The organism is Veillonella sp. LMAG:90 (genome assembly GCF_008679445.1).
GTDB lineage: Bacteria > Bacillota > Negativicutes > Veillonellales > Veillonellaceae > Veillonella_A.
The window spans coordinates 1794214-1840000 of record NZ_NAND01000001.1; the positions used below are offsets into that span (position 1 = coordinate 1794214).

32 protein-coding genes, 3 tRNA genes and 2 rRNA genes (1 of these 37 cut by a window edge) are annotated in these 45787 nt (G+C 43.1%); 2 read left to right on the top strand and 35 right to left on the bottom strand.

All coding sequences use genetic code 11. The features are described 5' to 3' along the window. Positions 1–167 precede the first annotated feature (167 nt). Positions 168–2597, bottom strand: a complete 2430-nt coding sequence (feoB, locus tag CCC71_RS07955) for a ferrous iron transport protein B (RefSeq protein WP_021842398.1) — start codon at positions 2595–2597, stop codon at positions 168–170. Position 2598: 1 nt separating this feature from the next. Next, on the bottom strand, positions 2599–2841 hold the full coding sequence (locus CCC71_RS07960) for a FeoA family protein (RefSeq protein WP_127059015.1): 243 nt from the start codon (positions 2839–2841) through the stop codon (positions 2599–2601). 561 nt (positions 2842–3402) lie between these two features. Here CCC71_RS07960 and CCC71_RS07965 point away from each other — a divergent pair. After that, on the top strand, positions 3403–4665 hold the full coding sequence (locus tag CCC71_RS07965) for a DEAD/DEAH box helicase (protein ID WP_021842396.1): 1263 nt from the start codon (positions 3403–3405) through the stop codon (positions 4663–4665). Between the two features lie 169 nt (positions 4666–4834). On the opposite strand, the gene CCC71_RS07970 is transcribed toward CCC71_RS07965, so the two are convergent. Further along, positions 4835–7303, bottom strand: a complete 2469-nt coding sequence (locus CCC71_RS07970; RefSeq protein ID WP_296333413.1) for a DNA topoisomerase III — start codon at positions 7301–7303, stop codon at positions 4835–4837. Positions 7304–7559: 256 nt separating this feature from the next. On the opposite strand from CCC71_RS07970, the gene CCC71_RS07975 reads away from it, so the two are divergent. Further along, positions 7560–9155 (top strand): peptide chain release factor 3, encoded by a 1596-nt coding sequence (locus tag CCC71_RS07975; protein WP_296333415.1) that lies wholly within the window; start codon positions 7560–7562, stop codon positions 9153–9155. A 611-nt stretch (positions 9156–9766) separates the two neighbouring features. Here CCC71_RS07975 and CCC71_RS07980 read toward each other — a convergent pair. The 32 genes from CCC71_RS07980 to CCC71_RS08135 all read right to left on the bottom strand — a co-directional run. Next, positions 9767–10609, bottom strand: a complete 843-nt coding sequence (locus CCC71_RS07980; RefSeq protein ID WP_021842393.1) for a polysaccharide deacetylase family protein — start codon at positions 10607–10609, stop codon at positions 9767–9769. Between the two features lie 381 nt (positions 10610–10990). Then, positions 10991–11851: a 16S rRNA (adenine(1518)-N(6)/adenine(1519)-N(6))-dimethyltransferase RsmA gene (gene rsmA / locus CCC71_RS07985; RefSeq protein WP_021842392.1), complete on the bottom strand. Its 861-nt coding sequence runs from the start codon at positions 11849–11851 to the stop codon at positions 10991–10993. 156 nt (positions 11852–12007) lie between these two features. Continuing rightward, on the bottom strand, positions 12008–12547 hold the full coding sequence (rnmV, locus tag CCC71_RS07990) for a ribonuclease M5 (RefSeq protein ID WP_021842391.1): 540 nt from the start codon (positions 12545–12547) through the stop codon (positions 12008–12010). A gap of 249 nt (positions 12548–12796) precedes the next feature. Next, the gene (locus CCC71_RS07995; RefSeq protein ID WP_226974572.1) at positions 12797–13801 is read right to left on the bottom strand and encodes a 3D domain-containing protein; all 1005 of its coding nucleotides are present in this window, start codon (positions 13799–13801) and stop codon (positions 12797–12799) included. A 555-nt stretch (positions 13802–14356) separates the two neighbouring features. Continuing rightward, positions 14357–16471 (bottom strand): RNA degradosome polyphosphate kinase, encoded by a 2115-nt coding sequence (locus CCC71_RS08000; protein ID WP_296333417.1) that lies wholly within the window; start codon positions 16469–16471, stop codon positions 14357–14359. A gap of 3 nt (positions 16472–16474) precedes the next feature. Beyond that, positions 16475–18025 carry a Ppx/GppA phosphatase family protein gene (locus CCC71_RS08005; protein ID WP_021842387.1) on the bottom strand — a complete coding sequence of 517 codons (1551 nt, stop codon included), beginning with the start codon at positions 18023–18025 and terminating at the stop codon, positions 16475–16477. Between the two features lie 10 nt (positions 18026–18035). Then, complete coding sequence (ppx, locus tag CCC71_RS08010; RefSeq protein WP_021842386.1) at positions 18036–19574, bottom strand: exopolyphosphatase; 1539 nt, start codon at positions 19572–19574, stop codon at positions 18036–18038. A gap of 292 nt (positions 19575–19866) precedes the next feature. Continuing rightward, the gene (tnpA, locus tag CCC71_RS08015; protein WP_156703932.1) at positions 19867–20331 is read right to left on the bottom strand and encodes an IS200/IS605 family transposase; all 465 of its coding nucleotides are present in this window, start codon (positions 20329–20331) and stop codon (positions 19867–19869) included. Between the two features lie 203 nt (positions 20332–20534). Next, positions 20535–21305, bottom strand: coding sequence for a TatD family hydrolase (locus tag CCC71_RS08020; RefSeq protein WP_295223403.1), 771 nt, complete (start codon positions 21303–21305; stop codon positions 20535–20537). A gap of 1 nt (position 21306) precedes the next feature. Beyond that, positions 21307–23325: a methionine--tRNA ligase gene (gene metG, locus CCC71_RS08025; RefSeq protein ID WP_021840335.1), complete on the bottom strand. Its 2019-nt coding sequence runs from the start codon at positions 23323–23325 to the stop codon at positions 21307–21309. 100 nt (positions 23326–23425) lie between these two features. Beyond that, entirely contained in the window at positions 23426–24286 is an 861-nt protein-coding gene (gene rsmI / locus CCC71_RS08030) for a 16S rRNA (cytidine(1402)-2'-O)-methyltransferase (protein WP_021840336.1), read from the bottom strand. Continuing rightward, entirely contained in the window at positions 24273–25001 is a 729-nt protein-coding gene (locus CCC71_RS08035) for a tRNA1(Val) (adenine(37)-N6)-methyltransferase (protein WP_295223400.1), read from the bottom strand. The genes rsmI and CCC71_RS08035 overlap by 14 nt, the downstream gene beginning before the upstream one ends. After that, positions 24991–25836: a PSP1 domain-containing protein gene (locus tag CCC71_RS08040; protein ID WP_296333419.1), complete on the bottom strand. Its 846-nt coding sequence runs from the start codon at positions 25834–25836 to the stop codon at positions 24991–24993. Before CCC71_RS08040 ends, CCC71_RS08035 begins: the two co-directional genes overlap by 11 nt. Beyond that, on the bottom strand, positions 25833–26876 hold the full coding sequence (locus tag CCC71_RS08045; RefSeq protein ID WP_021840339.1) for a DNA polymerase III subunit: 1044 nt from the start codon (positions 26874–26876) through the stop codon (positions 25833–25835). Before CCC71_RS08045 ends, CCC71_RS08040 begins: the two co-directional genes overlap by 4 nt. A 61-nt stretch (positions 26877–26937) precedes the next feature. Then, on the bottom strand, positions 26938–27630 hold the full coding sequence (locus CCC71_RS08050; RefSeq protein WP_021840340.1) for a dTMP kinase: 693 nt from the start codon (positions 27628–27630) through the stop codon (positions 26938–26940). Between the two features lie 10 nt (positions 27631–27640). Continuing rightward, on the bottom strand, positions 27641–29083 hold the full coding sequence (locus tag CCC71_RS08055) for an aminotransferase class I/II-fold pyridoxal phosphate-dependent enzyme (protein ID WP_226974550.1): 1443 nt from the start codon (positions 29081–29083) through the stop codon (positions 27641–27643). 166 nt (positions 29084–29249) lie between these two features. Continuing rightward, positions 29250–29753, bottom strand: a complete 504-nt coding sequence (locus CCC71_RS08060; RefSeq protein WP_021840342.1) for an NUDIX hydrolase — start codon at positions 29751–29753, stop codon at positions 29250–29252. A 76-nt stretch (positions 29754–29829) separates the two neighbouring features. Continuing rightward, positions 29830–30027: a hypothetical protein gene (locus tag CCC71_RS08065; protein ID WP_127058996.1), complete on the bottom strand. Its 198-nt coding sequence runs from the start codon at positions 30025–30027 to the stop codon at positions 29830–29832. Between the two features lie 285 nt (positions 30028–30312). Next, positions 30313–30891 (bottom strand): aminoacyl-tRNA hydrolase, encoded by a 579-nt coding sequence (gene pth, locus CCC71_RS08070; protein WP_127058995.1) that lies wholly within the window; start codon positions 30889–30891, stop codon positions 30313–30315. Between the two features lie 100 nt (positions 30892–30991). Continuing rightward, entirely contained in the window at positions 30992–31945 is a 954-nt protein-coding gene (locus CCC71_RS08075) for a ribose-phosphate diphosphokinase (RefSeq protein ID WP_021840345.1), read from the bottom strand. Between the two features lie 109 nt (positions 31946–32054). Beyond that, positions 32055–33434, bottom strand: a complete 1380-nt coding sequence (glmU, locus tag CCC71_RS08080) for a bifunctional UDP-N-acetylglucosamine diphosphorylase/glucosamine-1-phosphate N-acetyltransferase GlmU (RefSeq protein ID WP_021840346.1) — start codon at positions 33432–33434, stop codon at positions 32055–32057. A gap of 4 nt (positions 33435–33438) precedes the next feature. After that, complete coding sequence (purR, locus tag CCC71_RS08085; RefSeq protein ID WP_021840347.1) at positions 33439–34263, bottom strand: pur operon repressor; 825 nt, start codon at positions 34261–34263, stop codon at positions 33439–33441. 378 nt (positions 34264–34641) lie between these two features. After that, a complete protein-coding gene (locus CCC71_RS08090) occupies positions 34642–35418 on the bottom strand; it encodes a peptidoglycan-binding protein (protein ID WP_295223392.1) in 777 nt (258 codons plus the stop codon). A gap of 306 nt (positions 35419–35724) precedes the next feature. After that, the gene (gene nhaA / locus CCC71_RS08095) at positions 35725–36912 is read right to left on the bottom strand and encodes a Na+/H+ antiporter NhaA (RefSeq protein ID WP_021840349.1); all 1188 of its coding nucleotides are present in this window, start codon (positions 36910–36912) and stop codon (positions 35725–35727) included. Between the two features lie 254 nt (positions 36913–37166). After that, entirely contained in the window at positions 37167–38336 is a 1170-nt protein-coding gene (gene nhaA / locus CCC71_RS08100; protein WP_296333629.1) for a Na+/H+ antiporter NhaA, read from the bottom strand. A gap of 453 nt (positions 38337–38789) precedes the next feature. Further along, positions 38790–38866, bottom strand: a tRNA-Arg gene (locus tag CCC71_RS08105). Between the two features lie 34 nt (positions 38867–38900). Further along, positions 38901–38977 (bottom strand) — tRNA-Arg (locus tag CCC71_RS08110). 123 nt (positions 38978–39100) lie between these two features. Continuing rightward, positions 39101–39176, bottom strand: a tRNA-Trp gene (locus CCC71_RS08115). 114 nt (positions 39177–39290) lie between these two features. After that, the gene (locus tag CCC71_RS08120; RefSeq protein ID WP_156704225.1) at positions 39291–40412 is read right to left on the bottom strand and encodes a DUF2827 family protein; all 1122 of its coding nucleotides are present in this window, start codon (positions 40410–40412) and stop codon (positions 39291–39293) included. An 892-nt stretch (positions 40413–41304) separates the two neighbouring features. After that, positions 41305–42378, bottom strand: a complete 1074-nt coding sequence (locus CCC71_RS08125; protein ID WP_296333631.1) for an IS1249 family transposase — start codon at positions 42376–42378, stop codon at positions 41305–41307. A 442-nt stretch (positions 42379–42820) separates the two neighbouring features. Beyond that, positions 42821–42937, bottom strand: a 5S ribosomal RNA gene (gene rrf, locus CCC71_RS08130). A gap of 215 nt (positions 42938–43152) precedes the next feature. After that, positions 43153–45787, bottom strand: a 23S ribosomal RNA gene (locus CCC71_RS08135) (it continues 298 nt past the right edge of the window).

The window sequence follows — 45787 nt, forward strand, 5'->3', positions numbered from 1 at the left end:
TCAATAGTGATTTGTAAAAAATTTTGAGAAAAACATTGATTGGCGTTATATTCTCAACGATTATCAGTAGTCAATTCTCATTTAGATTTTCATGGGAACAAGCTAATAACTTAACAGAAAAACGCATTTCAGTTTTGAATCATTTAATAAATAACTGTTTTTTTCAATCAATGGAAACCAAGTAAACGACCGCCATTGTAGACGATAAAGGCTGCTACCCAAGCAAGGGCCGTTGAATAAACAACGAAGAAAGTTAACCAGCCCCAACCGCCGGCTTCACGTTTGAATACGGCCATAGCCGCAAAACATGGCGGATAAATAAGAACGAACATCATCAAACCAACTGCAACGAGTGGTGTGAATGAAGGGTCCTGACGTAAGTAAACTTGCAATGGCTGTTCATTATCTTCATCAGCCGCAATAGAGTAGAGTGTACCCAAGGTACTTACCATAACTTCTTTAGCAGCGAGAGCTGTAACCAAGGATACGCTCATCTTCCAGTCGAAACCAAGCGGTCTCATAACCGGTTCAATGAATTTACCGATGGAGGCTACATAAGATCCTTCCAATTTTTCAGTAGATTCTTTTTGGTCGAGTTCGCCGATAGCTTCGTCTTTTTCTTGGTTATTAAGGTAAATAGCCCAAGCAACCGGGAATGCATCAGCATTGGCTACTTGAAGGTCATGGAAGTAATCAGGAACTTCAGGTGCAGCATTTGCATCTTCAGCTGTAGCGGCTTCGTCAGTCGCAGCGGCTTCACCGTTAAGACCTTCATCGCCGATTTCTTCTTCCCCTTCTTCAGCGGCAGCTTCGTCTTGTTCTGTCTGAATAGCTGTCATTTCGTCAACCATAGCCATAACCGGTGCTTTTTGTTCATCCGTAGCAATACCGTACTGAAGCAAGATTGCATTATCACGCGCTTCGTATTCTTGGGTTACCTGATCGCGAGCGGCGTCAAAGTCTTGAGACATTGGCACATCTTGCGGATAGGATGCCAAGAACCAAATCAATACGGACGCTGCTAAAATGAAAGTACCTGCTTTTTTAAGATATAAGAAAGCACGTTCCCACATATGCATTAACACGCTCTTAAGAGTTGGCATATGGTATGGCGGTAATTCCATTACGAATGGTTCGGATTCGCCCGGGAATAAGAATTTGCGGAAAATTTTAGCCATTACAATAGCCAATACGATGCCGGCAAAATAAATGGCAGCCAATACGTTACCACGTTGTGCTACCGGGAAGAATGCCCCGATGAACAAAGTGTATACCGGCAAACGAGCACTACAGGTCATGAACTGGGAAACAAGAATCGTAATCATTCGATCGCGGTTATTATCCAAGATACGAGCACCCATAATAGTAGGAATACTACAACCATAACCCATAAGGAGGGGAATAAAGGATTTCCCGTGTAAACCGCAGGCACGCATGATACGGTCCATTACGAATGCCGCACGCGCCATGTAACCGGTATCTTCAAGGAACGCAATGCCCAAGAACAAGAGTACGATAAGTGGAACGAAACTCATTACCGCACCAACACCGGCGATGATACCGTCAACCACCAAGGAATTCAATTGGCCTTCCGGAATTACCGCACCGGCCCAATCGCCAAGGGCTGTGAAAGCGTCTTCAATCCAGCCTTGCGGATAAGCACCGATTGTATTTACGAGATTAAATAAGAGCCACATTACAAATACGAAAATCGGTAAGCCCCAAATACGGTGGGTAAGCACTTTATCGATACGGTCGGAACGGGTTTCGATTTCCTTAGGCGTACCTTTTATAGCATTATTATAAGTAGCAACGGCAAAGCTGTGACGGAATTCTTGGAAAATAATTTCTAAATCAACTTTGTCTTTAAGCTCTTCGCGCCACTGTTCTGCTTTTGCCAAAACCGCTTCGGTACGTTCAAAGGCTTTTACTTTTTTAATTACATCAGGATCGGCTTCCAATAATTTAATAGCCACCCAACGCAATGGATAAGTAATAGTATCTGCTTTCTCAAGTTCATTAACAATATCTCTAATAGCCGGTTCAAGTTCAGGACCATAATCAATAGTCGCACTTGGTTTTTTCGCTTCTTTGGCTACATCGATAACAGCTTGTAATAATTCGGTCGTACCTACATTATTGCGACCAACTGTTTCTACGATAGTCGCACCGGTCAATTCACTCAATTTTTTAATGTCAATGTGAACACCCATTTCTTTGGCCACATCGGACATATTAAGCGCCATAACCAACGGACGTTCCAATTCCAACAATTGAGCCGCTAAATATAAGTTACGTTCCAAATTAGATGCATCAATAACGTTAACGAGAACATCCGGTTCATCATTGATAATTACGTTACGCGCTACTAATTCATCAAGGGAGCGAGCTGTTAAGCTGTATGTACCCGGCAAGTCAATAAAGAGTAAATCTTTACCGCTGAAAGTACATTCCCCTTCTTTCTTTTCTACCGTTACACCGGGATAGTTACCAACATGCTGTTTGGCACCGGTAATATTATTAAAAATTGTAGTTTTACCACAGTTCGGATTACCGGCCAGAGCAATTCGGATAGACGTGGTATTTTGGTCACTCATTCTAGGCCTCCTGACTCACTTCAATATCAATAGTTTCTGCTTCGCTGACACGCAACGCTAAATCAAAGTTCTTTACTTTAATTTCAATGGGATCACCCAAAGGTGCGAATTTCATAACACGCACGAAAGTCCCCGGAACGAGGCCCATGTCAACGAGACGGTGTTTGATGTTACCGGAACCGCGCAACTGTTTAATTGTGCCCGCTTCGCCGGTTTTCATCGACGCCAATGATTTTATCACTATCTACACCTCCTTGTGGCCGAACCAAACAAACTCATCTTCCAAAATTTGCTTAAGAACTGCACTGAAACTGAAAAAAAATTACAATTAAATTATAACATAGTCACTGAGAAAATCAATAACCATTTTCAATATCGAATCTTATGAATGTAGATAGACAATCTTCAATTTTCATTATCACTGCTCATCTTTTCAGTATTTTCTCATGAATAATAGCCTCGCCATTCTCATTCTAATTTGAAACGTCTTCTCTTTTATTCTCAATTATAATTAAACTTCAAATATTATCAAAAGATTATCAATTAAATAACTATTCTCAATGAATTATTAAAATATTTATTTCGCAAAAAAAGTATGCCCTTAAGTTCAAATTGTCCTATATATATCGATTCTTTTATATAAATCATCTATGTATGATATAATAAAAATAGATTTAGCTAATTTAATACCAATGAATCCCATTTATTTTACAAAATCAACGTTAACAGCTAATTGACGAAGTTCCCTATTCCCCTCCGGGAATCATCACTCAAAGTATTACAAATTAAAGATAAGGAGATATATATGAAATCATTTCAAACTCTCGGCGTTGTGCCCGAACTCATAGACTCCCTGGCCAAACAAGGTATTAAGGAGCCTACTCCGATTCAGGAACAAGCCATTCCCCCTGCTTTCAAAGGCAACGACTTAATCGCTATGGCGCAAACCGGTACAGGCAAAACGCTGGCATTTTTAATTCCTGTTTTGCAGCGCATCAATATCGAAGTGTTCCAAGAACAAGCACTTATTATTGCCCCAACCCGCGAATTGGTAAAACAAATTGCCGACGAAGCCAAGGCTATCGGCGATATTTTGGGCGTTGATATTCTTCCCCTCATCGGCGGCCGCACTATTGAAGGGCAGCTACAACAATTAGGCCGTCGTCCTCATGTAATCCTCGGCACGCCGGGGCGTTTATTAGACCACGCCACGCGCGGTTCCCTTCACCTCGATACGGTGCGCCGCGTAGTTCTCGACGAGGCGGACCAGATGCTTCACATGGGCTTTTTACCGGATGTAGAATCCCTTATTGAAAAAACTAACGCCAACCGTCAATTGTTACTCTTCTCCGCTACCGTGCCGGATCGCATCCGCAGCCTTGCCAAAACTTACATGAAAAAACCAATGTCCGTAACGGTTAAAGGCAATAACGTAACCTTAGATACCATTGAACAAAAGGTTATCATGGTAAAACCGGAAGAAAAGTTGGACCGTTTAATGGCTCAACTAAGAGAAGACAATCCGTATTTAGCCATTGTTTTCTGTAATAAAAAAGAAGGCGCCATTAAGCTCTCCTACGAATTAACGGCAGCCGGTTTTAACATCGGCGAATTACACGGTGATTTAACACAAGGTCGCCGCACGCAAATTCTGCGTGATTTTGCCCGTGCCCGTACGCAAATCTTGGTAGCTACCGACATTGCGGCCCGCGGTATCGACATTGAAGGCATCAGTCATGTATATAACTACGATGTGCCGCACGATGTAGATTACTACATTCACCGTATCGGCCGTACCGGTCGTGCCGGTACCAACGGCATTGCCATTACCTATGCGACACAAGCGGACGAAACATGGCTTCGCCGTATCGAACGAGCCATTGAAGCAACATTGACAAAATACACGACCGACGGTCAAGTAAAAACCAAAGGCCGTGCCCAAGCACCTAAAAAAACAACGTCATCCAAAAAACCGACTATTAAATCATCCTATCAGGCAACTAAAGCGAAACGACATAAGGCAACAGGCCATAAAGGGGTTAACACAAGACGCCGTCGTTCTCGCTAATAGGATTTAATGTCCTATAACCCGATTTAATAATACAGTGCCTTTCACTATAAGCACTTACAAGCACGTATAAATTAAGGACTACTCTCATAGACACGCTGTTCGTACTTTGAATAGCATGTTCCTATAAGAATAGTCCTTTTTTATTATATATTTGATTTACTTTAAATTATGTGCAAACTGCCTTATTAAAAACAACCGGTTTCCCGTCTACATCAGCCACGGTAGTGCGACACTTAGGTTGATTAGCACAGGTCCAACTTGTATTACCATTACGCACAATGGCTACTAAATAGCCTTCACCGCAACGCGGGCATTTATATTGCAAGGTCCCCTTTTCCTTAGCCGCCGCCAAAGCTTCCGCCACCTGTGGGTCAATAGAATCCACACTTCCTCGGCCGAAGCCGGTCGAATTTCCGGTCCCATTTCCGTTTAAAGGTCCGCCTTGAACTTTACCGGCATTTGAAGGGTTTGTCGAGACAGGCTTAGTAAAATTACATTTTGGATAATCGGTACAACCGTAAAATTCCCCGAATTTACCGTTTCTAAGTCTTAATTTTCCCTTGCCGCAACGCGGACAAGCTTCGAGCTTACTGAGTTCTTCTTCCGACAAGGCTGCACCGCCTCGATTGATAGCATTACCGGTTCCGCCTGATGGGCGTTTCACCGTACGCACGGTGCTGACAATATTAAAACCGTCTGTATCGAGACCATCCATATTCATGCCGCTATTGGCCTTGTTAATCAAACTTTTTAAGAATTCAATCTGATCAATCAAAAAAGAATCCAACGTATCCCGGCCTTCGCTAATAGCCGCCAAGCGTTCTTCCCAAAGAGCTGTTTCATCGGGATAGAGCATTTCCTCCGGTAAAGCATCCACCAAGGTATACCCCAAAGATGTAGGTTGAATTACTTTCTTTTTGCCTTTTGCAGACATAAACTTACGTGTAATCAATTCATCAATGATGGTAGCCCTGGTTGCTTCCGTACCGATACCGGATACGGCCTTCAATTGCTTTTTCAAATCCTCATTTTTCACATACTTGTGAATTTCTTTCATAGCCTGCAATAAAGTGGCTGCCGTAAAACGGCTCGGCGGTTTGGTCTGCTTCGCATCAATAGCCATATTATCTACATCAACAGAATCGCCTTTTTTCACATTCGGCAGTTCACCACTCTCTTCAATAGGCTGTTTGCGTTTTTTACTTGCTTCCTGCGAATCCGCCTCTTCATCACCGACCGAATCATCCCCATCATTGCCGTCATCCGTTGCTGAATCGTCCTTTTTAGCTTTTTGATATAAAGCCTTCCAGCCTACTACCAAAATAACGCGACCATGAGCGACAAATTCCTCATCACATTGGGTCACCGTTAAACGAGTTTGCTCGTATTCATGTTCCGGATAAAACTGCGTAATATAGGACTGGGCGATGAGAAAAAAAATATTTCTCTCCATGTCCGGCAACGTAGCCATGTTACAAGCCACCGTCGTTGGAATAATGGCATGGTGAGCGGTGATTTTCTTATCGTTCCACGCCCGTGATTTAATGGTTAAATCAGCACCTTGAGCCCATTCACCGATAACGCCGCTGTTTTTACTTAAATTCTGTATGATTGCATGGCGATCTTCAAATTGATTTGTCGGTAAATAATCACAATCCGAACGCGGGTAAGTAGTCAATTTCTTTTCATATAATTTCTGCGCCGTATCGAGCACCTGCTGCGGGTCATAACCATAAGCCTTCCCTGCTGCAACCTGCAATGCCGACAACGATAAAGGCAGACGCTGGGCTTCTTTTTTCTTCGTCTTCTCCCGTTTGGAAATGACGCCCGTCTTACCATCCATCAAGCGCTTAGCCAATTCTTCGGCTACCGCTTTTTTTATTAAACGCCCTTCCGGGTCGAGGCCGATTTGATCGTCTTTAGGCTGCCACGTGGCCCAGAAACTGCCGTTCGGATGTTTGTATAAAACTTTTAAGGTAAAGTAATCAACGGGCACGAAATTTTCCAATTCCCGTTCACGGCGAACCACCAAGGCCAGGGTCGGGGTTTTTACACGGCCAATCGGAAAGGTAACTTTATTCCCCTGCCTGCGTTGCTGTAAGGTATAAGCACGGGATAAATTCATGCCTACGAGCCAATCGGCGCGGGCTCTGGCCAAAGCAGATTGTTGTAAATTATAAAAATCCTTATTATCACGCAAGTCATTGAGAGCTGCGCGAATCGACTTTTCATCCAGCGCATTCAACAAAATACGCTGCACAGGTTTCTTATTATTTACGTACACTAAAATCTCATCAATAAGGAGCTGTCCTTCGCGATCCGGGTCACCGGCGTTAACAATTGTATCCGCATCTTCGATAAGCTTTTTAATAGTCTGAAACTGCTTAGCACTGCTCTTCGTCACCAGCAATTGCCATTCGTCTGGCACTATGGGCAAATCGGCGGCATTCCAACGCTTATAGCGTTCATTATAGTCCCCCGGCTGAGCCTGTTCCAACACATGTCCAAAGGCCCAAGTGACTACATCATCGCCTTGCACAATAAAACCGTCGCGCTTTTGCACATTCTTCTGCTCCGGTAAATATTTACTTATTTCTCGCCCCATACTGGGCTTTTCGGCAATAAATAATCTCATAGGCCCTCCTTTGTCTGTTCTATTATACACTAAACCGGGCGTTCATAAAAGGAACCCACTCATACCGGTGGTGCGGATACGCCCCAATGGTGCTTCTAGTCACCAAATATGCACTCCATGATAATGGCCCACGCCTGCTCCACGCCTAAACCGTCATCCCTGTGACTATCTTAAATTTAATAAAATGAATTTAATGACAAAACGCCCGTCATTAGTATATAATTTTAAGGATAGATAATTTGTATGAGGTGACAACATGACATTCTTAGAAGAAGTTAGACGCCGACGCACGTTTGCCATCATTTCGCATCCGGATGCCGGTAAAACTACATTAACTGAAAAACTGCTCCTTTACGGTGGTGCTATTCACTTAGCCGGGTCCGTAAAGTCTCGTAAAACTCAAAAATATGCCGTATCCGACTGGATGGAAATCGAAAAACAACGTGGTATCTCGGTAACAAGTTCCGTGCTTCAATTCGATTATGACGGCTGCCGCGTCAATATCTTGGACACCCCCGGTCACCAAGACTTCTCGGAAGATACTTACCGTACCTTAATGGCCGCAGACAGTGCAGTCATGCTTATCGACGTAGCGAAAGGTGTGGAAGCGCAGACAAAAAAACTCTTTGCTGTATGTAAAGAGCGCGGTATTCCTATTTTCACCTTCGTCAACAAAATTGACCATTTCGGCCGTAATCCCTTTGATTTGATGGAAGAAATTGAAAACTCCTTGGGCATTCGCGCCGTTCCTATGAACTGGCCAGTTGGCATCAACGGAGAATATCAGGGGATTTACGACCGAGAAACTCACACGGTTGACCTTTTTGCCAAAGACGAAACACATGGTCAGCAAAAATTGGCATCTACCAAAGAATCGGTAGACGATCCGGCATTTCGTGAGTTATTGGGCGAAGAAGTGCATCAGTCCTTGATTGATGATATTGAACTCCTCGACGTAGCAGGCGACGAATTCGATTTCGACCGTGTTCGTGCCGGTGAATTAACGCCAATGTTCTTCGGTTCCGCTATGACAAACTTCGGGGTTAAACCGTTTTTAGAAAAATTCCTCGACTTAGCCCCCTCCCCGACTCCTCGCCAAGCCATTGAAGAAACCGTAGAAGCCACTTCCGAAGACTTCTCCGCCTTTGTTTTCAAAATCCAAGCCAATATGAACCCTAACCATCACGATCGCATCGTGTTCATGCGTATTTGCTCCGGTAAGTTTGAAAAAGGCATGTCCGTATTGCATCGTCAATCGAATAAAAGTATTCGCCTGGCGCAGCCGCAACAGTTCTTGGCTACGGAACGCACGATTATCGACGAAGCCTATCCCGGCGACATTATCGGTGTTTTTGATGCCGGTACTATGGGCGTAGGTGATACCCTTTGTGCTCCTAATCACAAAGTAACCTTCGGCGACTTCCCTGTGTTCCCACCGGAATTCTTTGCCCGCGTCAACCCGAAAGATACGATGAAACGTAAACAATTCCAAAAAGGGATGACTCAATTGGCCCAGGAAGGTGCGGTACAGATTTTTGAACAGCCTCATTCCATGGACTCCTTCATCGTCGGCGCCGTTGGTATGCTTCAGTTTGAAGTATTACAGTATCGTTTACGCAATGAATACGGTGTTGAACCGATTACTGATTCCCTCCCTTACAGCGTAGCCCGTTGGGTAAAAGAAGATGTGGATATTAAGCAGCTTAAAGGTCTTGATAATGCCATGGCTGTTAAAGATAATCGGGGGCGAACCGTTATTTTGATAAGTAATGAGTGGCAAATGGGATGGGTTGTGGAACGAAATCCTGATGTGACGTTCTTAGAGACGCCGGCGCTGAATGAGCATATTTAGTATTTGCTTGGGCGGTAAGCTTAAAATAATTATTTAAAAATAGAAGGTGTCCATGTATTAGATATTTTCTTTTGGCAAAATAAATAATTAATTTGCGAATAAAATAGAGAGGATTCCTGCCGAAAAGTGACTGCGCTTTTGGCAGATAAAATCTAAAACACTTAATATAAATAGAGAGGACTCGTGCCGAAAAGTGACTGCGCTTCGCTTGTAAAACTTTTCTTACACGAGTCCTCTCTATTTCTTTTATATCATCTCAATTCAAAGCTTTTATCTGCCAAAAGAAAAGACTATAGAACTTCCTACAAGGGTCCTCTCTATTTTTTATATCATCTCAATTTAAAATCAATTTTGCCAAAAGAAAACTCCAATCTACTCTTACATGGACACTTTCTATTGTAAACATCTCAATTTAAGGCTTACCGCCCGAAAGCAAACACCTGCGTATCTCCTCTATTCAGCGCCCGGTGGCACTCTAATTCAGTTCACATCATGATTTCGTGGAGGTGGTGAGGCTCTGAGTCAGACTCACACAAAAAAAGAAGGTTCCAAGCAAGGAACGCCTTTTACTGTGAAACAGTCAGGCTTCCGGTGTGGAACCTTCTTTTTACTTAGAAAAGTGGCACTATTGATGCCAAGGTTGGATGGTTATGGGCGAGCAGGAAGTCACGGAGTGACCACAGGCCGCCGATGATTTCTACGTAGTGGAGGCGTAGTTGCATGCTTAGGAGTGGGTTGTCTCCTTCAAATACGGGTACGCGGTCCAGGTTAAAGCGGTTTTCACCGCTTCTTACATTCCCTGTATCAACGGTAAATGCCAAGCGATAGCCTGCTGCCTGAGCCAAAGCGTCTACTTGCGGGTTAGTAAAGCCGCACGGATAGGCGATGTATTGCACCGGATGGCCTAGTGTAGTTTCTAATAATGTTTTAGAATGGCTAAATTCATCAGCCACCGCATCGCTGGAGAGCTTGCGCAAATCTTTATGCGAATAGGTATGAGATTCAACTTCAAATATATGGCTTGCTTCCATTTCTTTCAGCTGCTCCGCCGATAAGAATCCGGGAGCGCCAATGGAGTCGCCAATCATAAACAAAGTGGCCTTCATGCCGTATTCTTTTAAAATCGGCATTGCTTCGGTATAGTTGTCTACATAGCCGTCATCAAATGTGATTACGACCGGTTTACTTGGCAATGGCAAATTATTCTGCAAATAGCCGTATAATTCTTCCATAGTAATCGCATGATAACCTTGCTCTTGTAAATATGCCATTTGATTTCTGAAATCCGAAGTTTTCATTGTCAATGGGGAAAATTTTTCATCATTCACTTGATGATAGTTTAAAACGGGAATCCCTCGCAGTGTATACACCGGTGCGGTAAAATAAAACACCAAAGTCGCAAACACAACTAAAATAGCGACTACACCAAACACTTTACCTGTTAAACGTAACATTACGCTTTTAACTCCTATGAAACTCTTGCAACTTATATTTTTGAAAACGCAGGTTAACTTTCTAATTATTGCTTACTCTTGCAACTTATATTAAAAAAATGCAGGCTAACTTTCTAATTATTGCTTGCTATTTTATTATTTCATTGCAAAAGACTAAGCTACTATTTTTAGTCAAAATAGTAGCTTACTTTTATCCTTAAACACCAGCCGAATTTTATTTCAAATTTCAGCTGACATCTAATAATACGCCTATACTTTTAAATTTGCAATAGTTATTTTTGAAAAATAATTTTATACCCTGTTATAATGTTTTATCTTTATTTTTGAAAACTAATTTTATAACCTGCTGTTGCGGTCAATATTTATTTTTGAAAAATAATTTTATGCCTTGCCGTAGAGTTCATGCCAAGCATTAGCCAAAGCGGCAAAGTCATCTAAGGTAAAGGTTTCACCGCGCAAAAAGCCGTCAATGCCGGCTTTTTCTAAAATAGCCGCAATCTGTTCTTTAGCGAGACCGGTTGTTTTCATAGTATTGCTAAATGTTTTACGACGCTGCGCAAAAGCGGCCTTAATAACACGGAATAAGAGTTTTTCATCAGCCACTTGTACCGGTGGTTCTTTGCGCAAACGACAGCGAATAACCGCACTGGTTACTTCAGGTGGCGGCAAGAAGGATTTAGGCGACACTTCGAATACGATATCCGGTTCCGTATAGTACTGTACAGCCACGGAGAGTGCACCATACGCTTTGGTTCCCGGTTCGGCCACCATGCGCTCTGCCACTTCTTTTTGTACCATTACGACGAGTCGCTCAATAGGAAGTTTCATTTCCAATAGGGACATAATAATCGGCGTCGTAATATAATATGGTAAATTTGCCACTACTTTAAACGGCTTATGGTTCATTAATTCAGGAATATTTACTTTTAAAATATCGCCATGAATTATATTAACATTGTCATAGCCTGCTAAGGTCGTATCCAATACTTCCAACAAACGGCGGTCCAATTCTACGGCCGTCACATCCGCTTTACTCTGTGCCAAGCCCTGCGTAAGCGTACCGATGCCCGGTCCGATTTCCAATACCGGCTCCCCCGGTACCAGCTGGGCTGCTTTTACAATATCATCTACCACATGGCGGGAGATGAGAAAGTTTTGTCCCAACTTTTTACTCATGTGAATGCCAAAGCGTTTGCATATGTAATGCACTACTTCGGGACTCGCAATAATTGATTCTAACATATATATCCTTTCAAAAGAGTACTTTAACTCATTGTATTCGCACTACCGATCGCTAACAATCCCACCTATCATCATATCGTGTAAACGCCCGACTAGCCGCTTATTATGTCAAGTAAGCCTCCAACTAGCCGCTTATTATATCAATTAGGCATCTGACTAGCCAATCATTATGTCGCGCATGGCCTCATTAAAGCCCTCACGGGTAACGCCGTAGTGATTTAAACGGTATAAAAACTGCTTGCTGTTGCCATAACCGATGCCCAGTTTAGCACCTGCAATAGCGCGATTATCGGCGCTACGCGGTGAACCGGTTAAGTTATGAGCTACCATGTCCTGCATGGTAAATTCTTCAGACGACTCAAGCGACTGTGTGTGTAATTTTCCTAACGCTTCACGAATGGCTTCCGGTGGCGCTTGTTCAATCCCAATATCATCGTTGGCGGTTGCTAAGTCACGCGAGATAAATGCATGCTGCGCATCCGGAAATTTTTTGGCCAAGAAACGACGAATTCGTTCGCCCGCCGTGTCAGGGTCGGTAAAAATAATAATTCCTCTTTTTTCATAGGCAACTTGTATTTGCTCCAATACCCCTTTGCGTAAAGTAAATCCTTCGGTAGCAATACAATCAGCCTCTACTGCTTTGGCAATCTGCTGAATATCCGACTTGCCTTCGACTACGATTACTTCTTTTAACATAAGTATTTCCTTTCCACAATGGCCAAACAATCAACTGTGAATAAAATCAACTGTGAATAAAATAGGCTTTATAGCTACTTAATTTTACCAAATTTTTCAAAAATAATAAAGAAGAGGCTATAACAACATGCGGGTCAAAACGCATTTCGTTACAACCTCTTCTTACGACGAGTTTACATATTTAATTACTGTAAAAATTCAATTACTATGAAGTTTATCAGGCCTAAATTAGGTACTGAAAAAACTTCTTTACTGTAAAACATAAACTTCTACAGAACGGCGACCAAATTCCATCGCCTCACCATAAGATTCCATTAATAGGTCAATTTTGTGACCTCTAATAGCTCCGCCGGTATCCGCTGCTATAGCCATGCCATAGCCCGGAATGTAAAGACGTGTACCCAATGGAATCACATTCGGATCCACTGCTACAACGCCTCGTCTGGCCACCATGCCGGTAGCCGTGATGCCTCGACCATCACCATCACCCGGTAAATACGCTGACGCTTCCATAGTCAGCACCTCGCGATAGCGTACTACCCCACGAGAGGTTTCTACCACATCTCGTGAACCTTCTTTGATGATTGTCGGTACCATCCGTTTAATATCATTCTGACTAATAATTTGCTTTTTGATTTCCTTACCATCCTGGTACAAGATTTCCTCCTCAACGGAAACTAAACCGGGAGTACCCTCTTGGATAACTTCCTGTTCGCCGATGTGCATGGAGTCGTCTCGCTGACGAATAACCTGTACTTCTACAGGCTGTTCGTAAGTTTTTACAGAACGACCGGTTACATGAGCTATAGCAACCTCACTACCAGCTTGTAAGTGCTGATTGCTATCTCCCAATGGTACGTAATTAGGTGCATGATATCCCAACTCATCAGCTAGACCCTGGGCTGTCGTTTGAACGGTCATAACATCTTTAGCTACGCCGTCAATCGTTACTTTTACAGGAAATGCTCGTAGAACTGTTAATTGAGTTCCGTTTTGCAAAGTCTGCGTATTTAATAATACAGCATCTTTTGGCCCGAGCGTAATCCCGGCATCGTGTAAAATGCCCTCCGCTGAGTTGAGGTGTGTCCTAACAATCTGTGCTTGACCATCAGCTAAAATCGTAACCGATTTCTCATTCCAAGCAAAGCCTGAAATCGTCATAAACACGACCGCTAGGAGTAACAGCAAAAGTGACGTATGGCGTCTCAAGAGGGTCGCCATATTCTTCTTTTGCATTACTAGATATTTTGTCATCTAATCCCTCCTACCGCGCTATTCTACCACAAAGAGATACAGAGCGTCAACAAAACGGCCGGACGGTATAAATAAACACAGCATCTTCAGATTTCTCTCATGTTTATATTTTTCTTTATTTTTCGTTTATGTCCTTTTGTAGTGTACACAAAATAGCTACAATTATATTTATTTATTTTATTTATAATCTCCTCATTTTTATTTTATTCTCTTTAGGAATAATTGTGCATGAAAATACACTACCAGCTCTGAAAGCCTTTATATAAAGGGCTCACAGCTTTAATGTTAATAATCAAAAAGAAGTATCGACCTGATAATGGAAATCACTTTCTATTACAAGTCGATACTTCAGTAAGAAAAATTATTTGATTTTCTGATAATTACACAAAAATGTGTTTAAATGTTTTTTAAAACCAACCGCTATAATCGGCGCTTTATTATTAAACGATTCGTGTAATTCCTCACCTCTAATTTCAGGCGTATACATACCTTTATTATGTCGTATTTAAGGTTAATAACGGCTTATACATTAGCTGAAATCATATATAAGGCTTTTTATTCCTTAAACATTGGTTGCATGCGTTCAACTACGGTCATTTTGGGATGTTCACTCGCCTGTTTGGCTTCTTTCATCAACGTTTCTTGAGCCGAAACTTTGTCAGTCTTGCTTACAAGCTTACGATAAGAGCCATCAGCACGCATTACATGGGCTTTTTGATTATCGCGAAGGTATAAATCCAAAATACCGCGAACGCGTTCTTTATGGATTTTATCTTCAATCGGAATCATCAGTTCTACACGTTCATTGAGGTTACGCGGCATCCAGTCGGCACTGGATAAGAATACGCGGTCGTTACCGCCGTGACGGAAGTAGAACAAACGATGATGTTCCAAGAAACGACCGATTATAGAGCGAACCTGGATATTTTCACTCACATTCGGAATGCCCGGACGCAACGTACAAATACCACGTACAATTAAATCGATTTTAACCCCTTTTGAAGACGCTTCATAGAGTTTAGCCACTACTTCGCGGTCCAATAAAGAGTTCATTTTAGCTATCATATAAGACGGTTCGCCTTTTTCGGCATAGCTGATTTCTTCATCGATGAGTTCCATTATTTTTTCGCGTAAATTGAGAGGTGCTACGATGAATTTATTCCAAATCGGAGGATCGGAATAGCCGGAAATTAAGTTGAAGAAAGCAGACGCATCTTCACCGTATTCATCATTGCAGGTAAAAATACCGCAGTCGGTGTATAAACGCGCTGTTTTGCCATTATAGTTCCCTGTTGCCAAGTGAACATAACGGCGAATGGCATCATCTTCACGACGAACTACCATGGTAATCTTAGAATGAGTTTTCAAACCTTTCAAACCATAGATTACGTGACAGCCGGATTTTTCCAAACGACGAGCCATTAAAATATTATTGGCTTCATCAAAACGAGCCTTGACTTCCATGAGGATCGTTACCTGTTTGCCGTTATCCGCCGCTTTAATAAGGGACGAAATAATCGGCGAGTTGCTGCTTACGCGGTACAAGGTCTGTTTAATAGCCAATACCTGCGGATCATTGGCTGCTTGGGCTACGAAGTCTTCAACGGTTTTAAAGGTTTCAAACGGATGGTGCACGAATAAGTCGTGACGGCGAATGAGGTCAAAAATATTTTCTTCTTCATGACCTACAAGATCGGCGGGCTCACAAGACTCAAATGGTGCATAGCGCAAGTAATCATAGCCTTCCATGTCGCAGAAACCAAAGTATGTACATAAATCGAGCGGACCTTGTACGATAAATGCATCTTTCGGTTTTAACTGCAAGCTGGTTAAAATGAAGTGCAATAATTCGTCATCCGGTTCACCGGCTACTTCCAAACGAACCGTAGCACCACGGCGGCGGCGACGTAAGGACTCTTCCATTTCTAGAAGTAAATCTTGTGCTTCTTCTTCGTCAATTTCAAGATCCGCATCACGGGTTACACGGAATGTCATGGTATTTAAAATGTCATAACCCACAAAGAACTGCTCTGCATAGAAGTTGATGATATCTTCTAAGTAGATGAAATAACGCTGGCCGTCTTTAGCAGGCACTTCTACGATACGATCGAGTACCGACGGAATTGGTAAAATGGCGTTCTTTGTTTCTTTATCCTCTTCGGTTTCCACAACAGAACGTTTAATTTGAACTACCGTATTCATTGTTTTATTGGCCAAGAATGGGAATGGATGGCCCGAGTCGATGGCAAGCGGTGTTACTACCGGATATACCACCCGTTCAAAGTGAATGCGTAGCCATTCCAACTGTTCCTCGTTCAAATCTTCCGGTTTTACAAAGTGCAAACCTTCTTTGCCAAGCATTTCCATAACATGGTTCAAATAAGTGTATTGAACACGCACCAAACGCTTAGCGGACTCATCAATAGCACGCAATTGTGCACGTGCATCCATGTGAGCCGCATCGTATTTAACGATGCCGTTTTCTTCCTGATGGCGCAAACCGGCTACACGAATCATAAAGAATTCGTCTAAGTTGGAACTGGTAATCGCAATAAAACGCAATTTTTCCATCAATGGATTCGTATTGTCTATCGCTTCTTGAAGGACGCGTTGATTAAATTTTAACCATGATAATTCACGGTTAAAGTAATATTTATAGTTTTCAAACATGCCTTATTTACCTCCTATGCGTAAGACCATTTCCAAACCAAAAACTTCACTAAAGTATTCTGCTTCTCGTTCAAAGGTCCATTTTTCCAAGGACAAGTCTTGCTTCGTCGTTGCTTTAACCACGATGCGTTTATCATTGCGTTCAATAGCCAGCTTCGACACTTTCAATTTATGACTTACATCCAAGGCACGCATACAACGTAATACGGCCACGAATTTTGATACCCATATCTTTTGGACTTCTTTTAAATAACGGAAGTTTTCATCATCATCATCGGGTTTGCCCTTGTAATGATAAAATACCACATTGGCTACCACTTCTTTTTCACGATCCGACAAACCGAAAAGGTCAGTCCCCATAATGATGCGATACGCATGTTCACTGTGATTACGGAGACTCACGAATTTTCCCACTTCCGATAAAATAATCGCCGTGCGAAGTACAAAGATCATGCGTTCGTTAATGCCGAAATCCACTAAATGACGACAAAGCTGTACCGCAAAACGCTCAACCTGAGCAATATGGGTTTCATCAACCTGATAGCTGCGCGCAATAGCACGAGCCAGTTGCAAGTTTTGTTCGCGCATTACTTCAAGGAAGTGATTATTTTCAAGTTCCGCGCCCTTGTATACAATTACACCCTCGGCAAAACCGTAAGGGCTGATTAACAGGCTTTGCGGTCGTACCATTTTTAACAATTCCGAATACAATACAATAGTCGGCATGAGGATATTAGCACGATATTCCGGAATACCATAGCGGTTAACGAGCTTGGTCGCGGTAACGCCATGGAAGGTGTCAACAAAGTCTTCAAATTGCTGAGGCAATAAAGACATAGTTTCCTGACCATGCGTTTCAAAACCCATCAAATTTGCTATTTCACGAGGTTCATCGCCGGATAACACGAAATATTTAACGTTAAAACGACGTACTTCTTCCTCTAACGGTTGCAACATACTGTGCAAATATTCACCTACCGCTGCCGGGAAGGATAAAGATGAACGCTGATTACGGTTAAAGGATTCCATAACGCGCAATGTACCTAAATGCACGTTTTCTTGGAATACCAAGGTACCCTTTTGCCACACCGTAAGCCCTACGCCGCCGGATGTAATATCGATAAATAAGGCTGCATCTTTAGTCTTAGTAAGCCCTTGTTTCATCATATGATAGTACAATCCGAAGTATTTATAATAAATTTCTTTAGGCATGTCCACGACTTCTACTTTGAAGCCGGTCTGCACGAAAATCTGGTCCATAATACTGCGACGGTTTTCAGCTTCACGAACGACAGCCGTAGCATACACGGTATAATCCGTAACTCCGTATTCATCGAGCATTCGTTTATAACCTTTTAGCAGGCGACAAATTTCTTCGATTGTTTGGAAGGATAATCGTTTGCTGTGGAACAATTCTTCCCCGAAGTTTACATCACGCGAAGCATAGTCGATTATTTTCACTTCATCGATAGTGGTGTATTCTACGATGGTAATACTCATACTGCTGGCTCCCAAATGGATGGCTCCATAAAGGGGCGGCTTCGATAATGCCATTATTTCCTCCTTATAAGGCTTCGCGCCACTCTACAATTAAATTCTTTCTAAAGTCCTTCTTACACTGCTTAATCAGCTTACCAATGACCACCTCCGCAATGGATGTGTTGCCGCCCGGCTTTTTCCAAACGGTCACATTAATTGTTTTATCAGTAAATTCAGTATTAACCAATACAGCCGATTGTTCATGGCTTTCGTCAATTGCTTCCGCTAAAGCTAATACTAAAGAAACTTGTGCTATCATAGCGCGATCGTCCGCCGTCAATAAATGGCCATACGGCGAGGCCTTAATAAATTTACTGTTAGTCCCATGAGAATTGGCTGCCACAAAGGCACAAATGGCCTGCTCTTTATGAGATAACCCGTATAAACTGCTGTTAACAATCAGATAGGCACTGTGACGGGCGTGACCGTAATAGTTAATGGTCTTACCGATATCATGGAGCAACGAGGATACTTGCAATAATTCACGCATGCGCGGCCCCCATTGATATACCTTGTCCCATTGATCATAGAGCATCTTTGCTAAGTTCGTAATGTACTTGGCATGAATCAAATCGCCTTGTACCATGTTGAGTAATACATTTTCAGCGGAATGAAGCAGAATATCATCTACGATGCCGTCTTCATTCATATAATTTCGGCCGTAGTAACGATAAAATAAGCCGTCACGCAAACCGCAACCACTGACACGAATCGTATTGGCATCAACGAACAACATAAGTTCGCGAATCAAAGCTGTTCCGGCAACGATAATATCGGCACGTTCAAAGGAAAGGCCGGAAATCTTACGGCGCTGTTCCAATGTACGGGTACATACATCTTCATAAATCGCATCTAAGCGTTCAAAGGATAATTCATAATTATGCAGTTTTTCAATCGGATAATTATGCGCTCTTTGGTCAATTTTGGCCAAATTACGCACTGTACCGCCAATCCCAACAAGCGGTAGCTGTTTATCCTTCAGCCATTTCTCCTTGCTAAGTACATCTTGAATATGGCTGATTAAGTTTTTACGCTCTTTTTCAGACATTTCGTCGCCGCTTTGGAATTTGCCCGTTAAAGTAAGTGCCCCCATAGGCAAACTTACGCTGTGTTTTACAGCTCTGTCTTTAACGAGTGTTACTTCAATGCTGGCGCCCCCAAGGTCAAAGAGGATGAAGTCTCGAAGGCCAATGGTATTCACTACCCCTAAAAATCCCAAATAGGCTTCTTCGGTGCCATCAATACATTCCAGATCAATACCGGTACGCTCCTTAACCAACGTAAGGAATTCGTTTCCGTTTTTGGCTAAGCGTACGGCAGCCGTGGCTACGGCATATATTTCAAGACTATCCATGGCTTCTGCCATATGTGCAAATGCCTTAAGTGTCATAATGGCACGTTCCATAGCTTCTTCAGTGAGTTTATTTTTCTCCCACATATTCTCACTGAGTCGAATGCTCTCCTTCTGCTGATAAATCAGCTGATAACTACCGTTTTCGTTAATTTCAATAATAACAAAACGCACGGAGTTGGATCCCAAATCTATAAATGAAACACGCTTCATAATTCTACCTCTCGTCTAAAACAATATGTTACCTTAATCTTACCGAAACTGAAAGAGTATTTCAAGAATATTACATAATCTTTACACACTTTATACAAAATTTTTCCTTGTCATTACATCATTGATTCACTTCAGTTAAGACTGTAAATCATAACCACCCGTAGAACGGGTGGTTTGCTCTGACCCTATAAGGGTCTTTCTCTAGTGGTTGCCCTCTAAAGAGGGCTTTGAGTAATCTGACAACCACTCTATTACCACTGGCTGCCCCCTACTCGGGGGCTTTTATTTTTGCCTACTTTACCTGCTCACCCGTGAACGGGTCCATATATTCTTTAAAATTTAACGTATCTTGAGCTATATCTTCTTGTAATTGATTGCGAATATACTCCTTTATCGCTCCTTCGTATCTGCCTACCGTATCCACATAATATCCTCTACACCAAAAATGTCGATTCCCATACTTATATTTTAAATTAGCATGTTTATCGAATATCATGAGGCTACTTTTACTCTTTAAATACCCCATAAAACTTGATACACTTAAATGTGGAGGTATAGTAACGAGCATATGTATATGATCGGGGCAGCACTCCGCCTCTATAATCTCCACATTCTTTCTTGTACATAAATCTCTTAATATTTTCCCTATATCAACTTTTATTCGCCCATATATAACTTGTCGTCTATACTTAGGTGCAAAGACAATATGGTATTTACATCTCCATTTACTATGTGATAAGCTTTTTACGTCATTCATTGACATTGAACCTCCTAAGTTGAAATGTTGTGGTTGCCAGACCAACTTCATTGTATCATTAGGAGGTTCTTTCCTTTTCTATAAGAATTTTTTACCGACCCCCAGTTTAACTGGGGGTTTTGTCATGCCTATTCGGCGTACAATAAAAGAGCTCTCTTCGCAAAACTCACGAAGAGAGCTCTTATTGGTTACTAATATTTATACTATTTAATATTAAAAATTCGTTTACCGTTTTCAAGGGTAATGGCTGCTATTTCGTCTGCTTCCATACCACGTAAAGCGGCAATTTCCTGTGCTACGAACTGAGTCTTGCTCGGATCGTTACGACGCCCTCTGAATGGTGGCGGTGTCAAATACGGCGAATCCGTTTCAATCAATAAGCGATCGAGCGAAACCTGTTTGGCCACTTCTTTAAGCTTTGTAGACTTCGGAAATACTACCGGACCGGCAAAAGAAATATAAAAACCCATTTTAATGGCTTCTTTCGCCATTTCCCAACTGCCGGAATAGCAATGGAAGATACCGTAGTTCCCCTTGCCGTCATTGCGGAGCGTATCCATAATATCGCCGTGCGCATCGCGGTCATGAATAATAATCGGCAAATCCACTTCGCGGGCTAGTGCCAATTGGCGTTTGAATTCACGCATTTGCGTTTCACGGTCGGAAAAATCATAGTAATAATCCAAACCGATTTCGCCGATAGCTCTTACCCGGTCATTATTAAGAGCTTGTTCTTTAAAATATTCATAATCCGCTTCCGTCACGTCTTTCGATTCGTGAGGATGCACGCCTACGGCTGCATACACATAATCGTATTTCTCAGCCAAAGCAATGGCTGATTCAGCGGTACCGCGGTCAACGGCAGGACACATAATATAGCGAACACCTTGTGCTCGGCAATCTGCCAACATGGCTTCACGGTCATTGTCGAAACGATTGTCGTTAATATGCGCATGCGTATCAAATAATTCCATCTTATTTCACCAAGCTTCCCGGAATAAGCGATTCAATGTTGGTTACTTCTAAGTTATCGGCAAAGTCGGAGGCCGATAAAATCATGCCGTACGATTCAATACCCATGAATTTCTTTGGCGCCAAGTTGGCAAGATAAATGACTTTTTTGCCAATCATATCTTCCGGTTCGTAGTACTGGGAAATACCGCTTACTACGGTGCGTTCTTCCACGCCCACATCTAAGACAAATTTTAAAAGTTTCTTGGATTTTTTAACTTTTTCACAGGAAATAACTTTAGCCACGCGCAAGTCGAGTTTGGCAAAATCGTCATATTCCACATTGTCTTTAATCGGTGGAATTTCCTGTTCACCTGCTTCGGCAGTTTCATTGGTACGGTCTGTTTCATCCGCACTTTCCGTACCTGTTTTAGCGGCCGCTTTTTCCTCTGCTTTAGTTTCAGTAGCTGCCGGTGCATCTACCATTTCAGGTACTTCGAAGCGAGGGTAAATCGGTTCCCCTTTTACTACTTTCGTGCCACTCACTAAACCGCCCCACTGACGTACATCGTCGATTTTGGCATCGGCGAAACCGGTAATGCCTAATTGATCCCAAATTTTAGGCGCGCCCGTAGGAATTACAGGATCCACAAGCACGGCAATAATGCGAAGTGCTTCCGCCAAATGATACATTACGGTCTGCAATTTTTCAGCATCCCCTGCTTCAGCCCCTTTAGCAAGTACCCAAGGCATAGTTTCGTCAATATATTTATTGGTACGGCTGATAAAGGCCCAAACTGCTTTCAACGCACGGTTCAAATCAAAGGCTTCCATGTAGGTTTCATAATCTTTAACCGTAGCTTCAGCCATAGCTGCTAAATCTTTGTCGTATTCGCTAACGGAAGGCATGGCCGTAATCACACCGCCGTGATATTTTTCAATCATCGCAACGGTACGATTTAACAAGTTACCTAAGTCGTTAGACAAATCGGAGTTAACGCGCTGTACAAAGTTAGGCAATGTAAAGTTACCGTCATTGCCCAAGTGAATTTCACTCAATAAGTAGTAACGAAGGGCATCGGAACCGTACATATTAATGAGCGGAATCGGATCCACCACGTTGCCGAGGGATTTACTCATTTTGGTGCCGTCTACAACGAGCCAGCCGTGGCCGAATACTTTTTTAGGAATCGGCAATTCAAGGCTCATGAGCATAATCGGCCAAATGATGGAGTGGAAACGTACGATTTCCTTACCTACCAAGTGAATGTCAGCAGGCCAGAATTTTTTGAATAAGCTGTCATCTTCTTCCAATGGATTCAATGCACTGATGTAGTTAACAAGGGCATCAAACCATACGTACACAACATGTTTAGGGTCAAACGGTACTTTAATGCCCCAATCAAAGCTGGTACGGGATACGGCCAAATCTTCAAGGCCCTGTTTAACGAATTGAATCATTTCGTTACGGCGTGCTTCCGGCTGGATGAAATCAGGATTTTCGTCGATAAATTTTAGCCATTGATCGGCGTATTTACCCATTCTGAAGAAATAGCTTTCTTCTTCGACCTGTTCTACAGGACGACCGCAATCAGGACAAGTATGGTTAGGGCCCAATTTTTGTTCGGTCCAGAATGTTTCATCCGGTGTGCAATACCAACCTTTGTATTTAGCTTTGTAAATATCGCCTTTGTCATAGGCTTTTTGGAATAAGTACTGAACTACTTTTTCATGACGTTTTTCCGTAGTGCGGATGAAATCATCATTGGAAATGTTAAGGGCTTTCCATAATTCTTGGAAGCCGGTAACAATTTTAGTGGTATATTCAAGCGGCGTAATCCCCATTGCTTCAGCAGCACGTTGGATTTTTTGGCCGTGTTCGTCAGAGCCTGTCAAAAAGCGCACATCATAGCCGGCGCGGCGTTTGAAACGTGCTACCGTATCGGCAATGGTCGTACAATAAGTATGACCGATATGAAGCTTGGCACTTGGGTAATAAATTGGTGTTGTAATATAAAATCGTTTGTTGGTTGTATCTGACATACAATAACCTCCTCTTATTCTATAACAAGGTGTAGCCTTCTGAATTTAATTATTTATCATTCACGGTTTCATCAATCTAAACATTTAATGCCTAATCGATTTATGTGTCCTGTGCCGCTTCAACGGCATTATACACATCGCGTCTGGCTACGCCCAGTCGTTTGGCAACTTCGCGTATTGCTTCTTTTTTAGCCGTTCCGGCTTCCATAAGCATCATCACAGCACTTACATAATCATCGGTTGACATTGTTTCCGTCGTCTCCGCCTCAGCCTCAACGGTGGCGGCACCGCCTACGACTAAAACAAATTCACCCTTAATAGTAACCAAATCCTCCGCTTTTTGCAAAGCTTCCAAGTTGGTACGCACAAAAGTTTCGAACTTTTTAGTCAACTCCCGCCCTACCACAATAGGACGATTGCCTAAATATTTATATAACTCCTGTAATGAAGCTTGTAAACGATGAGGCGCTTCGTAGAACAATAAAGTGCCTTCATATGTAGCCACGCGCTCCAACAATTCTTTGCGGTGACTGCTTTTCTTTGGTAAAAAGCCTAAAAAAGTAAATTCCCTCGTATCGAGCCCCGACGCAATGAGTGCCGTCAAGGCCGCATTCGGCCCGGGTAACGGTACCACAGGAATTCCCGCGTCTATGGCCGCTAATACAAGATCGGCGCCCGGATCGGAAATAGCCGGCATACCTGCATCACTGATAACCGCCACATCGTGACCGCTTAGTAACAACTCCATTAAGGGCTCTTCCTTCGCATCCTTATTATGCTCATGATAGGATATTAAAGGCTTTTTAATATCAAAATGTTTTAACAATAAGCCGCTGTGCCGCGTGTCTTCGGCCGCTATGGTATGCACTTCCTGTAAAACACGGACAGCCCGATAGGTCATATCTTCCAGATTGCCTATGGGCGTAGGTACTAAATATAAAGTTCCTTTAGTCTCTGTCATACCAACTACGCACCTCCTCACTGTACACATTCGGTGTGTCATAAATATATAAAGGGGCTTCTGTAATTAAACCGACCTGCCCCGCCTTACGCGCTTCAATGAGAACCAATTTAGCCGCTTTGCCCGGCATACTATGGACAAAACGCATTCGCTTCGGTTCTAATTTTGCTGCTTTTAAAGCACCCAATAAATCCATCAGTCGACTTACCGGGTAAATCCAAAAAGCCTGTCCCTGATATTTTACGAGCTTTGCTGCTGCCCTTGCAATATCAGAAATATCATACATCGTCTCATGACGAGCTAAACTCACATCAGAAGATTGGGGTATTGCTCCCTGCGCAGCCGTAAAATATGGTGGATTGATAAGAATTGCATCAAATCGCTCCACCCATTCAGGACCTTCAAGCTTACAGTAATCTGCTTCAACCAAAGAAATTTCCGCTTCTTTTTGATTTAATGTAATATTACGGCGTGCTAAATCGGCCAGCACCGGATTCACTTCAACGGCCGTAATCTGCTTGGCGCCGAGAGCCGTCATGAGTAAAGGAATTACCCCTGTTCCCGTGCCTAAATCGGCATAGCGGCGCTTTTCACTAAGTTTTGGAAAATGCGCCAGTAATACCGCATCAATGGCAAAGCGAAATTGGTCGGTCCGCTGCCACAGCTTCATTCCGCCAATCAATAAATCGTCCAGTCGCTCCTCGTTATTCTTCATCAGGCAATACGATATCAGTCCACGGCAAGTCGATAGTACGACCTTCTTCCAGCTGTACTTTTACCGTTTTCTTGTTGCGATTAATCTTCAATACCTTGCCCATGCCTTCATCGGTTACTACATCTTTACCGATGCCCGGCGATTCTATAATAACGGGCGCCACTTTAGTTTTCTGCGTATATAAATCGCCGCCTTTGGCATACAAATCATTTTCATAATTTAAGCAGCACATCAAACGCCCACATACACCGGAAATCTTCGTTGGATTAAGGCTTAAATTCTGATCCTTAGCCATGCGAATCGATACGGGTGAAAAATCCCCCAGGAATGTGGCACAGCATAAAGCACGGCCGCAAGCACCGATACTGTTTAAAATTTTAGCTTCATCGCGCACCCCTACCTGACGCAATTCAATACGCGTACGGAATACGGTGGCTAAATCTTTAACCAAATCACGGAAGTCAATGCGTCCGTCAGCGGTAAAGAAGAAGATGATTTTATTCATGTCAAAAGTATATTCAACATTGATAAGCTTCATCGGCAATTTGCGATTGGCAATTTTTTCCAAACAAATCTCAAACGCCTTTTCTTCACGCTGCTTATTTTTTTCTACTTGTTTGTAATCTTTCGGGGTGGCCTTACGGATTACGCTTTTAAGCGGTTGAATTACCGATTCTTCGTCCACTTGACGCGGTGCAATTACCACATCGCCGAATTCAAGACCGCGAGCCGTTTCAACAATAACACCGTCACCTAAGTTCAAGCTGGCACCACCGGGAGCAAAATAATAAATTTTACCCGCTTTTTTAAATCTAACACCGACTATGGTTGTCACTGGGTGTCCTCCTTTAAGGCTTGGCGAAGGGCAAGCAATACGCCATCCATAACCAAACCTGCTTTCACATTTAATCGAAGTGCCTCTTCCGCCGCCAGCGTTTCCCGCTCTACGGTCAATAAGGTTTTCACCTTCCATGACGGTAATATTTGCAATAAACGCTCTTTATGGAGAGGACACTGTAGTACATCATCCGGCGCACCGGCTCTTAAAGCCATCATGTCGCGCGCCAAAAGCCGCAACCAGCCCATTAACTCGCGCATGTCATCGCGTTTAAGGGATTCTGTTTGCAGACTCAACTGTGTAAAAAACAAAGCTTTCGGCAGCTGTTCCAGCATTTTTACGGTCTGTTCCAATAGTGGCAACGTGCCTCTCAGGACCAGCTCACGAACCAAATCAGGATTGCCCTGACCGGCTCCCAAAGCTTGTTGTAAATCTTCGGTAAAACCTTCCTTACGCAGTGCCGCCGTAATAATATCATTACTTACCGGTCCGAAAGGAACCAGCATGCACCGTGATTTAATAGTAGGTAACACCGAAGCAATTTGATTCGTTATAATTATGAAAAAAACATCAGCCGGCGGCTCCTCAATGGTTTTTAACATGGCATTGGCCATAACTGCATTAGTCGTTTGAAAATCTTCTACGATAACAACTCGCCGGCCGCCACCGGTACGCCCTAAATAGGAACTTAACAGCTCATACCACTGCTCTACCTTCAGCATATTCTTCATCGGCCGTAACCAAAAAGCCTGACCGCCATCAACGTAAATAGGAAGGCCTTCCGCTTCCGTTTTTTTCTCCGATTCGCCATCCGCTTGACGAGCATTCGCTACCGCTTCTAAAAACTGAGCGCCGCCGTCAGCCGAAAAGACTTGTCGGCCTATTAATAAAGAAGCTAAGCCAATAGCCGTATTTAATTTTCCCAGGCCCTTTTCCCCATAAAATAACAAACTATGGGGTAAGGTACCGCGCTCTACCAAGATCGTCAAATGGTCGATTGTAGCCTTTTGACCGATAACTTGCTCAAAATACGACATGGTGCCTCCTCAATGTATTACAACATATTTATTATATACCGTGAAGCCCCTAAAAAACAACTCAAAGCGAAGGCTCTAAGTCATTCAATACGGCAGCTACTGCGTTATACACATCCTCATGAATGGCTTCTATGGAGCGAAGATTCATATGCTCATCGGCACAGGCAATACGCTGCCAATTATAACGTGCCACCAATTCATCATAGGCTCCGTGAACACGGCCCAAATACGCATGGTCTTTCTCATGAATATCGCCGGTAGCGCCACCGGTTTTATGTTTGCGCTCCGCCATAAGTGCTTCGCTCACTGCAAGGGGCATATCCAGTAAACATACCGCATCAGGTCGCGGTAAGCCGAATTTTACGAACTCAAAATCTTCCAACCAGTCGAGGAATGCCTTGCGTTCCGCCGGGTCTTCATATTTTACCATTTGATGTACCATATTGGAGGTCGTATAGCGATCGGCTAAAATAATCCCCCCTTCTTCGTAGAAGTTTTGCCAATCCATGCGAAAAGAAGCAAATCTGTCCACAGCGTATAAAGAGCTGGCCACGAAGGGATTTACATCGGACGGTTTTTTACCGAAATCACCGGCTAAATACATCTTTACCGGCATGGCAGCCGGACTGTCGTAATTGGGAAAACTCACGGATTTTACCTTATAGCCTTCTTTGAGTAAACGTTCTTTCAATAGCGCCGTCTGCGTAGCTTTACCGCTACCGTCGCCACCTTCAATAATTATTAAACGGCCCACGGGTCACACCTCATTTACTAATAATACGAATTGTTTTTAATGTTTTATCAGCACAGCCATTTGGCAAAAAGCCCATGGCTTGCCGCTCTTTGATATAGGCCAACACCGCCGGTGTAATTCGTTCGCCTACGCTGACAAAGGGAATCCCCGGCGGGTAATAACTGATAGTCTCACCACTGATTTGCCCTGCCGTCTCCGCAAGGGCCACAGTTTCTGTTTTACTGTAAAAAGCCTCCCGTGGCGTCAGTACCACTTCCGGACTTGGCAAACGCGTACCCGTAGCCAGTGGCTTTGCCTGAGGGCTTGATTGCTTAAATTCCTTTACATTCGCCGCCACCTTACTTACCGCATCGACCAGTCGTTTAATACTGTCCTTGGTATCGCCTAGCGTAATGAGCACCAACACATGATAAGCCTGTACCAATTCTACCTCGATACCTTCCTTGCGAAGCAGTTTTTCCGCTTCTACACCGGTCAAGCCGAGCTCATAAAAATCAATGAGCACCTTGGTCGCATCATAATCATATAAACCGTTAAAATCTTCCGCAGCCGGTACATTAATCCCCGGAATGTTCTGCAAATCCCGGCGCAATTCCTGTGCCAGCATTTCCGCCTTGGTGACTAACTCACGGCCTTTTGTCGCCATTTGATGCCGCGCCATATCAAGGCTGGCCAGAAATATATAATTAGGACTGGTACTTTGCAAAATCTGATGCACCTGCGTGATGCGTCGTTCATTAATGAGCATATCCTGTCCATGAAGCATCGATGTTTGTGTTAAAGATCCGATTAATTTATGCGTACTTTGTGCCACTAAATCGGCGCCGCAGGCCAAGGCACTTTTAGGTAAGTTTTTACCAAACGGCAAATGGGCTCCATGAGCTTCATCTACAAGAACAATAACACCTTTCTTATGAGCTAATAATACTATAGCTTCTAAATCAATGGCAATGCCATAATAATTCGGGTTTACCAAAACGATGGCTTTCGCCTCCGGATGCTCGTTTAAGACTGTTTCTACTTCACTAGGTGTAGTCCCCAACGGTACACCGAAGCGCTCGTCAAAACGCCCTTCCAAGTAGACCGGCTTGGCGCCACTTAAAATTAAACCGCCCATTACTGAGCGGTGTGCTTCACGGGGAATAATAATCGTATCACCGGCACCGACTGTGCCCATAATCATTGTTTCAATTAAAGCGGTGGTTCCGTTTATAGAAAACCAAGTGTAATCGGCCCCATATAATTGAGCCGCCAAATCTTGCGCTTCTTTTAACGAACCTTCCGGTTCATGTAAATCATCCAGCGCATACATCACGCCTAAATCATACGGCAGTGCCGGATCCATCCATGCTTTTAATGTAGCAGGCGCTCCTACGCCTATTTTATGACCTGGTGTATGAAACGGCACGAAATGCTCTTCTTTATAAGCCTCCAACGCTTCTACAAAAGGCATGCGTGACTGATTTAATGCTATATTATTACGTTCCCTATTATTATTTTTCGTTTGTGTATGTGTTTTCAAAATAAAACCTCTGTTTGCTTATTTTTATATACATACAATTATACCATTTTATAGTAATGGCGGTGTATCTATTTGTAATTTTATAAATACTAAATCGCTATTTATAATTTTCTACAAAATATTGACGTAATTCCCGGCCCCGCTCATTGCTCGTTTTAATGCGATCCAAAGCCTCACGTAAGGAATCCTGCAACCGATAGGTATTAAGCTCTGCCGGTTTGACCCAAGCAAAGTCTGTGTGTTCGTCCGACAATACTACATCACGATTATTTGCTTTGGCAATGAAGATGACCCCTGTCAAAAACTGCAATTTATTGCGTTTGTAGGACCACAGACCGGCTACATCCAGCAGTTCGACCGTAAGACCGGTTTCTTCACGAACTTCTCGTAACGCCGCATCATGTAAATCTTCACCAAACTCAAGACCGCCACCGGGAAATTCCCATGGTCTGAGTCCTTCTCTATCCTTTTTTTGTAATAATAAAATATCGCCATCGCAAAAAATCATACATTTCACTGACATTCCCATACGCCTTGTTTGGCGTGGCCCGGCAGGAAACGAACGTTGCTTACGCGGTTTATGATTTTGTCGTACGAACATGTAATCCTCCGTTCTCCCTTATATCGAAAAAAAGGAGACTATAGCTCCGTATAGTCTCCTGTGTTTACGCTAAAGCTTACTTGCTATAAGCGGCCGCATATTGCGTACCTAGCGTTACATATTTTTCCATTTGCTGAATAACATCTCGCAACTGATGTTTACTCAATGTTGTTAACTCTTTGCCTCTGGCGGCATAATTAATAATGTGAGAAATCTCGAAACCACTATATCCCAGCACCGATAAGCGGTTCGATAAACTTTGAATCTTGTTCATAATCGAACCTCCTTTGTTATTCTTATAACTTACAGCGATTTGGGTTAAAACCAACTGCTAAAAAGTGGTTGGGTTATTACCACATACCCGTACGACTGCTCAGGAATGTTCAAGATTATGACATTGTTGGGTTTAAAGTTCATCCTCCTCAAGCATTAACACTGACAATCTATCCGGATAATAGAGTTATTATATCGAAATTATTAAAACTTGTCAAGTGTTATTATTAAATATTCTCACTTAACCGTTATTTTAAAACCATACGCAATCAGCATTACGCGACTATTATTGACGACGACCTTTACGTGGGTTGTATAAATTCATACCTTTGTCGAGCCCTACCTCTAAGGTGCCTAAAATAGCTTTAGCCATATCTTCAATGCCTTTATTCACCTTATCCTGCTGTTCTTCCGGGAACGGTGCCAATACATGGTCGATAACCGTCCATTGCGGTAACGGTCGGCCGATACCGAAACGGAAATGAGGAAACTCTGATGTGCCCATATGAGCAATGAGGGATTTAATCCCATTATGCCCACCGGCACTGCCATTAGGGCGAATACGGATTTTACCAACCGGCAAATCCATATCATCGTAGACACAATATACATCGGCCGGATCTATTTTATAATACCGCATCAAAGGGCCTACCGATTCACCACTGGCATTCATAAACGTCTGCGGTTTAACCAAAAGAACCTTCTCGCCGTCAATTGTTATCGTCGTAATGAGCGCTTTAAAATCTTCACGCCATGGCGTATGAGCTTCTTTCGCCGCCATAGCATCGATGACCATAAAGCCTATATTATGTTTTGTCTTTTCATATTCACGGCCCGGATTCCCGAGCCCTACAACCATTTTCACTGTTTACATCCTTTATCTACGAAAAACAGAACCTCCGGAAAGGATTCCGGAGGTTACACACATCGCTCTACAGAGGCATAAACAGCCATGCAGAGAAAAATTATTTGTCAAACAAATTACTTACGGATACTTCGTGGAAGATACGCATAATAGCTTCACCCAATAAAGGCGCTACCGACAAGGACGTAATATTTGGTAATTTATGTTCTTCCGGTAAATCAATTGTATTGGTTACGATTAATTCCTTAATATTGGAGTTTTCAATGCGTTCGCAAGCAGGGTCAGTCAATACAGCATGCGTTACACAAGCCATAACAGATTTAGCACCGAATTCTTTAAGTGCTTTAGCCCCTTCAACCAAAGAGCCCGCTGTATCAACGATATCATCGATAATGATGCAGTTCTTACCTTCTACATTACCGATTAAGTTCATAACTTTAGCCACACCCGGTTGCGGACGTTTCTTTTCGATAATCGCAATCGGCGCACCGATACGATCGGCCAAATCACGAGCACGCGTTACACCGCCAAGGTCAGGCGATACAACGATTAAATCTTCCATTTTCTTTTCGTTAATGTATTTTGCCAAAATGGAGGCACCGAATAAGTGGTCCACCGGCACATTGAAAAAGCCTTGAATCTGACCGGCATGAAGGTCAATTGTTACCAAACGAGTGATGCCGGCTGTCTGCATTAAGTCAGCTACCAATTTAGCCGTAATCGGTTCACGACCGCGAGTTTTACGGTCCTGACGAGCATAGCCATAGTACGGTACTACCGCCGTAATGTGACGCGCAGAGGCACGTTTTAAGGCATCAGCCATAACTAATAACTCAATTAAATTATCATTTACCGGATAGCTGGTAGGTTGCACGATAAATACATCTTTACCGCGTACGCTTTCATCAATCATAATCTGTACTTCGCCATTGTTGAAACGACCTACGAACGCTTCGCCTAAAGGTAAGCCTAAGTAATCACAGATTTCTTTCGCCAACTCCGGATTCGCATTACCTGTGAAAATTTTAAGTTTCTTACCGTCTTCAAATGCCATGATTCAATACCCCTTTTGCTAATTAATAACTTCGTTGCTCCTAGCAAACCTCATCTTTATTATTGTATACTATTACCGTCTTTATTGCAAAAAAGTAAACAACTTTTTTCTATTTTTTCTTAAATGTATCGTCAGTCACCCAGTTTTCTTTTACAATCTGACGAGCCCGACCTACCGCCAAAGATTTAGCCGGTACATCTTTGGTAATGGTGGAACCGGCGCCGATATAACTGTAATCACCTACCGAAACCGGGGCTACCAAATTAGAGTTACAGCCCACAAAAGCACCGTCACCGATTTTAGTACGGTGTTTTAATTTGCCGTCATAGTTAACCGTAATTGTACCGCATCCTATATTAACGCCGCTGCCCACATCACTGTCACCAATATACGATAAGTGTGGGAATTTAGTCCCTTTACCGACAATACTGTTCTTCACTTCCACAAAGTTACCGATATGAACGGATTCGCCGATAACTGTATCAGGGCGTAAATGTACATACGGTCCGATATCGGCACCGTCTTTTACTTCACAATCATGAGCATAGGTAAAATGCATAACCACTTCGTTGCCCACCTTTACATTGGTTAAACGACTATGTGGTCCGATTTTGCAACCTTCACCGATAACCGTTGACCCTTCAAGCAAGGTCCCCGGTAAAATTACCGTATCGGCACCGATTACAACTTCCGGTGCAATATAAGTGGATGCGGGATCGATAATCGTCACACCGAGGTCCATGAAATGACGGTTCGTGCGCTCACGCAAAATACGTTCTGCTTCCGCCAATTGTGCTCGGGAGTTAACGCCTAACGACTCTTCTTCGTTGGTCATCATATAGGCACTTACACGGTCACCCTGATTTACCAAAATACCTACCACATCGGTAATATAGAGTTCGCCCTGCGCATTGTCATCGGATAACTGTTCCAAACACGGCCATAGCTTCTCACTGTCAAAGGCATACATACCGGTATTGATTTCCTGTACCGCCAACTCTTCCGGTTTGCCGTCTTTTTGTTCCACAATGCGAAGAACCTTACCCGTCCCTTCTTCGCGAATAATGCGGCCGTACCCGGTCGGATCAGCCATATGAGCCGTCAACACAGTAGCCGCTGCACCGGTTGCTTCATGTTCGGCTAACAGCGCTTCCAACGATTCACGCGTTACGAGTGGCGTATCACCGCAGAGCAATAATATGGTCCCTTTGTAATCACCTAATAAAGGTTTGGCCTGCTTAACAGCATGGCCGGTGCCTTTTTGCTCGGTCTGGGTCACGAATTCAGCAGCCTCACCCAAGTACGCCTGCACTTGTTCACCGCCAAAACCGACAATTACAACATTGCGTTCTGTGCCCACTGTTTTTACGGTTTCAAGTACGCGTTCCACCATAGGCTTGCCCGCTACGGGATGCAATACTTTCGGTAGTTTAGACTTCATGCGGGTCCCTTTACCGGCCGCTAAAATCAAAGATGTAATAGGTTTCATACAATTAGGCCTCCTTATCAGCCTCTAAATTTACAGGTTCGATATCAATACTGCGTGTTTCTTCATTAACACCATTAAGAATTAAGAGTGCTTCGCAATCTTTTACAACTTTAGGATCCGGCGTCGATACCAGTACACCGATACCAACCACGGTGCCGCCCATTTCGGTAACCAGCTCCCGCATGCCGTTCGCCGTACCGCCGGCTTTCATAAAATCATCAATGAGCAATACTTTGGATTTAGGCGGAATGGCCCGTTTCGTAAGCGACATAGTCTGAATGCGACGATTCGATCCGGTCACATAGTTAATACTGATAGACGAACCTTCTGTCACCTTGCTGTCACGGCGCGCAATAACAAGGGGTTTGTTAAAAGCTCGCGCCACCATAACCGCCAACGGAATTCCTTTTGTTTCTACCGTCATAATATAGTCCGGGTTCCGGTCGGCAAAGCGAGTCATAAAAATCTCGCCTAAACGGCTGGCAATATGCCAATCATATAAAATATCCGACATATACAAGAAACCACCCGGAATTACGCGGTCCGGTTCTTGTAAACGCTGCTGTACTTCACGAAGGACAGACATGGCCCGCTCCCCTTGCCGATACGGGATAAAGCGAACACCACCGGCTACTCCGGCCACCGTTTCCAAGGTGCCTAAGGAAAAATGTTGCAAAGCTGTTTTCACGGAACTTAAATCTTCGCTGAGTGTGGACTTTGCAATATCAAAAAAATCGCAAAAATAGCGTAAAGATATCAATTCTTGCGGAGAATCTACCAACAGTTTAGTAAGCGCTACCATGCGCTCAACGCGTCGCACTTTTTCCACTGTATACCTCCTTATACAAAAAAATAACGTTGCCGACTATGCCAACAACCTTGTTCTCTTTTAAGGATACCACAAAACGTTCGGAAAATACATACTTTAAAGGTAAAAATCCATACATTCAAGGTTAATTTTTATCTGAACGTTCGTAGTTTGCAAGTATCTTTCAAGAGTGGATAGTCAAAACATCCATTACCTATCAAACATTACGACTAGCCCATTCCGTATTTTGAATAACAAAAGAGACTATAACCTAAACGAAGAAATGAATCCTCGTTTTTGTTACAGCCTCTTTAGCTGCATTTTAGATGTTAATAAATAATTGAATTCATAAAAGTAAATTCATACATAGTACTAACGCTTCTCTAAAATCTTATTCTCTTATTCTAAAATATAAACCTTAACGGTTTGTCGACCAAAATCTATGGCCTCGCCATGAGAATCCATGGCTAAATCGATACGATTACCAATAATATCGCCGCCGGTATCATCCGCGACTGCATATCCGTAGCCCTCGACATAAACCGCTGTGCCTAACGGAATCACATCAGGATCCACTGACACATACCCACGTTTCAATAAATTGCCTCGTGCCGTATATGAAGAATTACCCGGATCATATGCGGAATAGGCTGTGGCATTCATCGTCATCGTCTTCTTATACTCTGTCGGAATACCGCGCTCTTTAGCTAAGAGCTCCATTGTCTTGCTGTCCACTTCACCGGTTACGGTTAATCCGTTTGCCTTCTGGAAACGTTTTAAGGCATTGGCTGTGCCATTGCCGAAAATACCGTCAATCGAACCCGGTGAAAAACCACTGTGGGCTAAACGAGCCTGCAAATCGGAAACCGAGCGACCTCGATCACCAAAACGTGACACTTCTACGCTATTGCGCACATTGCGAGACTGTTGTGCTGCTGCAAATTTCTTATTGTTCTCTTTCATCGCTGCCAAGGTGTCGCTATCCACCTTACCCGTAGCGGATAAGCCGTTTTGTTTTTGGAACATGCGCACTGCATATTCCGTATTATTACCAAAAACACCGTCAGCTGTATCAACCAAGTACCCTTGCGTTATCATCAAACGCTGAACAAATTGTACTTCGCTGCCGCGATCGCCGCGTCCTACATCAGCCAATACTACTGAAGTACAAGCCATTAGAAACGTTAAGAGAACTGTCACTATTCTAAGTTTTCTCAATATTTCCACCTCGTATCTAAATGCAATACTATTTTACTTTATTTTGGGAATTTTGTCAAAATTCGCCCCCTTTTATCAATTATAATCACCACTTTAATCAAAATAAACGGGGCTTTTTCCCACTTCGATTAATATCTTCGATATAGTTATTCATTTAGCCGTATATTTAGTTGACCCTAGCATGTCTCAACGGGGAAACTAAAAGGACTGCTACTCTTTCTTAAAAGTAACAGTCCCAGCATCAATCGTTATCGTTTCAAACGATTATACTAAATGATTTTTATGGAAAAACGGATCTTCCGGTTCAGTTAATTTCACTTCCGGAGTAAAGAAGCGAAGCATAATATAACCGAAAATACCGGATACAATAGAACCTAAGAAAATACCGACTTTGGCAATCTCCTGCGCATGGCCCGGCGGGAATGCCAATAAATTAACGAAAAGACTCATGGTAAAACCTACACCACAACAGAGGGATACGCCGTAAACATGTTTCCACGTAAGTGGCTTAGGCATCGGTACAATCTTCGTTTTAACAAGAACAAACATGATACCGAAAATGCCGATTTGCTTGCCCACGAAAAGGCCCAGGGAAATCCCCAAAATAACCGGATGCATAAGTTCGGACCACTGGAAGTCGCCAAAGGAAACGCCCGCATTGGCAAAACCGAACAACGGTATGATAAGGAACGTAATCCAACCGCCCAATGCCTCATGCCAATCATTTAACGGCGATAATTCCACGCCGTTACGCAACACTTTGGACGGAATCGTCATGGCTAAAATTACACCAGACAAAGTAGCGTGTAAACCGGATTTGAAGATACAGAACCAAAGAGCTACGCCAAGAATAATGTACGGCCACGGGCTGACTACGTCTTTTTTATTCAATAATAAGAGCAATACAAAAACAAGAACCGCACCACCCAAGTACATAAACTCTAAGGAAGGTGTATAGACAGCGGCAATAATTATTACGGCAATTAAATCGTCAACTACGGCCAAGGTTGTCAAAAATACTTTCGCTGCCAACGGTACTCGCGATCCCAATAAGGAAATAATACCGATGGAAAAGGCAATATCCGTTGCCGTCGGAATCGCCCAACCGCGAACCAATTCGCTTTGGTTATAAGTAAAAAACGTATATATCAAAGCCGGCATTAAAACACCGAATACGGCCGCAATGGTCGGTAACAAGCGTTTAGCATTTGTATTTAGCTCGCCTTCGAGCATTTCATGTTTTACTTCAAGGCCGACGCCTAAGAAAAATACGGCCATTAATACATCGTTAATCCAATGAGATACGGATAAAGGACCTACGTACGTATGCAATATTTCTTCGTACTGCGGACCGAACGACGAATTAGCTACGAGCACGGCCAGTACTGCCGTTAACAGCAATAAAATGCCCCCCGTAGCCGGCGCTTGAAAAACTTTTTTAAGACTCTCCATATGTTTCCTTCACTTTCTCACACATTCATAACCTCTCATAAGCTTCATCACATTTTATAATTTATGGTGATGCGCTAACTTAACTAATTCCTCTGCACTACTTAGTATACCCTATTCAAAATAAAACTGGCAATAAAATAAAGAGGTTTATTGAAAATTTTCAATAAACCTCTTAGTATACAATTTTATATTGTTAAAATCCCCAACAACGCTGTAGGAACTCCAATACCAACCTATCAATAATTACTATAAAACTAATCTTCTTTCCGTTCTAAGGCACTTACATCAGGCGTTAAGAATCTAAGTACTAAATACCCTAACACACCGGAGAGAATGGAGCCCATGAAAATACCGACTTTCGCCATTTCCTGAGCATGACCGGCCGGAAATGCCAATAAATCGACGAACAAGCTCATAGTAAAGCCAATCCCGCAGCAAAGAGCAATGCCGTATACGTGAGACCAAGTTGCATGAACCGGCATGTCAACCAATTTAGTTTTAACTAAAACAAATACGGTAGCAAATACGCCAATTTGTTTACCTAAGAAGAGTGCTAAAGAAACACCGAGTACAACCGGATGGAATAAATCGGAGTATGTAAAGTCCCCAAAGGATACCCCGGCATTAACAAAGCCGAACAGCGGTAAGATTAGGAAGGTAATCCATTTGATTAACGCATTGTTCCACTGCATTATCGGTGAAATCAAACGACCCGTGCTGTATTTAGCCCGATACGGTATGGTCATGGCCAGAATAACACCGGACAATGTCGCATGAAGACCGGATCTAAAGATACAGTACCATAAGCCGAGGCCGAGAATAATATACGGAATAGGATGGAAAATCCCTCTTTTATTCAGTATCATCAAGAGAACAAAAATCACTACCGCCAATCCCATGAATAAAAATGACAAAGATTCGGTATACACGGCAGCAATGATAATAACCGCAATCAAATCATCCACAACAGCCAATGTAGTAAGTAATACTTTCATGGCTACCGGAACGCGCGTCCCCAATAAAGAAACTACGCCAATGGAGAACGCTATATCCGTCGCTGTCGGAATAGCCCAACCTCTATGGTATAAAGGGTTGGCATGGTTAAATGCGAAATAAATAATGGCCGGAACCATAACACCGCAACAAGCGCATATGGTCGGTAAAATACGCTTCGCATTCGTATTTAATTCACCGTAAATCATTTCATGCTTAATTTCAAGACCAACGCCTAAGAAGAATATGGCCATTAAAACATCGTTAACCCACAAATCAACCGGGAATGGTCCCAACGGTAGTTTTAAGAACATAAAATACTGTTCTGCCAGTGATGAGTTTGCTACTCCGACTGCCAGTGCAGCTGAGATAAGTAATAAAATCCCACCGGCTGAAGGAGAGTGTAGAAATGATTTAATCCAAGCCATAATCTCCTCTTCTTTCTTAAGGAAATAAACTTTACAATAATTTTGATAATCTCACTTTCCGTTCGTTTATTTCCTTTTAGTTATTTTATATATAATATTATATCATCTTTTATCATGAAGAGGAATGTAATTTTGTGCGTTTTGTGTATACATTTGTACAACAAAAATTGATAAGAGTTATTGAGAAATATGATTTTTAAAGCTAACTTATAAATACAATTACAAAATCAAGCTCTAAAAAGTTAAACTAATAAATAAAAAAATTATACTTCTAATTTCTGCTTTAGAATTGAATCTAATTTATAAGAATAGGCTCATTTATGTAAACTTACAAGGAATAATTTTGGTTGTCAGAAATAAATTTTTTCTATAAATCCCCTATGGAATTCGTCATTAACGAAAACGGATTATACAAAAATCGACAAAATAAAAAACCACACCGAAGTGTGGTTCTAATGGTGACCCAGGAGAGATTCGAACTCCCGACCTTTTGATTCGTAGTCAAACGCTCTATCCAGCTGAGCTACTGAGTCATATGTAATTATCAAGTTGTGTAGTGAGCAAAAATGGTGACCCAGGAGAGATTCGAACTCCCGACCTTTTGATTCGTAGTCAAACGCTCTATCCAGCTGAGCTACTGAGTCATAAACTTGCCACTCGAATATAATACCATAATACGCTGTTCATTGCAAGGGAAATTTTTCGTATATTTTACAATTCCTCAAGAATAGAACGAGCGACCTTGCGGCCGCCTTCTATATTATGGATGGCAGGGGCAGTAGGACTTGAACCCACAACCAACGGTTTTGGAGACCGCTACTCTACCAATTGAGCTATACCCCTATGTAGTACCAAGTCACACTTGATACTAGAATATAATACCAAATATTGAGGTAAATGTCAAACCTAATTTTAACTAATATATTTCTCGTAAAGGTAAAGTAAACTGTTGCCCCATCAAAAAAGCGCTTTTATGAGCATCTCGTAATTTGCAATATTATTTTCATGGAATGGCGACAGCATTCCTAAATACTTACGATTATGCAGCTCATGATAGTCTTTTTCCTTATCATAAGCATAAATAGCGTTAATTAAGGCATCAGCTCCGGCATAAGCATCAAATTGATCGTAGTAAAACCCGATGTTTTCTTTTTTTAAATATTCGGAGTTATGAACAAGCGGATATCCCCCATAAAGGGCTTCGTAATAAAGATAATTGAGTCCGCATTCCCACTGAAATGCTAAGACGATGTCTGTATATTTGCCTAAAAATTCCGGTGTCATAAAGCGAGCTTCTACGGACATGATATTCTGTCTTACCAAATCGGTAAAGCCGATAAAATTGTAGAAGGCGTGGACGTTCTTTTTATCAACCGTACCACATAGATATACATGCTTCAGTAGATTTTTATTGCGACGATATACTTCTTCCGCAATTAATATGGGGGTCATGCAATTTTTGAGAACAGAAATATTAGGTTCCATCACAGCTACACGGCGCTGCTCCGGATCAATAGGATTGTAACCGAATATACCTTCCAAGCTCAGCTCTTTTATCTTTGTATCAATAAATAGCGGGCTCCACAAATGCGGAACCTCATAAACCGGTGCCCGTGTAATGATTTCCACATAAGGTTTATTCGTTTTCATCAGATGCGGGGCGATCCAAACGGCATCATACCGTGTTCCGTTAAAAGCACGCCCGCCCTGTTCGGCATGAACGAATTTTTCCATATCCATGATAAAATCATTGCCCATGCGATACGATATGATTCTGGCCCCTTGGGCACGAAAAGCACGGCCGATAGCCGGTTCTAATGCTAGCGTTCCTTCTATGAGCAAATCTGTCTTATTGAGTACTTCATGGTATTCGTAGTACTTTACATTAAAACCTTGGAATTGACTGGGAAGGCTCGTTAATTCGTTTCCCCAATACACGAAATAGACCTCATTGACGAATTCTATCTGCTCTAGACAGAGTTTTAAGAAAAACATATTTTGGCCTGCCCCATTCGACCAAATATGCTGATAGGAATCACCCCAAAAGAAGGTAATTCCTATGTTTATCTTTTTCTGCATGACTACCCCTCTTCCCGATTCGGTATTATTGTATTAACCGGTAAAATTTCAATTATACATAGATATTGAAAACTCATTTCAAGGAAATGATAACATAGTTTGGAGGATGGGACAAGGTGCGAGGGTAAAATTGTAGTGCATGGCTGCATGGCTGCGGTTTAGTGACTTATTTAGTGCTAAGAAGGGCTAGAGGGAGAAAGCGCTATTGATTTAGGGCGTGACCGGATTGCTTGGCGTTAGTGACTTTTTTAGTGCTATAAAGGCTAGAGGGAGAAAGCGCTATTGATTTAGGGCGTGACCGGATTGCTTGGCGTTAGTGACTTTTTTAGTGCTATAAAGGCTAGAGGGAGAAAGCGCTATTGATTTAGGGCGTGACCGCATTGCTTCGCTCGCTGCGGTAGTAGGAATACTATCATTTGATGCTAGGGGGCTAGTGGCTTAATGCTCTATTGATTTAGTGGCATACCGCATTGCTGCGCTCGCTGCGGTAGAGGGGTTATTATAGATTCTATGAGCTGTAATGGCGTAATGCTCTATTGATTTAGTGCGTGACCGCATTGCTTCGCTCGCTGCGTTAGGGGTATTTAGTCACGCAGAGTATTATGCGCCTGTTCAGCGACTACCTATCATTCTCGCTACCGCTCGAAAGAAAGTGATGCAATACGATTTGCGCGTCGCTACGCTCCTTCAAATCGTTTGCCCTACTTTTCCCAGCTCCGCTTCCTCGTTGTGCTTCTAAGATAGTAAATACCTGTACAAGATTGGCTGGAAGCTCTCTGAGTACGACATCATTTGCGACTACCTATGTGTTCGGGCCTGTGGATTTTGCAAAGCAAAATCTTACGTCCCGAACTAGGCTTATAGGACAAAAAGTGTGTGTGGCTTTTTTAAATTAATCCCAATAAATTGGAAATTCCGTGGACATATGGAACTCATTCCAAACAATGGCATCCCCCCATTGCGGCAAGATATTATCCACACGGTTATTCCGCATTATCCTACGGTAAGTAGCAGCGATTGTTTTATCTGTAGGCATACATTTTAATATTTCAGCAACAGGAAGCGGTCTAGGTGAGTGCTCGTAACACCACCAATAGACCGCTTTTAATCGTCTTTCTAAGGATAACCCTCTGTGATCTCGTAACATCCCCCTAAGTTGCGCATTAACGCCTCCTTCCAGTCGATTGTTCGTTGTAGGTACGGTAATATCTACAAACGTCAGGTAGGTAAATAGAGTGTCATCTCTAATTAATCGTAAAAGTCCTGCCTCAGCTTTTAAGAGGCGTTCATGAGTAGCCCTTTTATTCCCATTTTCGTCGACTGTCATTTCCCGTAAGAAGTCATCAAATTCTTCTCTCCAAGCTAATAATCCATCAATCCAAGTATAAGCATCATCTATCGATTGAATCTTAAATAAACGCTTTGCCAGTTCATATAAAGCCTTGCCGGCTATTGTTTTTGGTGCAGAAGTTGTATACCTTCTTACTTGCGCAAAAACGTGAAATAAACAACGTTGATGGTTACTTGTCGGCCACCTCTTTGCCAAGGCCTTAGCAAATCCGGATCCGCCATCTGAGATAACAACACGCGGAGGAGCAATACGGTCCATTAATGCTTGCCAAGCTCTAGAGTTCTCATATCTACATACATACCAGCCTAACACATGGTCCTTACTACAACAAATAAGTACACAGAGCTTACGCGTTAGGTATATGCCGTCAAAGTAAAGCACATCATATACTTCCTCAATCTTTGGTGGAAGGCACCATATGGACCAAAATTTAGCGGTTTTACGTCTAAATGTACGCCCGCCTCCAGGCATATCCTGCTGCATCTGTTTACTAAATAACCATTTCAAAAACAGCTTTAGATTATGACTATCGGTGTTAATTTTGTTAGTGAAAGCGACTTTACAGTGCTTACAAAACCATCGCTGAGAACCGGATTTCAATATACCGTGTTTTATACATTTTCAACCACAATCAGGGCAAACTACTTGTTTAATATTAATCATCCTCCTATTTATGTTTTTATTTAGGAAGATATAATACCATTTTAGTCAGTAGTTATGTGGGTTCACGCATGTTTTTACACACACTTTTTGTCCACCCTTTATCTTTGTCAAAAAAAGATAAAAGTGCTATAAACCCAGTATCTATCTAGGTTTACAGCACTTTTTACACACACTTTTTGTCCTATAACTCCCGAACTACGCGATGCTCTATGTTTTATGCGTCGCTACGCTCCTTTAAAACATGAGCCCTGCGTATCCCACGCCGCTATTGTACCTTTTACTGCCTGCACACCTCTACAATGTTGGCTGGAAGCTAGCCTGATGAGGCACGTAGTGACTCATCAGTAAAATAAAAGACGGCCATACCTTTCGGTATGACCGTCTTTATTTTAGTAATCAGCGACTACCTATCCTCCCAGGCCGCTTCCAGCCAAGTACTTTCGGCGTATACGAGCTTAACTACTGTGTTCGAGATGGGAACAGGTGGATCCTCGTAGCTATCGCCACTGAATTTGTCAGAGCTTGTACTCTGAAAACCACATAGAAGTGTAGATTATGTAAGTTACACATTAGATAATTCTTTGATAGAGTAGTGCACAGGGCACTTTATATGTTTTCCTGTTCGACGGCTGTGAATTTTACTTCGTAAAATTTTACGCCGCGAACTAAGAGATTCGCCCATGTTTATGTGTCGCTTACGCTCCTTTAAACATGGCTCACTACTTATAAGTAAAGCCCTCGATCTATTAGTACCAGTCAGCTCCAAGCCTCACAGCTCTTCCACACCTGGCCTATCAACCATGTCGTCTACATGGGATCTTACTAACTTATGTTATGAGAAACCTCATCTCAAGGCTGGTTTCACGCTTAGATGCTTTCAGCGTTTATCCGTCCCGAACGTAGCTACCCAACTGTACCCTTGGCAGGATAATTGGTACACCAGCGGTTCGTCCACTCCGGTCCTCTCGTACTAGGAGCAGCCCCCTTCAAGTTTCTTGCGCCCGCGATGGATAGGGACCGAACTGTCTCACGACGTTCTGAACCCAGCTCACGTACCACTTTAATCGGCGAACAGCCGAACCCTTGGGACCTACTTCAGCCCCAGGATGTGATGAGCCGACATCGAGGTGCCAAACCTCCCCGTCGATATGGACTCTTGGGAGAGATTAGCCTGTTATCCCCAGGGTAGCTTTTATCCGTTGAGCGATGGCCCTTCCACTCGGCACCACCGGATCACTAAGCCCGACTTTCGTCCCTGCTCGACCTGTCCGTCTCGCAGTCAAGCTCCCTTCTGCCTTTACACTCTTCGAGCGATTTCCGTCCGCTCTGAGGGAACCTTTGGGCGCCTCCGTTACATTTTCGGAGGCGACCGCCCCAGTCAAACTGCCCGCCTAAGACTGTCCGGAAGGGTGTTAGTCTTCCCGTTAGAATTCAATTATGGAAAGGGTGGTATCCCAACAATGACTCCACTAAGACTGGCGCCCTAGTTTCTAAGTCTCCCACCTATCCTGTACATTCAATAACTAAATTCAATCTTAGGTTGCAGTAAAGCTCCATGGGGTCTTTCTGTCCAGTCGCGGGTAACCTGCATCTTCACAGGTACTTCAATTTCACCGGGTCCCTCGTTGAGACAGTGCGCAAGTCGTTACACCTTTCGTGCGGGTCGGAACTTACCCGACAAGGAATTTCGCTACCTTAGGACCGTTATAGTTACGGCCGCCGTTTACTGGGGCTTCAATTCAGAGCTTCGGATTACTCCTAACCCCTCCTCTTAACCTTCCAACACCGGGCAGGTGTCAGCACCTATACATCAGCTTTCGCTTTAGCAGGCACCTGTGTTTGTGGTAAACAGTCGCTTGCGCCTCTCTTGTGCCACTCATTCATGCTCCGAGCGTTACTGCTCTTCACACTACATGAGTCCTCCTTTTCCCGAAGTTACGGAGGCATTTTGCCGAGTTCCTTAACGAGGGTTTTCCCGCGCACCTTAGGATTCTCTCCCCGCCCACCTGTGTCGGTTTCGGTACGGGTAGTATGTCTCTACCTAGAAGCTTTTCTCGGCAGTGTAGAATCAATCAGTTCGTCACTATCGCTAGTAACTCCTCATCACGCCTCAGCTTTCGAAGTGGTGGATTTGCCTGCCACTTCACCTACACGCTTAAACACGAATTTCCATCCTCGTGCTGACCTATCTTACTGCGTCACTCCATCGATCAAACAATTCATACTAGTACAGGAATTTCAACCTGTTGTCCATCGCCTACGCTTTTCCGCCTCGGCTTAGGTCCCGACTTACCCTGAGTCGACGATCGTTGCTCAGGAACCCTTAGGCTTTCGGTGGAAAGGATTCTCACCTTTCTTTTCGCTACTCATACCGGCATTCTCACTTCTTACCAGTCCACAGCTCCTTCCGGTACTGCTTCAATCCAATAAGAACGCTCCCCTACCCAAATGCATTACTGCATTTGCCACAACTTCGGTTCTGTACTTTAGCCCCGGACATTTTCGGCGCAGAGTCTCTCGACCAGTGAGCTATTACGCACTCTTTAAATGTTGGCTGCTTCTAAGCCAACATCCTGGTTGTTTTAGAAATTCCACATCCTTCGCCACTTAGTACAGCATTAGGGACCTTAGTTGGTGGTCTGGGCTGTTTCCCTCTTGACTATGGGCCTTATCACTCATAGTCTGACTCCCATGTATAAGTATAGCCATTCGTAGTTTGACTAGGTTCGGTACCCGGTATGGGCCCTAGCCCGATCAGTGCTCTACCGCCTATACTCTCTCCATGAGGCTAGCCCTAAAGCTATTTCGGGGAGAACCAGCTATCTCCGTGTTCGATTGGCATTTCACCCCTATCCACAGCTCATCCCAAAGCTTTTCAACGCTCACGAGTTCGGTCCTCCACACAATTTTACCTGTGCTTCAACCTGGCCATGGATAGATCACTACGGTTTCGGGTCTACTATCACTAACTATTCGCCCTATTCAGACTCGCTTTCGCTTCGGCTCCATGTTTTCCACTTAACCTCGCTAGTAACAGTAACTCGCCGGTTCATTCTTCAATAGGCACGCCGTCGCGCTGCAATTATACGCGCTTCGACTGTTTGTAGACATACGGTTTCAGGTTCTCTTTCACTCCCCTCCCGGGGTGCTTTTCACCTTTCCCTCACGGTACTATGCGCTATCGGTCCATACTGGTATTTTGCCTTGGAGGGTGGTCCCCCCTGCTTCCCACAAGGTTTCACGTGTCTCGTGGTACTCTGGATACTGTCCCATGCATGCAGGATTTCGATTACAGGGCTTTCACCTTCTACGGCTGTGCTTTCCAACACGATTCTTCTATCCCATTTACACTTGATGACAG

Coding starts and splice junctions, on each gene's coding strand:
- CCC71_RS08055 (WP_226974550.1), bottom strand. CDS start 29,083: ATGCCTTTTGTAGAAGCGTTGGAGGCTTATAAAGAAGAGCATTTCGTG.
- metG (WP_021840335.1), bottom strand. CDS start 23,325: ATGTCAGATACAACCAACAAACGATTTTATATTACAACACCAATTTAT.
- CCC71_RS07980 (WP_021842393.1), bottom strand. CDS start 10,609: ATGTTACGTTTAACAGGTAAAGTGTTTGGTGTAGTCGCTATTTTAGTT.
- CCC71_RS07970 (WP_296333413.1), bottom strand. CDS start 7,303: ATGAGATTATTTATTGCCGAAAAGCCCAGTATGGGGCGAGAAATAAGT.
- feoB (WP_021842398.1), bottom strand. CDS start 2,597: ATGAGTGACCAAAATACCACGTCTATCCGAATTGCTCTGGCCGGTAAT.
- rsmA (WP_021842392.1), bottom strand. CDS start 11,851: ATGTTAGAATCAATTATTGCGAGTCCCGAAGTAGTGCATTACATATGC.
- nhaA (WP_021840349.1), bottom strand. CDS start 36,912: ATGGAGAGTCTTAAAAAAGTTTTTCAAGCGCCGGCTACGGGGGGCATT.
- CCC71_RS08075 (WP_021840345.1), bottom strand. CDS start 31,945: ATGGCATTTGAAGACGGTAAGAAACTTAAAATTTTCACAGGTAATGCG.
- CCC71_RS08035 (WP_295223400.1), bottom strand. CDS start 25,001: ATGAAGAATAACGAGGAGCGACTGGACGATTTATTGATTGGCGGAATG.
- ppx (WP_021842386.1), bottom strand. CDS start 19,574: ATGAAGCGTGTTTCATTTATAGATTTGGGATCCAACTCCGTGCGTTTT.
- CCC71_RS08005 (WP_021842387.1), bottom strand. CDS start 18,025: ATGGCATTATCGAAGCCGCCCCTTTATGGAGCCATCCATTTGGGAGCC.
- CCC71_RS08065 (WP_127058996.1), bottom strand. CDS start 30,027: ATGAACAAGATTCAAAGTTTATCGAACCGCTTATCGGTGCTGGGATAT.
- glmU (WP_021840346.1), bottom strand. CDS start 33,434: ATGAAACCTATTACATCTTTGATTTTAGCGGCCGGTAAAGGGACCCGC.
- rnmV (WP_021842391.1), bottom strand. CDS start 12,547: ATGTTAAAAGAAGTAATCGTAGTCGAAGGCAAGTCGGATATTCAGCAG.
- tnpA (WP_156703932.1), bottom strand. CDS start 20,331: ATGAATGACGTAAAAAGCTTATCACATAGTAAATGGAGATGTAAATAC.
- CCC71_RS07965 (WP_021842396.1), top strand. CDS start 3,403: ATGAAATCATTTCAAACTCTCGGCGTTGTGCCCGAACTCATAGACTCC.
- CCC71_RS08020 (WP_295223403.1), bottom strand. CDS start 21,305: ATGGAATTATTTGATACGCATGCGCATATTAACGACAATCGTTTCGAC.
- CCC71_RS08060 (WP_021840342.1), bottom strand. CDS start 29,753: ATGTTCGTACGACAAAATCATAAACCGCGTAAGCAACGTTCGTTTCCT.
- CCC71_RS08000 (WP_296333417.1), bottom strand. CDS start 16,471: ATGTTTGAAAACTATAAATATTACTTTAACCGTGAATTATCATGGTTA.
- CCC71_RS07975 (WP_296333415.1), top strand. CDS start 7,560: ATGACATTCTTAGAAGAAGTTAGACGCCGACGCACGTTTGCCATCATT.
- CCC71_RS07995 (WP_226974572.1), bottom strand. CDS start 13,801: ATGACAAAATATCTAGTAATGCAAAAGAAGAATATGGCGACCCTCTTG.
- CCC71_RS08120 (WP_156704225.1), bottom strand. CDS start 40,412: ATGCAGAAAAAGATAAACATAGGAATTACCTTCTTTTGGGGTGATTCC.
- CCC71_RS08045 (WP_021840339.1), bottom strand. CDS start 26,876: ATGTCGTATTTTGAGCAAGTTATCGGTCAAAAGGCTACAATCGACCAT.
- rsmI (WP_021840336.1), bottom strand. CDS start 24,286: ATGACAGAGACTAAAGGAACTTTATATTTAGTACCTACGCCCATAGGC.
- CCC71_RS08090 (WP_295223392.1), bottom strand. CDS start 35,418: ATGGCTTGTACTTCAGTAGTATTGGCTGATGTAGGACGCGGCGATCGC.